The following is a 57671-nucleotide window of genomic DNA, read 5'->3' as shown; positions in this document are numbered from 1 at the left end:
TTCCGGTCGGGGAACGCACCGCCGTCGTCGGTCTTCAGCGGAACCGCCAGGGCCAGCGCCACCGACGCCACGCCGCGCATCCCGGACCACCACATGACGACGGTCTCCCGCCAGCTCACCGGGATGTCCTCGTCCCGGTCCCGCCGGGCGTGCAGCCGTTGGGTCAGCCAGGTCGCCGGCAACAGCCACAGCAGCCGTACGACGACCACGACGGCCACCACGATGCCCGCCCAGCCCAGCATCTCGCCCCACCGGCCGGACGCCGTACGGACCGCGTTGTGCAGCTCCAGCCCGATCAGGCCGAACGCCACGCCGGTCACGAGCGTGTCGACGATGTCCCAGAAGGCGTGCCCGGCGAGCCGGGTCATCACGTCGTCGGGATCGGTGGCGTACTCCGCGATGAACAGCGAGGTGGTGAGCACGGCGAGCACCCCGGAGCCGTGCAGCTCCTCGGCGAGGACGTAGGAGGCGTACGGCACGAGCAGCGTGAGGCCGATCTGGAGGGTCGCGTCGCCGAGCCGGTCGAGGAGTTTGTTGGCGCCCCAGCCGAGCGCCAGCCCCACCGCGACCGCGACCACGGCGGAGAGCACGAACTCCAGCGCGGCGCCGCCGAGCTCGAAGCTTCCGCTGACCACCGCGGTGATGGCGACGTGGTAGAGCACGATGGCCGTCACGTCGTTGAACAGGCCCTCGCCCTCCAGGATGGACACCAGGCGGCGCGGCAGCCCCAGCTGCCCGGCGACGGCGGTGGCGGCGACCGGGTCGGGCGGCGCGACCAGCGCGCCCAGCGCCACGGCGGCGGCGATCGGCAGGCCGGGCACCACGGTGTGCGCGACGACGGCGACGCACGCCGTCGTGACGAACACCAGCGCCACGGCCAGCAGGAAGATCGGCCGTTTGTTGGCGGTGAACTGCCGCCAGGAGGTGCGCCGCACCGCCGCGTACAGCAGCGGCGGCAGCACCAGCGGGAGGATCAGGTCGGGCGGGACCTGCACGTTGGGCACGAAGTCGAGCAGCGCGAGCGCGATCCCGAGCAGGGTCATCAGCACCGGCGCGGGCAGGCCGAGCCGGTCCCCCACCGGGACGCTCAGCACGGCCCCGAGCAACAGCACGAACAACAGGGCCAGCTGGTCCACGGTCAGCACTCCGGGCAGGTCGACGGTGCAGGAACGGATCTCCAGCCTGCCACGCCGACGCGATCACACCGCGGGCAAAACCCTGCGCATCGCCCGGTGCGGAATCCCGGCGTCCGGGAACTCCGGCCCGTACGCCACGTAGCCCAGCCGCTCGTAGAAGCCCAGCGCCTGCGTCTGCGCGTGCAGGTCCACGGCCGCGAGGCCCCGTGCGCGGGCCGCGTCCTCTACGGCCCGCACCAGTGCGGCGCCGACCCCGAGGCCGCGCGCCGCGCGGGAGACGGCGAGCCGCCCCAGCGAGCCGACCGAGGGGTCCCCGCCGGTCCTGCCGAGGGCCGCCTCGCCGTGCAGCAGCCGTCCGGTGCCCAGCGGCAGCCCGTCCTCGCGGACCGCCAGCACGTGCACGGCGACGGCGTCGTACGCGTCGTACTCGATCTCCTCCGGGACGCCCTGCTCCGCGACGAAGACCTCTTTGCGCACCGCGAAGCACGCCTCACGGTCGGCGAGGTCCGCCACGACCCGCACGGTGTACGACGGCGCGCCGGGCCGCCCGCTCATCCGTAGGTCTCCTCACGGACCTGGTCGAGCGCCCGCTGCAGGTCCTCGGGGTAGTCGCTGGAGAACTCCGCCCACTCGCCGTCCCCGGGGTGCTCGAAGCCCAGGCGCACGGCGTGCAGCCACTGGCGGGTCAGCCGCAGCCGCTTGGCGAGCGTCGGGTCGGCGCCGTAGGTCAGGTCGCCGACGCACGGGTGGCGGTGGGCGGCCATGTGGACGCGGATCTGGTGGGTGCGGCCGGTCTCCAGCTTCACGTCGAGCAGGGAGGCGGCGCGGAACGCCTCGATCAGGTCGTAGTGCGTGACCGAGGGCTTGCCCTCGGCGGTGACCGCCCACTTGTAGTCGTGCTGGGGGTGACGGCCGATGGGCGCGTCGATGGTGCCGCTGGTCGGGTCCGGGTGGCCCTGGACGAGCGTGTGGTAGCGCTTGTCGACCGTGCGCTCCTTGAACTGGCGCTTGAGCGAGGTGTACGCGCGCTCGGACTTGGCGACGACCATCAGGCCGGAGGTGCCCACGTCCAGGCGGTGCACGATGCCCTGGCGCTCGGCGGCGCCGGAGGTGGAGATGCGGTACCCGGCGGCGGCGAGCCCGCCGATCACGGTCGGCCCGGTCCAGCCCGGCGACGGGTGGGCGGCGACGCCGACCGGCTTGACGATCACGACCACGTCGTCGTCGTCGTGCACGATGTCCATGCCCTCGACCGGCTCGGCGACCACCTGGACGGGCTGGGGCGCCTGTGGCATCTCGACCTCGAGCCAGGCCCCGCCGTGCACCCGCTCCGACTTGCCGACCACCGACCCGTCGACCGTGACCTTCCCCGAGGCGGCGAGCTCGGCCGCCTTGGTGCGGGAGAAGCCGAACATGCGGGAGATGGCGGCGTCGACGCGCTCGCCCTCCAGGCCGTCGGGCACGGGCAGGGTACGGATCTCGGGAATCGTGCTCACCCGTCGAGTATGCCGGACGGGTCCGGCAGGCCCGTCCCTCAGTCCTTGTGGACGGTCCCGTCGGGGTCGAGGCCCCGGAAGGACAGCAGCACGATCAGGATGCCGCCGCACACGATCGCCGAGTCGGCCAGGTTGAACACGGCGAAGTGCTTGGGCGCGATGAAGTCCACGACCGCGCCCTCGAACACGCCGGGCGAGCGGAAGATGCGGTCGGTGAGGTTGCCGAGGGCCCCGCCGAGCAGCAGGCCGAGGGCGATCGCCCAGGGCAGGCTGTACAGCTTGCGGGCGAGCCGCGCGATGACCACGATCACCGCGGCGGCGATCACCGTGAAGATCACCGTGAAGGCCTCGCCGAAGCCGAAGGCGGCCCCGGCGTTGCGGATCGCCTCGAACTTCAGCCAGTCGCCGACGATCTCGATCGGGCGGTGGTGCTCCAGCTTGGCGACCACGAGCAGCTTGCTGACGAGGTCGAGCGCGTAGGCGAACGCGGCGACCGCGAACAGCACCGCGACCCGCCGGCGGCGGGGCCGTACGACGGGGGCGTCGGCGTCCGCCCGCCCGGCACCGTCGGCGCGGTCCGTGCCGTCCGTGCCGTGCACGTCGCGCTGCTCCGGGCCGGTCCCCGCCCCGGGGGTGTCCGGCGTACCGATGATCCGCTCCGCCTCTGCCACGTGAGTCCCTCGAGCTAGGTACCTGACTGAGGACGAGGGTACGGCACGCCTCCCCCGCCGGCCTTCCGGGTTCCCTACCGGCGTTCCTGCTTCTGCTTGCACTCCACGCACAGCGTGGCACGTGGGAACGCCTGCATGCGGGCCTTGCCGATGGGCTCGCCGCAGTTCTCGCACAGGCCGTACGTGCCCGCGTCGAGCCGTTCCAGCGCGTGCTCCGTCTGCTCCAGCATCTCGCGCGCGTTGGCGGCCAGCGCCAGTTCGTGCTCCCGGGTGATGTTCTTGGTCCCGGTGTCCGCCTGGTCGTCCCCGGCGCCGTCGCCCGAGTCGCGCATCAGGCCCGCGAGGGCCGCCTCCGACGAGGCGAGCTCGGCGCGCAGCCGCTCCTTCTCGCTCGTCAGCTCGGTGCGGGCCTCCTCGACCTCCTCGGGCGTCCAGGGCTCCTCGCCGGGGCGCACCGCGAGGTCGCCGGGCTCCGCCGCCCCGAGCCGCGCCTTGGGTACGGCGGTCTTCGCCGCCGTGGCCGTGCCTGGAGTCTTCTTCGCAACCACCGTCGTGGCTCCCGTCTGCTCCGCGGCCGAGGCCGCGCCCGCCTTCTTGGCCCTGCTCTTCCCCCGGGCACCCGACACCGCCCCGGCCCCGGCAGCCTTCCCCCCGCGGCCCCCCTTCACGTTCCCGTTCCCCGCGCTCTTCTTCCCCGCCCCGGCCTCCGCACCGGCGGCACCGCGCGCGCCGGCCGGCTCGCCGACGGCCGGTCGCCGCCCGGCGGCCGTCGTGTCCGCGGCTCCGGCCGGCTGCTGCCCGGCCGCCGTGCCGGAGTCCTGGGCGGCAGCGGCCTTCCCGGAGTCCTGCGCTGCGGCAGCCGCCTTCCCGGCGGCCCGCGTCGTCCGGGCACCCGACGCCTTCTCGGACGGCGCGGCCGACTTCCTCGCGCCGGCCGCCTTCTTCGCGGCCCGCGTCCGTGTCGTTCCCGTCGCCGCCGCCGTGGCCGCCCCGGTCCCGGGTGCCGCCGCGGTCTTCCTCGCGGTCGCGGTCGCCTCCTCGGCGGTCCCCTTCCGGGGCGCCGACTGCTGTACGGCGGTCTTCTTCGCCACCATGGCCGCGGCCCCTTCACATATTGTGATCTTGCGCGCGTATCGTGCTGGGACGATAAATCGACTTGGGTCCCGCGGCAACGGGGCACACCGCCCGATTCGTCCTCCTCGCGCACGCCGCGCGACGAGCCTGCCTGCGTTGTGCCCAGCTCCCCGCCCGGTAATCCGCCGCCCGGGCCGCCCGCGGGAGCGGTCCCGCACCCGCCCTGGGCCCCCGCTCCGTTCGGGTCACCCCCGCCCCGGTAATCCGGTCGGCCGCGGTCCCCACCGCGCCGTACACTGGGCGGAGCGAAAAGCGTGGATGGGGACGAGTAGCGGCGTACGCAGCCCAGAGCGACCCGGGGACGGTGGGAGCCCGGGGGCGAGCGCGACGTGAAGATCACCCCGGAGCCGCCGGAGGAAAGCCGCCGCAGCGGTCAGTAGAACCGGCATCGCGACCCCAATGAGGGGGCTCACCGGGGCACAGGGCGCACCGGGGGCCAAGGAGGGTGGTACCGCGGGAGCCCGCCGAACCGGCGCACGAGCAGGACACGGCTCTCGTCCCTCCGACGGAAGGCAGCACGTCCGCCGGAGGAAGCTCGTTGAACACGCAGCCGCAGTACCGCCAGGTGCCCGCCCAGGTCGACCTGCCCGCGCTCGAACACGCGGTGCTCGACTTCTGGCGCGAGCAGAAGATCTTCGCCAAGAGCCTGGACCAGTCCCAGGGCCGCCCCGAGTGGGTGTTCTACGAGGGCCCGCCCACCGCCAACGGCATGCCCGGCGCCCACCACATCGAGGCCCGCGTCTTCAAGGACGTCTTCCCCCGCTTCCGCACCATGCGCGGCTACCACGTGGCCCGCAAGGCCGGCTGGGACTGCCACGGCCTGCCGGTCGAGCTGGCGGTGGAGAAGGAGCTCGGCTTCAGCGGCAAGAAGGACATCGAGGCGTACGGCATCGCCGCGTTCAACGACAAGTGCCGTGCGTCGGTCCTGCGCCACACGGACGCCTTCGCCGAGCTGACGACCCGCATGGGCTACTGGGTGGACCTCGACGAGGCCTACGTCACGATGGAGCCCGAGTACATCGAGTCCGTCTGGTGGTCGCTGAAGGAGATCTTCACCAAGGGCCTGCTGGTGCAGGACCACCGCGTCGCCCCCTGGTGCCCGCGCTGCGGCACCGGCCTGTCGGACCACGAGCTGGCCCAGGGCTACGAGACGGTCGTGGACCCGTCCGTCTACGTCCGCTTCCCGCTCACCTCCGGCCCGCTGGCCGGCCGGGCCGCCCTGCTGGTGTGGACGACGACCCCCTGGACCCTGGTGTCCAACACCGCGGTCGCCGCGCACCCCGACGTCACCTACGTCGTCGCCACCGACGGCCAGGAGCGGCTGGTCGTCGCCGAGCCGCTGCTCGCCAAGGCGCTCGGCGAGGGCTGGGAGCCCACCGGGGAGAGGTTCACCGGCGCCGAGATGGAGCGCTGGACCTACCAGCGCCCGTTCGAGCTGGTGGAGTTCCCGGAGGGCACCGAGGCCCACTACGTGGTCAACGCCGAGTACGTCACCACCGAGGACGGCACGGGTCTGGTCCACCAGTCCCCCGCCTTCGGTGAGGACGACCTCAAGGTCTGCCGCGCCTACGGCCTGCCCGTCGTCAACCCCGTCCGCCCGGACGGCACCTTCGGCGAGGACGTCCCCCTGGTCGGCGGCGTCTTCTTCAAGAAGGCCGACGAGAAGCTCACCGAGGACCTCGCCGAGCGCGGCCTGCTGTTCCGGCACCTGCCGTACGAGCACAGCTACCCGCACTGCTGGCGCTGCCACACCGCGCTCCTCTACTACGCGCAGCCGTCCTGGTACATCCGCACCACGGCCGTCAAGGACCGGCTGATCGAGGAGAACGAGAAGACCAACTGGTTCCCCGACACGGTCAAGCACGGCCGGTACGGCGACTGGCTGAACAACAACATCGACTGGGCCCTGTCCCGCAACCGCTACTGGGGCACCCCGCTGCCCATCTGGCGCTGCGAGGACGACCACCTCACCTGCGTGGGCTCGCGCGCGGAGCTGACCGAGCTGTCCGGCACGGACCAGTCGGAGCTGGACCCGCACCGCCCCTTCATCGACGACGTCACCTTCGCCTGCCCGCAGGACGGCTGCGGCCGCACGGCCACGCGCGTGCCGGAGGTCATCGACGCCTGGTACGACTCGGGTTCGATGCCGTTCGCGCAGTGGGGCTACCCGTACAAGAACAAGGAGCTGTTCGAGAGCCGCTACCCGGCGCAGTTCATCTCCGAGGCGATCGACCAGACCCGCGGCTGGTTCTACACGCTGATGGCGGTCGGCACCCTCGTCTTCGACAAGTCGTCGTACGAGAACGTCGTGTGCCTGGGCCACATCCTCGCCGAGGACGGCCGCAAGATGTCCAAGCACCTGGGCAACATCCTGCAGCCGATCCCGCTGATGGACCAGCACGGCGCGGACGCGGTGCGCTGGTTCATGGCGGCCGGCGGCTCGCCGTGGGCGGCCCGCCGCGTCGGCCACGGCACGATCCAGGAGGTCGTGCGCAAGACCCTGCTGACGTACTGGAACACGGTCGCCTTCCAGGCGCTGTACGCCCGGACGTCCGGCTGGTCCCCCTCCGCGGCCGACCCGGCCCCGGCCGACCGCCCCCTGCTGGACCGCTGGCTGCTGTCCGAGCTGCACGCGCTGACCGACCAGGTCACCCAGTCCCTGGAGGCCTACGACACCCAGCGCGCCGGCAAGCTGCTCTCGGCGTTCGTCGACGACCTGTCCAACTGGTACGTGCGGCGCTCGCGGCGCCGGTTCTGGCAGGGCGACAAGGCCGCGCTGCGTACGCTGCACGAGGTCGTGGAGACGGTCACCAAGCTGATGGCCCCGCTGACGCCGTTCATCACCGAGCGGGTCTGGCAGGACCTCATCGTCCCGGTCACCCCGGGCGCCCCGGAGTCGGTGCACCTGTCCTCGTGGCCGGAGGCCGACCTGTCGGCGATCGACCCGGAGCTGTCGAAGCAGATGGTGCTCGTGCGGCGCCTGGTGGAGCTGGGCCGGGCGACGCGCGCCGAGTCGGGCGTGAAGACGCGTCAGCCGCTGCGGCGGGCGCTGATCGCGGCCACCGGCTTCGACGCGCTCTCCCCGGAGCTGCACACCCAGATCACCGAGGAGCTGAACGTCGAGTCGCTGGCCTCGCTGAGCGAGGTCGGCGGGTCCCTGGTCGACACCACCGCCAAGGCCAACTTCCGGGCGCTGGGCAAGCGGTTCGGCAAGCGGGTGCAGGACGTGGCCCGGGCCGTCGCCGCGGCGGACGCGGCCGCGCTGTCGCTGGCCCTGCGCGAGGGCACGGCGTCGGTCGAGGTCGACGGGGAGACGGTGACGCTGGCCCCGGACGAGGTGATCATCACCGAGACGCCCCGCGAGGGCTGGTCGGTGGCCTCCGACTCCGGCGCCACGGTCGCGCTGGACCTGGAGATCACCGAGGAGCTGCGCCGGGCGGGGCTCGCCCGGGACGCGATCCGGCTGATCCAGGAGGCCCGCAAGAACAGTGGGCTGGACGTGGCCGACCGCATCGCGCTGCGCTGGACGGCGACCGACCCGGAGACGATCGCCGCGCTCAGCCGGCACAGCGGGCTGATCGCGGACGAGGTCCTGGCGACGGACTTCGCCCAGGGCGAGGCGGACGACACCTACGGCGCGCCCTTCACGGACGAGGGCCTGTCCCTGGCGTTCCGCCTGCGCAAGGCGTAACCCGCGCCCGCCGCGCACCTCGTGAACGGCGGCCGTCCCTCGCGGGGCGGCCGCCGTTTTCGCTGACCTCCACCGGACGCCCGGCCGCCACCGGACGCCCGGCCGGGACCGGTCGGTGGGCGGCCCCTCCGCAACACGCGTAAAAGGGGCGGGGCCCCGGATCGGAATCCGGGGCCCCGCCCCTTGAACGCTGCCGACGCCTAAGGCGTACGAGCGGCCGTCAGTTGTCGTCCTCGTCGATCAGGAAGCCGCGCATCGGCGAGGGCGCCTGGCCCATCGGCGACGGACCCTGCGGGCGGACCGGAGCCATGGGCTGGGTCATCGCCGGGGACATCTGCTGCTGGCCGCCGTAGGACGGACCCGCGGGGCTCGGACCGCCGCCCATGCCCTGGTTGCCGCCGTAGGACGGGGCGCTCGCGCCGGCCGGGGCCATCGAGGGCGCCGGGGACGGCGGCAGGGAGGCCGTGGCCGGGGTGCGGGGCGGGGCGAGGGAGTCGTCGGCCTGGGTCTCCAGCTGACGCAGCTGGGACTCGAGGTACGACTTCAGGCGCGTGCGGTACTCGCGCTCGAAGCCGCGCAGGTCCTCGACCTTGCGCTCCAGCGTGGCGCGGGCGGACTCCAGGGAGCCCATCGCGACGCGGTGCTTCTCCTGCGCGTCCCGCTCCAGGGCGTCGGCCTTGGCACGGGCGTCACGCTCGAGACCCTCGGCACGCGAACGCGCCTCGCCGACGATCTTGTTGGCCTCGGAACGGGCCTCGGCGATCGCCTGGTCGGCGGTCTGCTGGGCCAGCGACAGGACGCGCGCGGCGCTGTCGCCACCGGGACCCTGACCGGGGCCGCCCATGGGGCCACCCATCGGACCGCCCATGGGGCCGCCCATCTGGCCGCCCATCTGCTGCATGGGCGGCTGACCGCCCATCGGACCCTGACCCATGGGGCCCTGGCCCATCGGACCCTGGCCCATGGGGCCGGGACCCTGCTGACCGCTCTGGCCACCGGGGCCGGCGGGCAGCTGCGGGGCACCGCTCGGCAGCTGGGGCGGGCCACCCATGGGGCCACCCATCTGCTGCTGCGGCGGGCCCGATATCCCGGCGGGCACCGGAGCGCCGGGACCTCGCATCCCCTGCTGGGGAGGCATGCCCTGCTGCTGCTGGTCCTGCTGCTCCGGCGGCTTGCGCATGTTCTGCTGGTTCTGGGCAGCAGCACGCGTCGCGGCGGCCAGTTTGGCGCGCAGGTCCTCGTTCTCGCGGAGCAGCCGGGTCAGTTCGGCTTCGACCTCGTCGAGGAAGGCATCGACCTCGTCCTCGTCATAGCCTTCTCGGAGGCGGACGGTCGTGAACTGCTTGTTCCGCACGTCCTCGGGGGTCAACGGCATCTCTTCACCTCAACGTAGTCGTCGGCATTCGGCAAGACGGTAGTTCACATCGCTCACAGCCGGCTCACGATCGAGATCAGGATGTAGACGATGATCATCAGTACGAAGAAGGACAGGTCGAGCGCCACGCCCCCGAGACGCAGCGGCGGGATGACCCGCCGCAGAAGCTTGAGCGGTGGATCGGTGACAGTGTAGGTGGCCTCCAGAACGACCACCATCGCCTTGCCGGGCTGCCATGAGCGGGCGAACTGGAAGACGTAGTCCATGACCAACCGGAAGATGAGCACGATGAGGAACACCATCAGCGCGATGTAGACGACATCCAGGACCACGCTCATGTTCGGTGCTTCCCTCTCCCCTGTTTTTCCGTGCTGCGTACTGCTGTTTTCCGGTCGTGCGTCTCAGCTCTGGTTGAAGAACCCGCCCTCTGCGATGCGGGCCTTGTCCTCCGCCGTGACATCGACGTTAGCAGGCGACAACAGGAACACCTTCTGCGTCACCCGCTCGATGCTGCCGTGAAGACCAAACACCAAACCGGCCGCAAAGTCGACAAGTCGCTTCGCGTCTGTGTCGTCCATCTCAGTCAAGTTCATGATCACCGGGGTGCCCTCACGGAAGTGTTCCCCGATGGTACGGGCCTCGTTGTAGGTCCGCGGGTGAAGTGTGGTGATCCGGTACGGCTCTCGTTCCGACACGACCTTGGGCATGATCACCGGTGCGTTCTTCTCCAGGGACTGACGTTCTTGTGTGATGGATGCCACGGGGGCGATCCGCGCCGGACGACCCGATTCCGCGGGAAGCGAAGTCGAGCGGGCCACCGGCTCGCGGGGCGCGGGCGGTTGTACGATTCGCACCTCTTCGTCCCGTTGGGACTGGTGTGCGGAGTGTGACGGGTGGGACGGCTCGTGCCGTCGGTGGTCGCGCTCGGGCTCGGGGTCGAGCTCGGGCTCGAAGTCGTCATCGGGGTCGAACCCCCGGCCGTCGTACCCATCGTCCTCCACGAGGCCGAGGTAGACCGCCATCTTGCGCATCGCGCCGGCCATGCTCTGAGTCCTCCGCTCTGTGGTGGATCGGCTGACGACTGCCAAGTCCCGCGATCCACGTGGTCCTTCTGCCCCGCCCTGTGGCGGAAATGACCATATTTTCTGCTGTGGTCCGACTTCCTGGCGACGTTACCCGAGCCTCGGGCGGACTCCGAGTACCGCGGTGCCGACGCGTACATGTGTCGCCCCGGCCGCCACGGCCTGCTCGAGGTCCGCACTCATCCCTGCCGAGACCATGGTTGCAGCCGGATGGGCCCCGCGCACGGAGGTCGACAATTCCATCAACCGCTCGAACGCCGCCTGTTGCCGTCCGGCGTACTCTCCGGTCAGGGGTGCGACGGTCATCAGTCCGTCGAGCCGCAGCCCCGGGGCGCCGGCGACCAGAGCGGCCAACTCCTCGACGCCGTCCGGCGACACCCCGCCCCGCTCCCCGCGCCCGCTCACCCCGGCGTCGAGCGCCACCTGGATCAGGCAGCCGAGCTCGCGCTCCTGGCGCACCGCCTCCTTAGACAGGGCCGTCACCAGCCGGGACCGGTCGACGGACTGCACGGTGTGGGCGTAACCGACCACGGAGCGCACCTTGTTGGTCTGGAGCTGACCGACGAAGTGCCACGACAGGGGCAGATCCGCGCACGCGGCGGCCTTGGGCGCCGCGTCCTGGTCGCGGTTCTCGGCGACGTGCCGCACCCCGAGCTCCGACAGGATCCGCACGTCGCTCGCCGGGTAGGTCTTGGTGACCACGATCAGGGTCACCTCTTCGCGCTTGCGCCCGGCGGCCTCGCACGCGGCGGCGATGCGCCGCTCCACCTTCGCCAGGTTCCCGGCGAGTTCGTCCCTACGCTCCGTCATGCTCTCTCAGCCAGCCAGACATATCCCGCGAGGCGCCCGGTGACGCGGTCGCGGCGGTACGAGAAGTGGTCACTCGACTCCAGCGTGCACACCGGCGACTGCTCCCGGTCGCGCACCCCGGCGCGCGCCAGCTGGGCGTGCACCCCGGCGGCGACGTCCACCGCGGGCGTGCCCCAACTGGTCTCGGCGTGCGCCGCCGGTTCCACCGCGGCGACCTCGGTGCGCATCGCCTCGGGCACCTCGTAGCACCGGCCGCACACGGCGGGTCCGGTGCGGGCGACGATCCGGGCCGGGTCGGCGCCCAGCGCCCGCATCGCGTCGAGGGCGGCGGGCACGATCCCCTCGACCATCCCCGGGCGCCCGGCGTGGGCGGCGGCGACGACCCCGGCGACGGGGTCGGCCAGCAGGACCGGCACGCAGTCGGCGGTGAGCACGGCGAGGGCGAGCCCCCGGACCGCGGTCACCAGTCCGTCGACCTCAGGAACCGGCCGGGTCCCCCACGGGCCGTCGACCTCGGCCACGTCACTGCCGTGCACCTGGTTCATCCAGACCACCCGGTCCGGGTCCAGGCCGAGCGCCTTGGCCGCCAGTTCCCGGTTGGTCCGCACGGCGCCGGGGTCGTCACCGACCGCGCCGCCGAGGTTGAGCTCCGCATACGGAGCGGCGCTCACCCCGCCCCACCGGTCGGTGAAGGCGAAGTGCGCGCCGCTCGCGTTCTCGCGCTGTGCTGTCACGTCAGAAGGATCACTTGAGGAAGTCCGGTACGTCCAGTTCCTCGGCCGCGCTGTCGGCGTAGGTCCGCGACGGCGGCACCGGCGGGGCGACCGGGAGGTCGGCGACCGGCTCGGGGGCGGGCTCCGTCTCCTCCTTCGGCGTCACGCTGCCGAGCGAGCCGAAGCTCGGCCGGGACTCGGGCTGCCGGACCGGCGTGGGCTCCTCGCGGCGGGTCGCCGCGGAGGGCGCCGAGGACGAGGAGGACGCCGAGGACGAGCCGAGGACGTTGTCCCGGCGGGCCGGGGGCTGGCCCCCGTCGAAGCCGGCCGCGATCACGGTGACCCGCACCTCGTCGCCGAGGGCGTCGTCGATGACCGCGCCGAAGATGATGTTGGCCTCGGGGTGGGCGGCCTCGCTGACCAGCTGGGCGGCCTCGTTGATCTCGAACAGACCGAGGTCGGAGCCGCCGGAGATGGACAGCAGCACACCGCGGGCGCCGTCGATGGACGCCTCGAGCAGCGGCGAGGAGATCGCCATCTCGGCCGCGGCCACCGCGCGGTCGTCGCCGCGGGCGGAGCCGATGCCCATGAGCGCCGAACCGGCCTCGGACATGACCGACTTGACGTCGGCGAAGTCCAGGTTGATCAGACCGGGGGTGGTGATGAGGTCGGTGATGCCCTGGACGCCGGAGAGCAGGACCTGGTCGGCCGACTTGAAGGCGTCGAGGACCGAGACCTGGCGGTCCGAGATGGACAGCAGCCGGTCGTTGGGGATGACGATGAGGGTGTCGACCTCTTCGCGGAGTTCGGCGATGCCGTCCTCGGCCTGGTTGGCGCGGCGCCGTCCCTCGAAGGTGAACGGGCGGGTGACCACGCCGATGGTGAGGGCGCCGAGGTTGCGCGCGATGTTGGCCACGACGGGGGCCCCGCCGGTGCCGGTGCCGCCGCCTTCACCGGCCGTCACGAAGACCATGTCGGCCCCCTTGAGGACCTCCTCGATCTCCTCGCGGTGGTCCTCGGCGGCCTTGCGGCCGACGGCCGGGTTGGCGCCGGCGCCGAGTCCGCGGGTGAGTTCGCGGCCGACGTCGAGCTTGACGTCGGCGTCGCTCATCAACAGCGCCTGCGCGTCGGTGTTGATGGCGATGAACTCGACGCCCTTGAGACCGACCTCGATCATCCGGTTGATGGCATTGACACCACCGCCGCCGACACCGATGACTTTGATGACTGCGAGGTAGTTCTGCGGTGCTGCCACGTCGAAGGCCTCTCGCCTCGAGTTACGTGTCGTCGGTGCGCGGTCGTCCGCGCTCCGCCGACTGATGCCGAATGGGACGGTCCGTTGCGCCGACCCGAACCCTAACGTTGAAGTTTAGGGTTACCAGTGTGTCCGTTCCTTGGAGTCTTCTGAACAGGACACTAAGTCGACAAGTGGCGCCCGTTCAACGAACACGCCGAACCTCCCGTTTTTCTTTTCACCCTATGTGATCAGCCATGTCGCTGCCCAACCAGGGTGCTGGCCTGCGCTGATGTGCGTCAACTCCCCGATGACGCAGGGGCGGTGGGAACGCTGACGTCGAAGTGCCGTGCGTCCGGAGATGCTTTCATGAGAGCGGTGAGCGCACGGCCCTTCGCGGCCCCCTGCTCGGAGCTCCCCCACGCGACCGTCCGCCCGTCGCCCAACTCCAGTGAGACGGCGTCGAAGGAGCGCACCTTCACGGTCCTGGTGACGCGGGCCACGGCGGCCGGGACGTCCCCGGCGACCCGGACCGCCTCCCGTACGAGCCGGTCCTCGCCGAAGCGGCGCAGGCTGGCCGAGGCCGAGCCGCGCGGTGAGGTGGCCAGCGCCAGGAGCGGTACGCCCTTCGGCGCCCGGGGGACGGTGGCGAACCGGACGCCGTCGTCGTCCACTTCCGTGAAGGTCCCGGCTGTGCGGCCGGTGCCCGCGAGGAGCAGCACCGGCTTGCGCTCGGTCACTTCGAGCCGGATGCCGTGCGGCCAGGAACGCGTCACGTCCACCCGGTCGACGCGCGGCAGCGCCCGCCGCACCCGGGCGGCGATGGTGTCGGTGTCCAGGGAGACCATCGGCTCGCCGACGGGCACGTCGGCCGCCTCGCGCACCTGCCGGGGCGTCAGGACGTCCGTGCCGGAGACGGAGACCCGCTCCGCCCGCAGCCACGGCGAGCCGTAGAGCAGCCAGGTCACGCCCCCGCCGAGCACCACCAGGGCGCACGCGAGGACGATGATCGTACGAAGGCGTCGGCGGGCCGCTGCCCGGGCGGGGGGCGGGCCGGACGACTCCTGTCGGCGTGCACCGCGTTCGGCGGTGGAAGTAGGTCCGGCCACGCTCCTGCCCTTTCGTCATGTGCTCCTAGCGCTGTGCACGGTGGGCGGCGATCGCCTCGTACACCATGCGGACGAGGAGGTCGTCCGCGTCCCGGCGGCCGAACTCGGCGGCGGCGCGGGACATCTCGTACAGCCGGTGCGGGTCGGCGAGCACGGGCAGGACGTTCTGCCGGACCCACTCCGGGGTCAGCTCCGCGTCGTCGACCAGCAGTCCGCCGCCGGCCTTCACCACCGGCTGGGCGTTCAGCCGCTGTTCGCCGTTGCCGATGGGCAGCGGGACGTAGGCGGCCGGGAGCCCGACGGCGGAGAGTTCAGCGACGGTCATCGCGCCCGCGCGGCAGAGCATCATGTCGGCCGCGGCGTACGCGAGGTCCATCCGGTCCAGGTAACTTACCGGGATGTAGGGGGGCATCCCCGGCATCTGCTGCACGTGCGGCAGTTCGTTCTTCGGGCCGACCGCGTGCAGGATCTGGACGCCGGCCTGCTGCAGCCACGGCGCGACCTGCTGGACCACCTCGTTGAGGCGGCGGGCGCCCTGCGAGCCGCCGGAGACCAGCAGCGTCGGCAGGTTGGGGTCCAGGCCGAACCGGTGCCGGGCCTCGGGGCGGGCTGCGGCCCGGTCCAGGGTGGCGATGGAGTGCCGCAGCGGGATCCCGATGTAGCGGGAGTTGCGCAGCTTGCTGTCCGGGGTGGCCACGGCCACCTGGGCGGCGTACCGGGAGCCGATCTTGTTGGCCAGGCCCGGGCGGGCGTTGGCCTCGTGGATCACGATGGGCACGCCGAGGCGCTTGGCGGCCAGGTAGCCGGGCAGCGCGACGTAGCCGCCGAAGCCGACCACGACGTCCGCCTTGGTGCGCTCCAGGACCTGCTCGGTCGCCTTGATCGTGCCGCGCAGCCGGCCCGGCACGGTGATCAGTTCGGGGGTGGGCTTGCGCGGCAGCGGCACCGCCGGGATCAGCGCGAGCTCGTAGCCCCGCTGCGGGACGAGCTGGGTCTCCAGGCCGCGCTCCGTGCCCAGGGCCGTGATCCCCACGGTCGGATCCTGCCTGCGCAGGGCGTCCGCGAGGGCGAGCGCGGGCTCGATGTGGCCGGCGGTCCCCCCACCGGCGAGTACGACATGCACCGAAATTCACCGCTCTCCGGACGAACGCGCCGCCGAGGCACGCCGTCGCATCGTGTTCCATCTCCGGGGACGTCGATCGGAACGAGTGCCCCCGGTCCCCCGCTTTCTACCAAAGCGGGGTTGCCGCATCGCAAGCGCCGCCCGCGCAGCGGGCTCGTCACGCGCGAACGCGATCAACAGCCCGATGGCGAACATGGTCGGCAGCAGCGCGGACCCCCCGTAGGAGAACAGCGGGAGGGGGACGCCGGCGATCGGCAGCAGGCCGAGCACCGCACCGATGTTGATCACGGCCTGCGCCGTGATCCAGGTGGTCACGCCTCCCGCGGCATACCTCACGAAGGGGTCCTCCGTGCGACCGGCCACGCGGATACCCGCATAGCCTAGAGCCGCGAACAGGGCGAGCACCGACAGCGTCCCCGCCAGGCCCAGTTCCTCACCGGTGACGGCGAAGATGAAGTCCGTGTGGGCCTCGGGGAGTTGTCCCCATTTCTCCACACTCGCCCCCAGTCCGGAACCGAAGATCCCGCCCGAGGCCAGGGCGTAGATGCCGTGCACGGCCTGCCAGCAGTCGGCGGCGCCGGACTTGGGCTCGGTGGCGCCGATGCAGGCCAGCCGGGCCATCCGGTTGGGGCTGGTCTTGATCAGGATCACGCCGAGCACCCCGGCGATCGACAGCACCCCGACGAACAGCCGGGTCGGCGCACCGGCCAGCCACAGCAGGCCGAACAGGATCGCGGTGAGGATGATCGCGGTGCCCATGTCACCGCCGAGCATGATCAGCCCGAGCAGCAGGAAGGCGACCGGGACGAGCGGCACCAGCATGTGCTTCCACTGCGTGAGCAGCTTCTTGTCCTGTTTGCGGGCCAGCAGGTCGGCGCCCCACAGCACCAGGGCGAGCTTGCCGAACTCGCTGGGCTGGATCTGGAAGGAGCCGCCGAGGGAGATCCAGTTCTGGTTGCCGTTGACCGCCATCCCTATCCCCGGCACCTGCACCAGGGCCATCAGGAAGACCGCGCCGGCCAGGATCGGGTAGGCCAGCGCCCGGTGCAGCCGGACCGGCATCCGCGAGGCGACCAGCAGCAGTCCGGCGCCGATCGCGGCGGCCAGGAACTGTTTGCGGAAGAAGAACGACCCGGGCAACGACATCTGCAGCGCGGTGATCTGGGAGGCCGAGTAGACCATCACCAGCCCCAGCACGGTGATCAGCAGACTGCCGCCGAGGATCAGGTAGTAGGCGGTCAGCGGCCGGTCCCAGGCCCGGCGGGCGCGGGTGTACGTCCGCAGCACGGGGTTCTCGCGCGGCGCCCGCGGGGCGGCGGGCCGCCGCACGGCCCGCTGGACGGGCGGTCCTCCGGTACGGCTACCGGCCATCGGCGCTCACCGCCCGGGTACCCGAGCCGGCTGGTCCCAGCGACATCCGAGTCACGCGTCCCTCCATGGGTCCCGAGCGACTGTCGCGGCCGAGACCCGCCGTCAGGCGCCCGCGCCGAGTTCGCGGACCGCCTCCGCGAACGCGTCACCGCGCTTGTTGTAGTTGGCGAACATGTCCATGGAGGCACAGGCCGGGGCCAGCAGCACCGTGTCGCCGGGCTGCGCCAGCCGTGCCGCCTCCTGGACGGCCTGGAGCATCGCCCCAGTGTCCGTCCGGTCGAGGTCCACCACGGGGACTTCGGGGGCGTGTCGCGCGAGCGCCTCCCGGATCAGCGCCCGGTCGGCGCCGATGAGGACGACACCGCGCAGCCGCCCGGCGGAGCGGGCGACCAGTTCGTCGAACGTGGCGCCCTTGGCCAGGCCGCCGGCGATCCACACGATCGACCCGTACGCGGCCAACGAGGCTTCCGCGGCGTGGGTGTTGGTGGCCTTGGAGTCGTCGACGTACGCCACACCCTCCACGTCCGCGACGTGGGCGATGCGGTGGGCGTCCGGGGTGAAGGCCCGCAGGCCGTCCCGCACGGCCTGCGGCGGGACCCCGAAGGCGCGCGCGAGGGCCGCCGCGGCAAGGGCGTTGGCGATGTTGTGCGGGGCCGGCGGGTTCACGTCGGAGACCTCGGCGAGCTCCTGGGCGCTCTCCCGCCGGTTCTCCACGAACGCGCGGTCGACCAGGATGCCCTCCACGACGCCGAGTTGGGAGGGGCCGGGGGTGCCGAGGGTGAAGCCGATGGCCCGGCAGCCCTCCTCGACGTCGGCCTCGCGCACCAGGTCCTCGGTGGCCTTGTCGGCGACGTTGTAGACGCAGGCGACCTGGTTGCCCTCGTAGACGCGGCCCTTGTCGCGGGCGTACGCCTCCATGGAGCCGTGCCAGTCGAGGTGGTCCGGGGCGAGGTTGAGCACCGCCGCGGAGTGGGCGCGCAGCGAGGGCGCCCAGTGCAGCTGGTAGCTGGACAGCTCCACCGCGAGGACGTCGTACGGCTCCTCGCCGAGGACCGCGTCGAGCAGCGAGACGCCGATGTTGCCGACGGCCGCGGTGCGCAGGCCGGCCGCCCGCAGGATGGAGGCCAGCATCTGCGTGGTGGTGGTCTTGCCGTTGGTGCCGGTGACGCACAGCCAGGGGGCCACCGGCTTGCCGGGGACGGTGCCGCGCAGCCGCCAGGCCAGCTCCACGTCGCCCCAGACCGGCACGCCGGCCCGCTCGGCGGCGAGGAACAGCGGCTTGTCGGGCTGCCAGCCGGGGGCGGTGACGACGAGTTCGGTGCCCTCGGGCAGGGTGGCGCCGTCGCCGAGGCGCACGGTGACGCCGAGCGCCTCCAGTGCGGCGGCCTGCTCCCGTGCGCGTGCGTCGTCGCCGTCGTTGACGACGGTGACCCGCGCGCCGAGCCCGTGCAGCACCTTGGCCGCCGGGACGCCGGAGACGCCGAGCCCGGCGACGGTGACGTGCTTCCCCTGCCAGTCGGTCACTTGTCCGCTGCCCATCCCGCGTAGAAGAGGCCCAGTCCGACGATGACGCAGATGCCCTGGATGATCCAGAAGCGGACCACGACCAGGACCTCGGACCAGCCCTTGAGTTCGAAGTGGTGCTGCAGTGGCGCCATCCGGAAGACGCGCTTGCCGGTCAGCCGGAACGAGCCGACCTGGATGACCACCGACATGGTGATCAGGACGAACAGACCGCCCAGGATGGCGAGCAGCAGCTCGGTGCGGGAGCAGATCGCGAGGCCCGCGAGCACACCGCCGAGCGCGAGCGAACCGGTGTCGCCCATGAAGATCTTGGCCGGCGAGGTGTTCCACCACAGGAAGCCGAGGCAGGCGCCCATCAGGGCGGCCGAGACCACGGCGAGGTCCAGCGGATCGCGCACCTCGTAGCAGGCGTTGGGGTTGGTGAGGGTCTCGCCGTTGGCGCAGGACTCCTGGAACTGCCAGACGCCGATGAAGGTGTAGGCGCCGAAGACGAGGACGGAGGCGCCGGTGGCCAGGCCGTCCAGGCCGTCGGTGAGGTTCACGCCGTTCGACATCGCGAGGATCATGAACAGCGCCCAGACGACGAACAGCACCGGGCCGATGGTCCAGCCGAAGTCGGTGATGAACGACAGCTTGGTGGACGCCGGGGTGTTGCCGCGGGAGTCGGCGAACTGCAGCGACAGCACGGCGAAGGCGATGCCGCCGAGCAGCTGGCCGGCCATCTTCGCCTTGGCCCGCAGGCCCAGCGAGCGCCGCTTGACGATCTTGATGTAGTCGTCGAGGAAGCCGACCAGGCCCATGCCGGCCATCAGGCCCAGCACCAGCAGACCGGAGTAGGTCGGCGGGTAGCCGGTGATGAGCTTCGACAGGAAGTAGGCCGCGATCGTGGCCAGGATGAAGGCGATGCCACCCATCGTCGGCGTACCGCGCTTGCTGGCGTGCTCGCGCGGGCCGTCGTCCCGGATGTACTGGCCGTACCCCTTGCGCGCCAGGAGCTTGATCAGCAGCGGCGTGCCGATCAGCGTCAGGAACAGACCGATGACACCGGCGAACAGGATCTGCTTCATCATCGGGCGGAAACCTCACCCTCGGCACCGGTCTCGAGCAGCGCCTGCGCGACGCCCTCCAGGCCGACCGAACGGGACGCCTTCACGAGGACGACGTCCCCCGGGCGCAGCTCGCTGCGCAACAGGTCGACCGCCGCCTGTGCGTCGGACACGTGCACCGACTCCTCACCCCACGAACCCTCGTTATATGCGCCCAGTTGCAGCCAGGAGGCTTCGATCCCCCCGACCGCGACGAGCTTGCTGACGTTGAGCCGGACGGCGAGCCGTCCGACCGCGTCGTGCTCGGCGAGAGCCTCGTCCCCGAGCTCGGCCATCTTGCCGAGCACCGCCCAGGTCCGCCGCCCCCTGCCCATGGCCACCAGCGCGCGCAGGGCGGCCTTCATGGACTCGGGGTTGGCGTTGTAGGCGTCGTTGACGATGGTCACGCCGTCCGGGCGCTCGGTGACCTCCATGCGCCAGCGGGAGAGGGAGTCCGCCTCGGAGAGCGCGGTGGCGATCTCTTCCGCGGACATGCCCAGCTCATGGGCGACGGCGGCCGCGGCGAGCGCGTTCGACACGTGGTGCTCACCGTACAGGCGCATGGTCACATCGCTTGCACCGGAGGGTGTGTGAAGTCTGAAGGCGGGCTGTCCGCTGTCCGTGAGTCGCACGTTCTCGGCGCGAACGTCCGCTTCGTCGGACTCTCCGAAAAGGACCACCTTCGCCTTCGTACGGGAGGCCATGGCCCGGACCAACGGGTCGTCGGCGTTGAGGACCGCGGTGCCGCCCTCCTCGGCCGGCGGCAGGGCCTCCACCAACTCGCCCTTGGCCTGGGCGATCTGCTCCCGGCCGCCGAACTCGCCGATGTGGGCGCTGCCGACGTTGAGGACGAGGCCGATCCGGGGCGGGGTCAGCTCGGTGAGGTAGCGGATGTGGCCGATGCCGCGCGCGCCCATCTCCAGCACCAGGAAACGGGTTTCCTCGGTGGCGGTCAGCGCGGTCAGCGGGAGCCCGATCTCGTTGTTGAGGGAGCCGGGGGTGTAGACGGTGGGCGCCTTGCGCTGCAGCACCTGGGCGATGAGGTCCTTGGTGCTGGTCTTGCCGGCGGACCCGGTGAGGCCGACGAGGGTCGCGCCGAGGTCGGTGACGACGCGGCGGGCGAGGGCGCCGAGGGCCCGCTGGACGTCGTCCACGACGATCGCGGGGACGCCGACCGGGCGTGCGGCCAGGACGGCGACGGCGCCGGCCCGGACGACCTGTTCCGCGAAGTCGTGGCCGTCGACGCGTTCGCCGACGAAGGCGACGAAGAGGCTGCCGGGCACCGCCTCGCGGGAGTCCCGGACGACCGGTCCGGTGACCTGCACGGACGGATCCGGTATGTCGTGGGTCTGCCCGCCGACGACTTCTGCGATCTCGGCGAGGGAGAGGGCGATCACAAGTTCATCCCTGGGTCTTCTGGATAGCTTCGCGAAGCACCTGGCGGTCGTCGAACGGACGGACCACCCCGGCGATGTCCTGGCCCTGTTCGTGGCCCTTGCCCGCGACGAGCACGGTGTCCCCGGGCTGCGCGCGGGCCACGGCGGCGGCGATCGCGGCCGCCCGGTCCTCGAACAGCACGACCTCGCCGCGCTCGTGCGCGGGCACGGAGGCTGCGCCCTCGAGCATGGTGGCGAGGATCGCGAGGGGGTCCTCGGAGCGGGGGTTGTCGGAGGTCAGCACGGCGGTGTCGGCGAGCCGCGCGACGGCGGCGCCCATCGGCGCCCGCTTGGTCCGGTCGCGGTCGCCGCCGCAGCCGAGGACGACGTGCAGCCGGCCCTTGGTGACCTTGCGCAGGGCCTTGAGGACCGACTCGACGGCGTCGGTCTTGTGGGCGTAGTCGACGACCGCGAGGTACGGCTGTCCGGCGTCCACCCGCTCCAGGCGGCCCGGTACGCCCGGCACGGCGGCGACGCCGTCGGCGGCGGCCTGCGGGTCGAGCCCGGCCGCGGCGAGGGCGACGATCGCGGCGAGGGTGTTGGCCACGTTGAACGGGCCGGGCAGCGGCGACCTGGCCGCGATCCGCTCGCCCTGCGGGCCCACCACGGTGAACGTCGAGTCCATCGGGCCGATCCGGACGTCCTCGGCGCGCCAGTCGGCGTCCGGGTGGCCCTCGGCGGAGTAGGTGACGACCGGGACGGTCGCCTCCCGGACCAGCCGGCGGCCGTGGTCGTCGTCGGCGTTGACCACGCCGAGCCTGCTGCGCCGCGGCGTGAACAGCTGCGCCTTGGCCCGGAAGTAGTCCTCCATGTCGGAGTGGAACTCCATGTGCTCCGGGCTCAGGTTGGTGAAGACGGCCACGTCGAAGACGCAGCCGTCCACCCGGCCGAGGACCAGGGCGTGGCTGGAGACCTCCATGGCGACGGCCTCGACGCCGCGTTCGCGCATGACGGCGAACAGCGCCTGCAGGTCGGTGGCTTCCGGGGTGGTGCGCTCGGACTTGATGCGCTCGTCGCCGATGCGCATCTCGACGGTGCCGATGAGACCGGTGCTGCGCACGGTCTTCAGGCCGCCCTCGACGAGGTAGGCGGTGGTGGTCTTGCCGGAGGTGCCGGTGATGCCGATCTGGAGCAGGTCGCGGCCCGGCCGGCCGTAGATGGTGGCCGCCAGTTCGCCCATCCGTCCGCGCGGGTCGTCGACCACGAGGACCGGCAGGCCGGTCGCGGCGGCGCGTTCGGCGCCGGCCGGGTCGGTGAGCACGGCGGCGGCACCGAGGCCGGCGGCCTGGGTGACGAAGTCGGCGCCGTGGGCCCGGGCCCCGGGCAGGGCGGCGTACAGGTCGCCGGGGCGCACGGCGCGGGAGTCATGGGTGATCCCCGTGACGGCGGCGGCTCCGTCGGTGGCGGTACCCAGCTGGTCGGCCAGCTCCGCGAGGGGTGTGGCGGAGGGCCGCTCCGGCCGGGGCAGTCCCGGGTAGGTCACAGGATGCCCCTTCTGGGTGGTTCGGGACTGATCAGCGTGTGGCACGGCGGTGAGCGTACCGGGCGCACCCGCCTGCGGGCGAAGCGAGGCCGCTCGCGGGCGGTGGTCATCGGGATCGGGAGTGATCATGGTCACGGGCTGGATCCTGGCTGTTCGGCGCTGAACGGAAGGGTCGGGAGGGCGGGGAGGGCGGGGACGGCCGTGCCGTCGGGGGTCAGGGGGCGAAGGACACCGGCAGGTTCGCGGGCCTGCCGCCGGTCGGCGGGACCTGGAGGGTCTTCAGGGCGAACTCCATCACCTGCTTGTAGATGGGGCCGCAGATCTGGCCGCCGAAGTAGCTGCCCGCGGTGGCGTTCTGGATGGCGCAGTACACCGTGATCCGCGGGTTGTCGGCGGGGGCGAACCCGGCGAACGACGACGTGTAGCCGCGGTACTTGCCGGTGGCCGGATCCACGCGGTTGGCCGTGCCGGTCTTGCCCGCCACCCGGTAGCCGGGGATGCGGGCCTTGGTGCCGGTGCCCTCCCGGTCGTCCACCACGGACTCCAGCATCCGGGACAGCTCCTTGGCCGTCTTCGCGCTGACCACCCGCGTCTTCTCGGGAGCGGGGGCCGGGGTGAAGTGCCCGTCGGGGCCCTTGGTCCCGCGCACCAGGGTGGGCTGGACGCGGACGCCGCCGTTGGCGATCGTCGAGTACACGGACGCCGCCTGGACGGCGTTGATGGACACGCCCTGGCCGAAAGGAATCGTGTACTGCTGCGAGGTGGACCACTTGGCGGGCGGCGCGAGGATGCCCTTGGTCTCGCCGGGGAAGTCGAGGCCGGTGTAGCTGCCGATGCCGAACTTGCGCAGGTACGAGTAGAGGACCTGGTTGGCCTGCGCCTGGGTCTTGCCGAGCTGTCCGGTGGCCAGGATGGTGCCGATGTTCGACGACTTGGCGAGCACGCCGTTGAGCGTGAGGTACCAGGTCGCGTGGTCGACGTCGTCCTGGAAGAGCCGGTCGCCGCGGTGCAGCCGGTTGGGCACCGTGACGTGGGTGAGCGGGGTGGCGGCGTCCTCCTCCAGCACGGCGGCCATCGACATGACCTTGGCGGTGGAGCCGGGCTCGTACGCGTCCTGGAGGGCCGCGTTGCCGAGCGCGGCGGGGTTCGCGGAGGACAGGTCGTTGGGGTCGAAGCCGGGCGAGTTGGCCATCGCGAGGATCTCGCCGGTGCGCGCGTCCTGGACGACGACGTAGCCGCGGTCCGCCTCGGACTTGGCCACCTGCTCGGTGATGGCGTTCTGCGCGGCCCACTGGATGTCGCGGTCGATCGTCAGCTCGACGTCGGCGCCGGGCACGGCGGGTGTCTCGGCGGAGCCGACGGTGGGCACCTGCCGGCCGCCGGACTGGGCGTAGCGGATCTTGCCGTCCTTGCCGGAGAGCGTGGAGTTCAGCTGCTGCTCGACACCGCCGCCGCCCTTGCCCTCGGCGTTGACCCAGCCCAGTATCCCGGCGGCGAGCTCGCCGTTGGGGTACACGCGCTTGGTGCTGGGCACGGAGAAGACGCCCGCGAGGACGTTGACGGTGGAGCGGTCGGTCCTGGCCTTGGCGGCGAGGGCGCTCTTGAGGTCCTTGATCTGCTTCCAGACCTGCGGGGTCTGCCGTCCGGCGAGCTTGGTGTAGCGGGTGTCGGGGTTCTTCGGCCGCAACTTCCCCACCAGGGCGGACTGTTCCTGGCCGAGGATCGGCGCGAGGAGGGCGGCCGCCTGCTCGGGGCCGTCGTCGACCTTGAGCTGGGCGCGGCTGAACATCGTGGGGTCGGCCGTGATGTCGTAGGCGTCCTCGCTGGTGGCGAGGGCGACCCCGGTGCGGTCGGTGATCGCGCCGCGCTCGGCGGCCAGCACCTGCCCGACGTACCGGTTCTGGTCGGCCTTGGCCGCGTAGGTGCTCGCGTCGACGGCCTGCACCTGGAACAGCCGCAGCACGAAGGCGGCCAGGACCAGGGTCAGCGCGAGGCCCACCATGCGCAGCCGGGGCCGGGGGCTGCCGAGCTTGATGACGCGCGGGGCGCCCGGGCGGCCCGGCGCCGGGCGGCGCGCGGGCCGGGCGCCGGGGCCCGGGCGGCGCTGCGCGGAGGCGGGGCGGGCGGGGCCGGGCACGCGTCGGCGCGGCGGCTGCCTGCGGGAGGGGTCGACCACTTCCGTCACCTGCCGGGGGTCGGAGTCGGGGACGTGCGGGACAGGGGGGCCGCGCCGGGCACGGTGGCTTGCGCGGGACCGCCGGCGTCGGCGGACCGGTCGGTGGAGGTCTGGCCGGTGGCGGCTTGGCCGGTGCCGGCGTCCTGGCCGTCGTCGGCGGAGCCGCCGGAGTCGTCGGTGGTGGCGGGCTGCGGGCTCGGCGAGGTCTGTTCGAGGGTCTGCCCGAGCGTGATGGCCTCCGGCGGCCGGACGTACGCGGAGTCGCCGTCGGACTGCGCGGCGGGCGAGGGGACGCCCTTCACGGTGCCGTCGGGGTCCAGGAAGGCGGGGTCGCCGCCGGGGACCATGCCGAGTTCACGGGCGCGGCGCTGGAGGGCGTCCGGCGCGGAGTAGGAGTCGATGTCGCGCTGGAGGGCCTGCTCCTCGTCGGTGAGGTTCTTGGTGTCCCGCTGGAGGTCGTCCATCTGGAACGCGCCTTCACTGAGCGCGGAGTTGAGCACCAGCAGACCGATCAGTCCGCCGCCGAGGAGGAGGACGACGAGCAGGACGAAGGGCGTGCGGGCGGCCTGGCGCGGCCGGCCCGGCAGCAGCCGGGCGAGCCGTGCGGCCCGGCCCTTGAGGCGCGGTTCCCTACTCACTGGCACGGTGCGGATCCCTCACTCGACGTCCTCCCTGATGCGCTCGGCCCCGCGCAGCCGCGCCGGGGCGGCCCGCCGGTTCTCGGCGATCTCTTCCTCGGTGGGAAGTTCGGCACCGCGCGTGAGCAGCTTGAGCCGGGGCTGGTAGCGCTCGGGGACGACGGGCAGCCCGGGCGGCGCGGTGGACGCGGCCCCGGCCGCGAAGACCTGCTTGACCAGCCGGTCCTCCAGCGAGTGGTACGACAGCACGGCGATCCGCCCGCCCACCGCGAGGGAGCGCACCGCGGCCGGGACCGCCCGCTCCAGGACGGAGAGTTCGCCGTTGACCTCGATGCGCAGCGCCTGGAAGGTCCGCTTGGCCGGGTTGCCGCCGGTGCGCTTGGCGGCCTGCGGAAGGGCGTCCCGGATCAGCTCGACGAGCCGTGCGCTGGTGGTGAAGGGCTCCTTCTCGCGCTCCCGCACGACGGCCGCGACGATCCGCTTGGCCTGCTTCTCCTCGCCGTACGCGCGCAGGATGCGGACCAGTTCGCCGGGCGGGTAGGTGTTGAGGACCTCGGCGGCGCTCATGCCGGTCGTCTGGTCCATGCGCATGTCGAGCGGGGCGTCCTGGGCGTAGGCGAAGCCGCGGTCGGCCTCGTCGAGCTGCATGGAGGAGACGCCGAGGTCGAACAGCACCCCCTGCACGCGCGCGATGCCGAGCCGGACCAGCACCTCGGGCAGTTCGTCGTAGACGGCGTGGACGAGGGTGGCCCGCTCGCCGTACGGGGCGAGCCGCTCGCCGGACAGGCGCAGGGCCTCCTTGTCGCGGTCCAGGGCGACCAGCCGGGCCTCGGGGAACCGGGCGAGCAGCGCCTCGCTGTGCCCGCCGAGGCCGAGCGTGCAGTCCACGACCACCGCGCCGGGCTCGCTCAGCGCGGGGGCCAGCAGGTCCAGGCATCGCTGGAGCATCACCGGGACGTGTCGACTGCTGCTCAAGGGGCCCTCTCAGATCCGGCGGGCGGTCCGCACCGCCGGGTCCCCGCCCGCACCGTGAAGGGAAGGCCCGCCGGCGCCGGGAGGCGTCAGCCGACCGGGGGCGGGAGGAGGCCGAGCCGTACGTACGCGCCGCGCACGCGGGGAGACGCCCGGTCACGCCGGGGCCTCACGGGGGACGTCAGTCCAGCAGGGAGGACCGCGCCTCCCGCTTCGCGCAACTTTAGTCCACCCCGTCTCGCGGTCAATCAACCGGCCCGCGCGTGGCGGCCGTCGGACCCGGGAAGCGCGGCGGTGGGCGAATCCACTCCTCCGGACGGCCCGGCACCACTCCTGTGGGGTACCTCACAGGACCCACGGGGCCCCGGGACCAGGACGGACGACGCCCCTCGCGACGCGTGCGCGCGACGCCTGCCCCGCGCGCGCGACGCCCGCCGCCCCGCGGGACGCTGTCGGTTCGCCGTCACCGGCGGGACCAAAAGCCGCGGAGCCTGACATAACGCGGGCAGTTGTCCACAGTCGAGTGACACGAATCGGTAACGGCAGCAAGAATGCGGGTGGAGCGCCATGCGGAACTTTTCCCGCGTGCCGTCCGTGTTCGGGGTGGGCCGGCCGCAGCGCGGAGGGCCGGCCCGGAGGAAGAACGGGCCGAGGAGGGCCGGTGACGACCTATGACGAGCGAGCGAGCCTCACGGATCTGACTGCCACTGTGGAGCGCATCCGCAGTTCGGTGGAGGGAGTGATCGAGGGCAAGCCCGAGGTCGTACGGCTTTCGCTGACCGTGCTGCTCGCCGAGGGGCACCTGCTGATCGAGGACGTCCCCGGCGTCGGCAAGACGATGCTGGCCAAGGCGCTGGCGCGGTCGATCGACTGCTCGGTGCGGCGCATCCAGTTCACGCCCGACCTGCTGCCCTCGGACATCACCGGGGTGTCCATCTGGGACCAGCAGCGCCGGGACTTCGAGTTCAAGCCGGGCGCGATCTTCGCGCAGATCGTCATCGGCGACGAGATCAACCGCGCCTCGCCGAAGACCCAGTCGGCGCTCCTGGAGTCCATGGAGGAGCGCCAGGTCACCATCGACGGGCAGTCCTACGAGCTGCCGAGCCCGTTCATGGTGGTGGCCACGCAGAACCCGGTCGAGATGGAGGGCACCTACCCGCTGCCCGAGGCCCAGCGCGACCGCTTCATGGCCCGGCTGTCCATCGGCTACCCCAGCCCCGAGGCCGAGCTGCAGATGCTGGACGTGCACGGCGGGGTGAACCCCCTGGACGACCTCCAGCCGGTCGCCCACGCGCACGAGATCGTCAAGCTGGTCGACGCGGTGCGCGGGGTCCACGTCGCCGAGACGGTCCGGCGCTACGCGGTCGACCTGGTCGCCGCCACCCGCACCCACCCCGACCTCAGACTCGGCGCGTCGCCCCGCGCGACGCTGCACCTGCTGCGCGCGGCGAAGGCCTCCGCGGCCCTCGGCGGCCGGGACTACGCCCTCCCGGACGACCTCCAGCAGCTCGCCGTGCCGGTGCTGGCCCACCGCCTGCTGCCCACGGCGCAGGCGCAGCTCAACCGCCGCACCGCCGAGCAGGTGGTCGAGGAGATCCTCCAGCGCACGCCGGTCCCCGCGGCCCCCCAGCACCCGCAGGACTACGGCCTGGGCGGCGGCCGCGGCGGCCCGCAGGGGTACGGCCAGCAGCCGCCCCGGAGGCTCGGATGACGCTCGGCGCGGCCTCCGCGGACACCGGCCGGAGCGACCGGTCCGGCGGTGTGCGCACGGCCCTGGCCGGCCTGACCACCCGCGGCCGCTCCTTCCTCGCGGCGGGGGCGGCGGCTGCAGTCTGCGCCTACGTCCTCGGCCAGCCCGACCTGCTGCGGGTCGGGATGCTGCTGGCCGCGCTGCCGCTGATCTGCGCGGCCGTCCTCTTCCGCACCCGTTACCGGGTGGCGGGCAGCCGCCGCCTCTCCCCCGGGCGCGTGCCCGCGGGCAGCGAGGCCCGCGTCCACCTGCGGATGGACAACGTCTCGCGGCTGCCCACCGGCCTGCTGATGCTCCAGGACCGGGTGCCCTACGTGCTCGGTCCGCGCCCCCGCTTCGTGCTGGACCGGGTGGAGGCGGGCGGCCGCCGCGAGGTGTCCTACCGGGTCCGCTCCGACCTGCGCGGCCGCTACCCCCTGGGCCCGCTCCAGCTGCGCCTGACGGACCCCTTCGGCATGTGCGAGCTGACCCGCTCCTTCTCCAGCTCCGACACCCTGACCGTGATCCCGCGCGTCGAGGCGCTGCCCCCGGTGCGGCTGGCCGGCGAGGCCAAGGGGTACGGCGACGGCCGGCAGCGCTCGCTGGCGCTGGCCGGCGAGGACGACGTCATCCCGCGCGGCTACCGCTACGGCGACGACCTGCGCCGGGTGCACTGGCGCTCCACCGCGCGCTACGGCGAGCTGATGGTGCGCCGCGAGGAGCAGCCCCAGCGCTCCCGCTGCACGGTGCTGCTCGACACCCGGGGCCTGGCCTACCACGGTGCCGGCCCGGACTCGGCGTTCGAGTGGGCGGTCGGGGGTGCCGCGTCGGTGCTGGTGCACATGCTGGAGCGGGGCTTCTCGGTGCGGCTGCTGACCGACACCGGCAACTCCGTGCCCGGCGAGGGCGCCGACGGGTTCGCCGGGGCCAACCAGGAGTCGGCCGACGCGGCCGGGCTGATGATGGACACCCTCGCGGTGATCGACCACTCCGACGGCACGGGCCTGTCCCGCGCCTACGACGTGCTGCGCGGGGGCAACGAGGGGCTGCTGGTGGCCTTCTTCGGCGACCTCGACGAGGAGCAGGCCGCGGTGGCCGCCCGGATGCGCCAGCGCAGCGGCGGCGCCGTCGCCTTCCTCCTCGACAGCGAGGCGTGGGTGCGTGAACCGATCACCCCTTCCGAACCGATGAAGGGGCAGGAAGAGCGGCTGCGGATGCTGCGCGAGGCCGGCTGGACCGCGCTGGGCGTGCCCCGGGGCACCTCCCTGGAAGCACTGTGGCGCCAGGCGGACCGGGAGCGCAGCGGCGTGGTCACGGCGGCGGGCGGCACGGCGGGCAGGGGCGGAGGGGGGACGGCATGATCAGCGGACGGGCCCGGGTGACGGTGTGCGCGTGGGCGGCCACCCTGATGACGGCCACCGCCCTGCTACCCCTGATCGACCCCGCCACCTGGCTGCTGCAGGCGGCCTTCCTGCTGGCCGTCCAGTCCGGGGTGGGCGCGGCGACCCGCCGGGTGCCGCTGGCCCGCCCGCTGACGGTGGCCGCGCAGGCACTGGCCACCGTGCTGCTGCTGACCCTGGTCTTCGCCCGGCCCTACGCGCTGGGCGGACTGGTCCCCGGCCCGCAGGCGCTGCGGCACCTCGGCGACGTGCTCCAGTCGGGCACGACCGACGTCCAGCAGTACGCCATCCCGGCCCCGCTGACGGACGGCATCCGGCTGATGCTGGTCGGCGGGGTGCTGCTGGTCGGCCTGGTGGTGGACACCCTCGCGGTCACCTACCGCAACGCCGCACCGGCCGGGCTGCCGCTGCTCGCGCTGTACTCGGTGGCCGCGGGCCTGTCCGACGGGGCGGCGGACTGGCTGTGGTTCGTGGTGGCCGCGGCCGGTTACCTGATGCTGCTGCTCGCCGAGGGCCGTGAGCGGCTCGCGCAGTGGGGGCGCGTCTTCGGCGGCGCCCCGCGCACGCCCGGCGGGCCGTCCGGCCCGGTGGCGCCGGTGCGCACCGGGCGGCGCATCGGCGCGGTCGCGCTGGGCGTGGCCCTGGCGGTGCCGCTGCTGCCGCTGCCCGCGATCCAGGGCGGCCTGCTGGACGGCACGGGTGCGGGCGTCGGCACGGGCACCGGCGGCGGGGGCACCATCTCCGCGGTCAACCCGCTGGTGTCCCTGCGCGACAGCCTCAACGCCGACCAGGACCGCACGGCGCTGACCCTGCGCACCAGCACCGACGACCTCTCCGACATGTACCTGCGGATCGTGTCGCTGGACGACTTCGACGGCACCACGTGGAAGCCGGCCAAGCGGCACATCGTCGAGGTCCCGGACCGGCTGCCCACGCCCGCGGGCCTCGGCCCCGACGTCAAGCGCGGGCAGGTCACCACCCGGATCCGGGCCGCCGACTGGTACGCCCAGGACTGGCTGCCCATGCCCTACCCGCCGAGTGACGTGCGCGTCGGCGGCAAGTGGCGGTACGAACCGGTGGGCATGACCCTGGTCGGCGACCACGGTGAGAACACCCGCGGCAAGACCTACGAGGTGAAGAGCCTCGAGGTGCGGCCGACGGCGCAACAGCTGGCGTCCGCGCCGAAGGCCCCCCGGTCGCTGCGCGACGAGTACACCAAGGTCCCCGATTCGGTGCCGGCGGTGGTGCACCGCACGGCCCGCGAGGTCACCGAGGGCGCGTCCGACGACTACGAGAAGGCGGTCGCCCTCCAGGACTACTTCGCCTCGACCGGCGGCTTCCAGTACGACACGGAGGTGGAGGTCGGCACCGGCCCCGACGCGATCGCCCGCTTCCTGCGCGACAAGCAGGGCTTCTGCGTGCACTTCTCGTTCGCGATGGCGGCGATGGCCCGGACGCTGGGCATACCGGCCCGGGTCGCGGTCGGCTTCGCTCCGGGCTCCCCGCAGGCGGACGGCACGGTGGCGGTCAGCCTGAAGGACGCCCACGCCTGGCCCGAGCTGTACTTCGAGGGGATCGGCTGGACCCGCTTCGAGCCGACGCCCACCCGCGGGACGACGCCTCCCTACACGCTGCCGGACACCTCCGGCGACGCGGTCCCGGACCTGCCGCAGGCCTCGCGCTCGGCGGAGGCGGCCCCGTCGACGGCGCCCTCGGCGAGCGCCAGCTGCTCGGCCGACGACAAGAAGCTGGAGGGCTGCGCGGGCGCGCTGCCGCTGGACTCCGGGCAGCAGGGGGGCGGGGGCACCCCGTGGTACCGGATCGCGGTGTGGAGCGTGCTCGGGCTCCTGGCGCTGGGCGTGCCGCTGCTGCCGATGCTGTGGCGGCTGAGGCGGCGCTCGGTGCGGCTGGCGTCCGCCCAGCACGCGACGGCCACGGCCGGTGCGCCGGACCGGGCGTTCGAGGGTCCGGCGGGCGCGGTGCGGTTCGACGCCTACGACCCGCTCGGCCCGGGTGCGCCGACGGACGCGGCGTCGTGGGCGGTCACCGAGGCGGCCGTGGCCCACGTGCTGGCGGTGTGGCGCGAGCTGATCGACACGGCCTGGGACTACGGCATCGTCCCGGACGACGCCCTCACTCCGCGCCGGGCCGCTGAGCGGATCGTGCGGATCGTCGGGCTGGACGCGACGACGGCCGGGTCGGTGTACCGGGTGGCGGGCGCCGTGGAGCAGGTGCTGTTCGCGCCCCGCCCGCGGGCCGAGACGGGGCTGGCCCAGGACGTGCGCCTGGCACGGGCGGCCCTGCGGGCCCGGTCCGGCCGGTGGACCCGGGTACGGGCGGTGGTCGCGCCGCGGTCGGCGGTGCGGACGGTCTGGGAGCTCTCCGACCGCTGGACGGCCCGCAGGGAGGACTGGGCGGTTCGCTGGACGGCCCTGACCCAGCGGCTGCGGCCGCCGCGCGGCCGGCAGCAGAACGGCTGACGGGCCCTGCCGGGTCGCGCCGCTCCGGCAGAAGCAGCGGACGCAGACGGGACCGGGCATGCGTCAGGGGGTGACCACCTGGGTGGTCACCCCCTGACGAAGAACTGCTCGAAGAACTATTGGCGAAGAACTGCTGCAGAGGAACTGCTCGACGACCGGCCGCCCGTGGGCGGAGGCGTCAGTGGCCCTGCTCGTCGCGGCGGCGCTGCCAGCGCTCCTCGATGCGGTCCATCACCGAGCGCTTGGGGCGCGCCTGGCCACGGGCGGGCGCTGCACCGGGGGCCGGCTGCTCGCCCGGCTTGGGGGCCTTGCGCCAGCCGGTCACGGCGAGCACCGCACACCCCAGCATGACGAGGAAGCCCACCACGCTGAGCCAGACCTGCTGGGCGACCATACCGGCCATGAGGAGCGCGATTCCCACGAGGAAGCCCGCGACCGCCTGGTAGACCCGACGCCGGGTGTACGTACGCAGCCCGCTTCCCTCGAGCGCCGACGCGAACTTGGGATCTTCGGCGTACAGCGCTCGCTCCATTTGCTCGAGCATGCGCTGCTCGTGCTCCGAGAGCGGCACGGAGTCCTCCTCATCGTGCAGTCGCCGGGGCGACCCGGGGGGTCCCTTCAGGATAGGCAGGGAATCGCCCCCGTGAAACCCGCCCCTCTACGCCAATTGGCCAACCGGAACCCACCATGGGCGGTCACGGCCCGCTGAGGCTTCCATTCCCCAACGGCCGGCCCGTCATGCCGGGGCGGTCTCCCTCGATCATACGGCGCAGAGCGCCCGAACGGGGGGCCTGTGGCGTACTCCATCCAGCCTCGAGCCGCTGATGAGCGGCTTCTTCACGGGAGGCGACGAACGGCGACTCCTCGCGCTGCCCTCCCACGGAGCACTTACGCCCCTGACGTCCCGCGCGTCTCACCGAGCACGTGGAGCTGGGTGGCCACCGAGTGGAAGGCGGGCAGCTCGGCGGCGGCCTCCTCCAGCCGGAGCAGGGCGTCCAGCGCACCCGGTTCGGTGTCGACGAGCACGCCGGGGACCAGATCGGCGAAGACCCGCACCCCGTGCACGGCCGCGACCCGCAGGCCCGCGCGCTCGACCAGGCCGGTGAGCTGTTCGGTGGTGAAGCGCCGCGGCACGGGGTCGCCCTCGCCCCAGCGGCCGTCGGGGTCGGCCAGGGCCTGCCGGGCCTCCTTGAAGTGACCGGCCAGCGCCCGCGCCAGGACCGCGCCGCCGAGGCCCGCCGCCAGCAGGCTCAGCACGCCCTCGGAGCGCAGCGCGGCGACGACGTTGCGCACGCCCTCGACCGGGTCGTCGACGTATTCCAGGACGCCGTGGCACAGGACGACGTCGTAGCCGCCGCGCTCGACCACGTCGAACAGGCCGTGGGCGTCGCCCTGCACGCCGTGCACCCGGTCGGCGAGGCCGGCCTCGGCGGCCCGGCGCTCCAGGGCGAACAGGGCGTTGGGGCTGGGGTCGACGACGGTGACGCGGTGGCCCAGGCGGGCGACGGGCACCGCGAAGTTGCCGCTGCCGCCGCCGGTGTCGAGGACGTCGAGACAGGCGCGGCCGGTGGCCTTCACCCGGCGGTCCAGGGCGTCCTGGAGGACCTCCCAGACCACGGCGGTGCGCAGGGAGGCGCGGGGCCGGGAGGGGTCGGGGCGCAGCGACGTCCCGTGCGGATGGGGGGAGACGGGCGGGCGCATCGGATCCGACACGGCAGTTGACTCCTCGGCGCGGCACCGCCTCTTGCGCGGCGGAGCGAACGGGCTGCCTCCCCGCTCCGGCCTGCGGGAGGGAAGGCTTCATGCGCTCTCCACCCTATTGCCTCGGGCGCCCCGCAAGGTCACCCGCGTGCGAGGCCGGCACCGGGTCCCGGGCGGGCCCCGGGCACGTCAGCCCGCGTTCGGCAGCCTGCGGTCGCCTCCTGGGCGGCCCTCCTGGTCGTCGCGGTCGCCCCGGTCGCCCCGGTCGGCCCGGTCGGCCCGGTCGTCGCGGTCCTGCCGGGGCTGCGGTAGGACCGGCTGTGTGACGAGCATGCGCTCGACGAGGCGGATGAACATCGCCACGTCGCGTATCAGGTCGTCGGCGTCCCGGCGGCCGGCCGCGCCCGGGATGCCCGCCTCGGCCCGGGCGCGGCGCGCGGCCCCGGAGGCGAACAGCGCGCTCCACTCGGCGAGTTCGGGCGCGATCTCGGGGAGCACTTCCCAGGCGCTGCGGATGCGGGCCCGGCGTCGCGCCGAGGTCTCCGGGCGGCCCCGCGCGGCGAGGACGGCGGCGGCGGTGCGCAGGGCGGCGAGGTGGGCCGTCGCGTACCGCTCGTTGGGGGTTTCGAGGACGGCCGCCTCGTCGAGTCCGGCGCGGGCCTGGGCGAGCAGGTCGAGCGCGGCGGGCGGGGCGGTGGCCCGGCGCAGCACGGGGTGCACGTCGCTCGCCGGGCCGGTCAGTGAGGGGGCAGGGCCGGGGGCGCGGCGCCGGCGGGCGGCGCCTGCGGGGTAGCTGGCCATGACGAACCTCCTGTCGTCTGGGTCGGCACTGTGGCCGTATGCCCCCATCGTGAGGTATGGCACTGACAATCCGTTCTGAACTGGCCTTTTGCTTCGAAGGGGCGTTCGGGTTAGCTTTTGCACTGACCAGTCAGTTCAAAAGAGGTCGGTGCCGGGGACGGGCGCGCGGCCGGAGGGACGCGCATGGGGGCAGAAGACGGCGCCGGTCCGGATCGGGACGGCGGCGGGGCCGGTGCGCCGGGGGCGGCCGGGCTGTCGCTCGAGGTCCGGGGGCTCGGGCTGAGGGGACCGCGCGGCTGGGCGTACCGGGGGGTGCGCGTCACGGCGGAGCCCGGCTCGCTCGTCGCCGTGGCCGGTCCGTCCGGGTCGGGCCGCACCAGCCTGCTGCTCACGCTGACCGGACGGATGCGGCCCACGCGGGGCACGGCCCTGGTCGGCGGTCTCGCGCTGCCCCGCCGGATGGCCGCCGTGCGCCGGGTGAGCGCGCCGGCCCACATGCCCGGCGTGACCGACCTCGACCCCGCGCTGACCGTCGCCGAGCACCTGCGCGAGCGGGCCCTGCTCCAGCGGCGGTTCGGGGACTCCGTACGGGGGCTGCTGCGGCCGCGCCGGGAACGCGCGCGTGCGGCGCGGCAGGGCATCGACCGTGCCCTGGACGCCGCCGGGCTGGACCCGCGGGCGCTGCCCAAGGGCTCACGGACCGCCGTACGGGACCTGGAGCGGGTGGAGGGGCTGCGGCTGTCGGTCGCGCTGGCGCTGATCGGCCGGCCGCGCCTGCTCGGCGTGGACGACGCCGACCTGAAGCTCTCGCCGGACGAGCGCGCCGAGGTGTGGGAGCTGTTGCGGTCCCTCACGCAGGACGGCACGACGGTGGTCGCCGTGTGCGCCGATGCCCCGGAGGACGCCGTGGTGGTGTCCACGCGGGACGAGCACGACCCGGACGAAGAGCACGACGCGAACGACACGGACGACGACGAGGGGGCCGGCGATGCGCGCGTCGCGACTGGCCGCTCTTGAGCTGCGGCGCTTCGGCCGGGGCCGGCTCCCGCGGGCCGCGCTGGTGGCGCTTCTGCTGCTGCCCCTGCTCTACGGCGCGCTGTACCTGTGGTCGTTCTGGGACCCGTACGGGCGGCTCGACCGGATCCCCGTGGCGCTGGTGAACGACGACCGGGGCGCGAGCGTCGGCGGCGAACGGCTGGACGCCGGCGCCGACCTCGCCGAAGGGCTGCGCGAGAGCCATGTGTTCGACTGGCACGAGGTGAGCGCCCGCGAGGCACGCGCGGGCGTGGCGGACGGCCGGTACTACCTGTCGCTGACCGTGCCCGCCGACTTCAGCCGGCGGATCGCCTCCAGTGCGGGCGACGCGCCCGAGACCGGCGCCCTCCAGGTGCGCACCGACGACGCCAACAACTACATCGTCGGGCAGATCTCCCGCACGGTGTTCAACGAAGTGCGGTCCGCCGCGTCCACCAAGGCCGCCCGGTCCTTCCTGGACCGGATCTTCATCTCGTTCTCCGACCTGCACGGCGCCACCGAGAAGGCCGCGGACGGCGCCGACGGCCTCGAGGGCGGCATCGGCAAGGCCGAGAAGGGGTCGCAGGCCCTCGCCGACGGGCTGACCACCGCCAAGGACGGCAGCGACAAGCTGGCCAAGGGCGTGAGCACGCTGGACACCGCGGCGGGTGAGCTGGAGACCGGCTCGCAGCGGGTCGCGGACGGCACGCAGCAGCTCGCCGACAAGGTCAACGGGGTCTCGGCGGCCGTACGGCCGTTCCTCGCCGACAACGAGGAGGCCATCGGGGACACCGCCCAACTGGTCGCCGACGGCGCGCAGACCGTCCGCGACCACCTCGACACACTGGTGGAGCGGGCCCCGGCCGCCGCCGAGGACGCGCACACCGCGTCCGACCTGCTGTCCGGGACCTACACCGCGCGCTGCGAGGAGCACGTGCCGCCCGCCGACCCGGCCTGCGAGGACCTCGGCAAGGCCAGGGACGCGGCGGCCGACGTGGCGACGGTCGCCGACGACCTGAACACGCTCATCGCGGACCAGGACGGCGACCTGGCGGCCATGAAGAGCGACCTGACGACCCTCCAAGAACAGGCCCAGGCGCTCGCCGACCGCGCCCCGCACCTCACCGAGGACCTCGACGACGCCGTCAAGAAGGTCAACGCGCTGAACGACGGCGCCGGCAAGGTCGCCGAGGGCGCGAAGAAGCTGCACACCGGGCTCGGCACCGCCGACGAGGGCGCCACGACGCTGGACCAGGGCGTCGGCAGGCTGGAGACCGGCGCGGACGACCTGAACGGCGGCCTGTTCAAGCTGGCCGACGGCTCCTCCCGGCTGGCCGGCGGCCTGCACGACGGTGCGGCCAGGATCCCCGACTACGACGAGCGGGAGCGCGACGCCCGCACCTCCGTGATGGCCGACCCGGTGCGGCTCGCCTCCCACGACCTGCACCCCGCGCCCAACTACGGCACCGGCTTCGCCCCGTACTTCATCCCGCTGTCGCTGTGGATGGGCGCCATGGTGGCCTACATGCTGATCCCGCCGCTGAACCGGCGCGCGCTCGCCGCGGGCGCCCCGGCGTGGCGGATCGCGCTGGCGGGCTGGCTCCCGGTGGTCGCGGTCGGCGTGCTCCAGACGGCGGCCCTGCTGGCCGTGCTGCACTGGGCGATCGGCCTGCGGATGGTGCGGGCGGCCGGCACGGTGGGCTTCCTCTTCCTGGTCGCGACCTGCTTCGCGGCACTGGTGCAGTGGCTGAACGCGCGCTTCGGCCCGGCCGGCCGGATCCTGGTGCTCGCCCTGCTGATGCTCCAGCTGACCTCGGCGGGCGGCACGTACCCGGTGCAGACGAGCCCTGGCTTCTTCACCGCCCTGCACCCGTTCCTCCCCATGAGCTACGTCGTGGAGGCGCTGCGCCGGCTCATCACCGGCGGCGGCCTGGGGCCGGTGTGGCACGCGTGCGGGGTGCTCGTCGCGTTCACCGCGGGGGCCCTCGCGCTCACCGCGCTGTCGGCCCGCCGACGCCAGGTGTGGACCCTGGACCGGCTGCACCCGGAGCTCAGTCTGTGAAGGAGCGGCGTACGCACGGTCGGGTTCCTGTGAGAATCGGGGCCATGGACAGCAGCACCACCCCGGGCGGCCGCAGCCGCCGCGAGGCCACCCGGCAGAAGCTCTACGAGGCGGCGGTCACCCTCATCGCCGAACAGGGCTTCTCCGCCACCACCGTGGACGAGATCGCCGAGCGGGCGGGCGTCGCGAAGGGAACCGTCTACTACAACTTCGCGAGCAAGTCGGTCCTCTTCGAGGAGCTGCTGCGGCACGGCGTGGGCCTGCTCACGGCGTCCTTGCGGGAGGCGGCGGAGCGCACCGCGCGCGGGGGCGGCACCCGGGTCGACGCCCTGGACGCGATGATCCGCGCCGGACTCGTGTTCATCGACCGCTACCCGGCCTTCACCCAGCTCTACGTGGCCGAGCTGTGGCGCACCAACCGGGCCTGGCAGTCGACGCTGCTGGTGGTCCGGCAGGAGGCGGTCGCCGTGGTCGAGGGCGTGCTGCGCGAGGGCATCGAGCACGGCGAGTTCAGCGACGAGATCGACGTGCAGCTGACGGCGGCCGCGCTGGTCGGCATGGTGCTGGTGGCGGCCCTGGACTGGCAGGCGTTCCAGCCGGAACGGTCCCTGGACGACGTGCACGCGGCCCTGTCCCGCCTGTTGCAGGGGCGCGTGAGCGGCACGGGCCGAGGCACGGGCTGAGCTGCGGGCGCCCCGAAGCGCCGGTCCGCCGTGGCCGCGTCCCCCGCGGGCCAGGGCGAACCGGCGCCACCGGTGCTCCCCCGTTCCCCGTGCCTTCCTGCTCCCCCAGTCCCCCGCTCCCCGGCTCCCGTACGGTCGTCCCTCGCGTTTCCCCGTTGCCTCGCTCCCGCCGACGGTGCCGGCGGAAGGAGCGGGTCGAGGGCCGGCGCCGTTCCGCCGCCCCGTGTCGGCGGTACCGGAGCCGGGCCCCTTTCCCGTGCCTCCACTCTCCCGTCCGGGCAGGTCGCCCCCCATCCGCGCGCGTACTCAACTCGTCCCCTGGGTACGGGTACTCAGGGCTGTGTGCCCGGGCCCAGGACGCGGCGCGTCCGGCTGGCTACGATCGCCTGCGTGTCCGTACTCCCCTTGGTGTTCACCAGTGGCTGGGCCAGCGGCGTCAACGCCTACGCGGTGGTGCTGCTGCTCGGCGTGCTCGGCGCGACCGGCGTGGGCGACGACGTCCCGGCGACGCTGCAGCGTCCCGAGGTCCTCGTCATCGCGGGCGTGCTCTTCCTGTGCGAGGCGGTCGCCGACAAGGTCCCCTACGTCGACTCGGCGTGGGACGCGGTGCACACCGTGGTCCGCCCGGCCGCCGGCGCCTGGGTCGGCGCGCTGCTGGCCGGCCAGAGCGGCTCGCTCTCCGACGTGGCCGCCGGGCTGCTCGGCGGCTCGACCGCGCTGGCCAGCCACGCGGTCAAGGCGGGGACCCGGATGGCGGTGAACACCTCGCCGGAGCCGTTCAGCAACGTGGTCGTGAGCATCGCGGAGGACCTCGGGGTGGGCGCGCTCGTCGCGTTCGCGCTGTTCCACCCGGTGGCCGCGGCGGTGATCGCGGGCACCCTGCTGCTGCTCGGCCTGGTCTCGCTGTTCTTCCTGGTGTCCCGCATCCGCCGGTTCCTGCGCCGCCGGGCCCTACGCCGCGAGGAGCGGCGCGTGGTGGGACGGCCGACCGGGCCACCGCCCTGGTGAGGTGCCGTCACCGGGCCGGCGGGCCCCGCGACGGCGCTGGTCAGGCCCGCGGCGGCGTTGTCGGTGGCGGCGGATAGAGTCGCGGGCATGGCAGGGATTGCGGTGATCGGCGCCGGGACGGGCGCCCTGGCGGCCGCCGCCCGGCTGGCCGTCGCGGGCCACCGGGTGACGGTGTACGAACGGACGGAGACGTACGGCGGTGCGCTGCGCCGCGTCGAGCGGGACGGGTTCGCCTTCGACACCGGCCCCGCGCTGCTGCACCTGCCCGCGGTCTACCGTGACCTGTTCGTCAAGACGGGCAAGCGGCAGCTGGAAGACGTCGTCGAGCTGGTGCAGGTCGACCCGTCCTCCCGGCACGTCTTCGCGGACGGCACCCGCGTGTCCCTGCCCAACGCCTCGCGCGCGGGCGTCGTCACGGCGCTGGACGAGGCGCTGGGCGCGGGCGCCGGGCAGCGCTGGGGCGACTTCCTGGTGCGGGCGCGCGAGGCCTGGGACCGCACGCGCCGGCCGCTGCTGGAGGAGCCGCTGTGGCCCAACTGGCAGGTGCTGGCCGGGCGCGAGCCGTACCCGGCCGTGCCGCACAAGCGGCTGCTGCGCACCCGGCGGGCGGCCACGCTGGCGGAGATCGGCGCCTGGGAGCTGCGCGACGAGCGGCTGGCGGCCCTGCTGGCGAGCCACGCGCTCGCGTACGGCCTGGACCCGCGCACCGCTCCGGCGAGCGCGGCCGTGCTGCCGTACCTGGAGCACGCCTTCGGCACCTGGTACGTGCGCGGCGGGCTGCGCGAGCTGGCGCGCGCGCTGTACGAGCGGTGCCTGGAGCGCCGGGTCGAGTTCGTGTTCGGCGCGGAGGTCACCCGGATCGTGACGCGGGACGGCCGGGCCGTCGGCGTGGAGCTGGCCGGCGAGCCGGGCTCCGCGGGCGGCACGGTGGTCGAGGCGGACCACGTCGTCGCGGGCGTCCACCCGGCGCGGCTGTCCGCCCTGACGGACCGTCCGCTGGACGCCGAGGGCGACGTACGGGCCGGTCAGGAGGCGGCGGGGAGCGGGCGGTTCACCCTGCTGCTGGCGCTGCGCGGCGGGCGCGAGGCGGGGGCCGCGCACCGCACGGTCGTCCACGCGCCCGACGCGGACGCCGAGGCGGACTTCCTCGCCTCCCCGGGCGGCGACGGACCGCCGTCGCCGACGGTGACGGTGCTGCGCCCCGACGACCCCGCGCTGCGCCCCGACGACGCCCACGAGGCGGTGACCGTCACCGCGGTGGTGCCGGCGGGCGCGGACTGGGCGGACGAGCAGACCGTGCGGCGCTGGACGGAGCTGCTGCTGGAGGCCGCCGGGACGGCGGTGCCCGGGCTGCGGGAGCGGCTGCTGTGGCACGAGGCGCACACGCCCCGGCAGACGGCGCAGGAGACGGGCGCCCCGCGCGGGGAGGTCCCCGCGCCCGCGCTGGCCGCCGGCGGGGGCCGGTTCCTGCGCCCGGCGAACAGCACGCGGCTGCCCGGCCTCCACCGGGTCGGGGGCTGGGCGCACCCGGGCGGCGGACTGCCGCACGCGGGCATGTCGGGCGCGCTGGTGGCCGGACTGATCGTGGAGGGACCGGACTTCCGGGGCTCCCAGTGAGCCCCGTGACGTCGCGTCAGGAGCGCATCCTTCGGTGACGGAGCGTCAGAAGCGGTACTGCTCGTCGAAGCCGTGCCCGTGCCCCTGGCCCTGCTGGCCGCCCTGCTGCTGTCCGTCGCCCTGGTAGTAGGGCTGCTCCGGCGGCAGTTCGCCGCCCAGCGGGTCGTCGGTGCTGCGCTGCTGCGGGACCCACACCCCGCCGCCCGGGGTCTCGCCGCCGTAGCCGCCGGTGCCGTACGGGTCGCCGTAGCCCTGCTGCTGGTACTGGCCCTGCCCGTAGCCGGTGTCGTAGCCGCTGCCGTAGGCCTGCGTGCCGATGTACGGGTCGGAGTAGGCGGCGTACTGCTGCTGGCCGGTGGTGTCGTACCCGTAGGCCTGCTGGCCGTAGCCCTGGTAGGCGTCGTAGCCGTAGGAGGCGTCGGCGCCCTGGGCGGCGGTGGCGTACTGGTCCTGGGGCTGCGGCTCGCCGGTGCGGCCGTCGCCGTAGACGCCGTAGGAGCCGGTGTCGTCCGGGAGGGGCTGCGGCGCGTAGACGGCACCGGTCCCGTCGGCCGCCGGCCGGTCGGAGGCCGGGGTGAACACGTCGTCGTGGTCGTCGTCGTAGGCGTCGTAGGCGCTCTTCGCGGTGTCGTACGCCGGGGCGCCGGAGCCGTACGGGTCGTCGGCCGCGCCGTGGCCCGTGGCCTCCAGGTCGGACACCTCCAGGGCGGGCTCCTGGCGCTCCGCCCTGCCGCGGCGGCGCTTGGCGGGGACGGTGCCGGCGTCGGGGCGCTTGACGGCCCAGCCGGCCTCGAAGCCGCGGCGGAAGGACAGGGTCACGTAGGTCTGGCCGACCGCGAACGCGGCGGCACCCAGGCCGATGACGACGACGGACGGGATCAGCACCCCGACGACGACGCCGAGGAACCCGCCGAACGCCAGCAGCCGCCAGCGCAGCCGCGCCTTGTACTGCAGCAGCACTTCGCCGAGCAGCCACAGTGCGACGACGCCGAACGCGATGTAGAGGACCGCCCAGCCCATGTACGCCCCTCTCCCGGTGACCGTTACGCAGTGTGTCGTACGACCGTGCGACCGGTCTAGGCCTGCGGTGGGTGGTGCAGACCGAGGTTCTCGTGGATTTCCAGCGTCGCCGTGGAGTTGTTCAGCGTGATGAAGTGCAGTCCGGGCACTCCCTCGGCCAGCAGCCGGGCGCAGAACTCCGTGGCGAACTCGATACCGATGGAGCGTACAGCGGACGGATCGTCCTTTGCTGTGAGGATCCGCTCTTTCAGCGCAGCGGGGAAGGCCGCGTTGGTCAGCGACGGGATCCGCTCCAGCGTCCGGACGCTGGCGATGGGCATGACCTCGGGGATGATCGGGGTGTCGCAGCCGGCCGCCGCGACCCGGTCGCGCAGCCGCAGGTAGTCCTCCGGCTGGAAGAACATCTGGGTGATCGCGTAGTCGGCGCCCGCGCGGCACTTGTCGACGAAGTGGCGCACGTCGACGTCCCGGTCGGCGGAGCGCGGGTGCATCGCGGGGAAGGCCGCCACGCCCACGCAGAAGTCGCCGGACGCCTTGATCAGCTCGACCAGCTCGGCGGCGTAGGTCAGGCCCTGGGGGTGCGGGACCCACTCGCCCATGGGGTCGCCCGGCGGGTCGCCGCGCAGCGCGAGCATGTTGCGGATCCCGGCGTCCGCGTACTGCCCGATGATGTTGCGCAGGTCGGCCACGGAGTGGTCGACGGCGGTGAGGTGGGCGATCGGCGTGAGGGTGGTGTCCGAGGCGATGGCCTCGGTGGCCTTGACGGTGCCCGCGCGGGTGGAGCCGCCGGCGCCGTAGGTCACGGACACGAAGTCGGGGGCCACGGCCTCGACCCGGCGCAGCGCGTTCCACAGGTTCCGCTCGCCCTTCGGGGTCTTCGGGGCGTAGAACTCGAAGGAGAACGTCGTCTTGCCGGTCGCGAGCATGTCGCGGACGGTGCGCGCGTGGTCCGACCTGATGGATGCGGTGCCGAGGGCCATAGTCGCAGGTTAGCCAGGGGTGGACGGTCACCCAACCGGACGCCGGAAATTTGCCCGATTTGCCGGGTCCCTGTCCACCCCTTGGACGGCGGGCCCCGTCACACCGTCGTCCCGTGCCACCGCGGCCCCGGCAGCAGGATCAAGCCGACCGCAGGCGCTTCGCCAGCTCTGCCGCCGCCGCGCCCGGGTCGTCCGCCTCGGTGATCGCCCGGACCACCACGACCCGCCGGGCCCCCGCCTCCAGCACCTCGTCGAGGGTGTCGAGGTCGATGCCGCCGATGGCGAACCAGGGGCGGTCGGTGCCGAGGGCGGCGGTGTGGCGGACCAGGCCGAGACCCGGCGCGGGGCGCCCCGGCTTGGTGGGGGTGGGCCAGCACGGGCCGGTGCAGAAGTAGTCCACGCCCTCCTGCACGGCCGCGGCCTCCGCCTCGGCGGCGCTGTGGGTGGAGCGGCCGATGAGCACGTCCGGGCCGAGGATCGCGCGGGCCGCGGGCACCGGCAGGTCGCCCTGGCCCAGGTGCAGGACGTCGGCGGCGGCGGCGTGGGCGACGTCCGCGCGGTCGTTCACGGCGAGCAGCCGGCCGTGCCGGGCGCAGGCGTCCGCGAACACCCGCAGGTGCTCCAGCTCCTCACCGGCCTCCATGCCCTTGTCGCGCAGCTGCACGACGTCCACCCCGGCCGCGAGGACCGCGTCCAGGAACTCCGGCAGGTCGCCCTGGCGCCTGCGGGCGTCCGTGCACAGGTAGAGGCGGGCGTCGGCGAGGCGGGCGCGGGCGGTGTCGGACATGCGTGGTTCCCCCCGGTGGGCGGGCGCACGGCGGCGGGTGCCGCCGTGCGCCGGACGGTGTGCGGTGCGTGGGATCAGACGGCGAGCGCCTGGGCCCGGCGCTTCACCTCCGTGCCGCGATTCTCGCTGAGCGCCTGCGCGGGCGTACCGGGCAGGCTCGGGTCGGGGGTGAAGAGCCACTCGATCATCTCTTCGTCCGTGAAGCCGTCGTCCCGCAGCAGCGTCAGGGTCCCGACCAGGCCCTTGACCACCTTGTCCCCGTCGATGAAGGCGGCGGGGACGTGCAGCGCCTTGTTCTCGCCACGGCGTACGGCGATGAGCTGGCCCTCCTTGACCAGCTGCCGCACACGCGTCACCTCGACGCCGAGCATGTCGGCGATGTCGGGGAGGGTGAGCCAGTCGGGCACGAGAGCATCGATGTTCGCGTCAATCTCGGTCACGGGTCCAGGGTAGGCGCTCGGCGGGCCCGGCCGCGATGTCTCGGTGGCCGTCCGGCGGGTGCGCCCGAGCGGCGGCGGGGGTGCCCCGGTCCCGGTCAGGCGGCGGTGGCCTTCTTCAGGGGGCGGGCCGGGTCCGTCAGCAGGGCGGGGTTCATCGGGGTGCCCGACTCGATCAGGCGGCGGCCCTGGGCCAGGTCCCTCGGGCGGCCGACGGCCAGCAGGGCGACCAGGCGGGTCTCGCGCAGCCAGCACACCGTCCAGGCGGGGCCGGACGGGTCACCGCGCCACAGGGTGGCGTCGGCCGCGCCGTGGTGGCCGGCGTACTGCACGAACCGGCCGAACTGCTCCGACCAGAAGTACGGCACCGGGTCGTACACCTGCGGGGCCTCGCCGGTGACCCCGCCGAGGACGTTCGCGGCGACCGTGCGCGGGCCCTGGAGGGCGTTGTCCCAGTGGTGGACGAGCAGGCGCTCGCCGTAGCGGGCGGAGGGGAAGGACGCGCAGTCGCCGACCGCGTACACGTCGGGCACCGAGGTGCGCAGCCCGGCGTCGGCCACGACCTCGCCGTGCGCGCCCAGCGCGACGCCGGAGCCGGCCAGCCAGGCGGTGGCGGGGCGGGCGCCGATGCCGACCACGACGGCGCCGGCGGGCAGCCGGGTGCCGTCGTCGAGGAGCACCGCGCCGGGCTCGACGCGCGCCACGCGTGCGTGCGTGCGCAGGTCGGCGCCCGCGTCGGCGTACCAGCCGGCCATCGGGGCGGCGACCTCGGGCGGCAGCGCGCCGGCCAGCGGGCGGTCGGCGGCCTCCACGACGGTGACCGCGCAGCCCGCCTCGCGCGCGGCGGTGGCGAACTCGGCGCCGATCCAGCCGGCGCCGACGACCACGATGTCGTGCTGCCGGGCGAGCACCGGGCGCAGCCGCTCGGCGTCGTCCAGGGTGCGCAGCAGGTGGACGCCGGGGACGCCCTCCGCGCCGGGCAGCCGGACCGGCTCGGCGCCGGTGGCCACGACGAGCACGTCGTACGGCACGGGTCCGGCCTCGGTGTCCAGCTCGTGGTCGGCGGGGCGCAGGCCGGTGACCTCGCGGCCGAGGACCAGCTCGATGCCGAGGGCGTCGAAGTCGACGTCGAAGGCGGAGCCCTCGGCCGTGCCGAGCAGCACGGCCTTGGACAACGGCGGCCGGTCGTACGGCTGGTGGGGCTCGGCGCCGATCACGGTCACCGTGCCGGTGAAGCCCTGCTCGCGCAGCGCGACCGCGGTCTGCACCCCGGCCATGCCCGCGCCGGCGACGACCACGCGCCGCACCTCCGGCCTGTCGTCCGGTCCCGTCTGCTCGTTCACCTGATCACCTTAGACACCTGACGGAGCGTCAGTCAGCCGTCGGGTTCCGTGACCTGTTCCACAACGCTGGTCCCGCTGCCCGCCTGTGACTCCCACGACCAGCTCTCCTCGAGCCGCACGCGTCCGTCGGGCAGCTCCACCACGGTGGACACGCAGTGCCCCGAGGAGGTGGTGCCGTCGGTCCTGAGCTGGACGTAGCGGAAGTCGAGCCGATCTCCCCCACGGGTACCCACCAGATGGCCGCGTACGACGTCACCGCCGGTGTACTCGGCCCAGACCACGCCGTCCCGCTCGTGGTACGCGAAGCGGGTGCGGGTGCCCACCTGCCCCGGGGCCTGGTCGGCGACGGGCGCGAGGATCAGCCCGTCGAGCGAGCGGGTCATGGTCGGAGGCTCCCTTACTGCGGCGGACGGCACGGGCTAGGGTGGCCACCGTAGAGCACTCGCGGGAGCCCGGACGCACCGGGCTGAGAGGGAGGCTGGCGGCCTCCGACCGTACGAACCTGATCCGGGTCATGCCGGCGAAGGGAGGGGCTGGACGCCCATGTCGTCGCGTACGTCAGACGTCCTCGTCGTGGGGGGCGGGATCATCGGCCTGGTCACCGCGTGGCGGGCCGCGCAGCGCGGGTTCACCACCGCCGTGCTGGATCCCGGACCGGGCGGCGGGGCCGCCCAGGTGGCCGCCGGGATGCTGGCCGCCGTCACCGAACTGCACCACGGCGAGCAGACGCTGCTCGCCCTGAACCTCGCCTCGGCGCACCGCTACCCGGAGTTCGTCGCCGAGCTCACCGACCTCACCGGGCACGACCCGGGCTACCGGCGCTCGGGCACCCTGGCCGTCGCCCTGGACGCCGACGACCGCGCCCACCTGCGCGAACTGCACGCGCTGCAGCGGGAGTCGGGCCTCGCCTCGGAGTGGCTGTCCGGGCGCGAGTGCCGGCGCCTGGAGCCCCTGCTCGCGCCGGGCGTGCGCGGCGGTCTGCGGGTGGACGGCGACCACCAGGTCGACCCGCGCCGGCTGGCCGCGGCGCTGGTGGCCGCCTGCGAGCGGGCCGGCGTCACCTTCCACCGCGAGTGGGCCGAGCGGCTGACCGTCGTGCGGGAGCGGGCGGCCGGGGCGGTGACCCGCACGGGGACGGAACTGGCCGCGGACCAGGTGGTGCTCGCCGCCGGGAGCCTCAGCGGGCGGCTGGCGGGCGTGCCGCGGGACGTGCTGCCGCCCGTGCGCCCGGTCAAGGGCCAGGTGCTGCGGCTGACCGTGCCCGAGCGCGCCGCGCCGTTCCTGACCCGGACGGTGCGCGCGGTGGTGCGCGGCAGCCACGTCTACCTGGTGCCGCGCGAGAACGGCGAGCTGGTCGTCGGCGCCACCAGCGAGGAGCAGGGCTGGGACACCACCGTCACGGCCGGCGGGGTGTACGAGCTGCTGCGCGACGCGCACGAGCTGGTGCCCGGGATCACCGAGCTGCCGCTCACCGAGACCCGGGCCGGCCTGCGCCCCGGCTCGCCCGACAACGCGCCGCTGCTCGGCCCGTCCTACCTGGACGGGCTGCTGCTGGCCACCGGGCACTACCGCAACGGCGTGCTGCTCACCCCGGTCACCGGGGACGCGCTGGCGCACGCCCTGGCCACCGGGGACCTGCCCGAGGAGGCCCGCCCGTTCACCCCGCGGCGCTTCACGGCCGCGCCCGCCGCGCTGCCCGGCCGCGCCGCACTCTCGGAGCAGCCCGCATGAGGATCTCGGTGAACGGGGAGCCGCACGAGGTGGCCCCCGGCACGGCGCTCGACGCCGTCGTACGGTCCCTGACCGCGGCGCCCTCCGGGGTGGCCGCCGCCCTCAACGAAACCGTCGTCCCGCGCGCGCAGTGGCCGGCCACGTCCCTGTCCGACGGGGACCGGGTCGAGGTGCTGACCGCCGTCCAAGGAGGCTGACCATGGCCGACGATCCGTTCGTCCTCGGGGGTACGACCTACTCGTCCCGGCTGATCATGGGAACGGGGGGTGCCCCGAGCCCGGAGGTGCTGGAGCGGGCGCTGGTGGCGTCCGGGACCGAGCTGACCACCGTCGCGATGCGGCGGGTGACCCCCGACGTGCACGGCTCGGTGCTGTCCGTGCTGGAGGAGCTGGGCATCCGCGTGCTGCCCAACACGGCGGGCTGCTTCACCGCAGGGGAGGCGGTGCTGACCGCGCGGCTGGCGCGTGAGGCGCTGGGCACGGACCTGGTGAAACTGGAGGTGGTGGCGGACGAGCGGACGCTGCTGCCCGACCCCGTGGAACTGCTGGACGCGGCGGAGACCCTGGTCGACGAGGGGTTCACGGTCCTGCCGTACACCAACGACGACCCGGTGCTCGCGCGGAAGCTGGAGGACGTGGGCTGCGCGGCGATCATGCCGCTGGGCTCCCCGATCGGCTCGGGGCTCGGCATCCGCAACCCGCACAACTTCCAGCTGATCGTGGAGCGGGCGGGGGTGCCGGTGATCCTCGACGCGGGGGCCGGCACGGCCTCGGACGTGGCCTTCGCGATGGAGCTGGGGTGCGCGGCGGTGATGCTGGCCTCGGCGGTGACGCGCGCGCACGACCCCGAGCGGATGGCGCACGCCGTGCGGGCCGGGGTGGAGGCGGGCCGCCTGGCGTACCGGGCCGGCCGGATCCCCCGCCGCCACTTCGCCCTGGCCTCCTCCCCGGCGGAGGGCCTGGCGGAGCTGGACCCGGAACGCCCGGCGTTCTGAGCCGGCTCCAGGTGGCGCGGGGCCCCTTCGAAGTGAGTCCCGTGTCCGTGCCTCGAAGGGCGCGGGACCCCTTCGAGGTGGCTCCCGTGTCCGCGCCTCCCAGGGGCGCGGGGAACTGCGCGACCGGCCACGGACGAGCCGCAGCCGCCGACGCGCCCCCGCCACCCCTGCGGCCGGCCGATCGATACCACCGCAGACAGCACGCGCCCCGACGCCCGGCCCGCCCGGTGTCCGCCCGGAGGGCCGGGCGTCACAGCTCGGCTTCAGTCGCGTCCCGGGCTCGTGCTGCGGCCGGGCGTGACAGTGTCGGCTCGTACACTCACCTGCGTGGACACGACCCTCCAGGACCCCCTCGTCGGGCAGGTGCTCGACGGCCGTTACCGCGTCGAGGCGCGGATCGCGGTCGGCGGGATGGCCACGGTCTACCGGGCCGTGGACACCCGCCTGGACCGCGTCCTCGCGCTGAAGGTGATGCACCCGACGCTGGCGGCCGACGTGTCGTTCGTCGAGCGGTTCATCCGGGAGGCCAAGTCGGTCGCCCGGCTCGCCCACCCGAACGTGGTGCAGGTCTTCGACCAGGGCGCCGACGGGGCGTACGTGTACCTCGCCATGGAGTACGTGGCCGGCTGCACGCTGCGCGACGTGCTGCGCGAGCGCGGGGCGCTCCAGCCACGGGCCGCGCTGGACATCCTGGAGCCGGTGCTGGCCGCGCTCGGTGCCGCGCACCGGGCCGGGTTCGTGCACCGCGACATGAAGCCGGAGAACGTGCTGATAGGGGACGACGGCCGGGTCAAGGTCGCCGACTTCGGCCTCGTACGGTCCGTGGACACGGTCACCAGCACCACCGGTGCCGTCCTCGGCACGGTCTCCTACCTGGCGCCGGAGCAGATCGAGCAGGGCGTCACCGACGCGCGCGCCGACGTGTACGCGTGCGGGGTGATGCTCTACGAGACGCTCACCGGCGACAAGCCGCACCACGGCGACTCCGCGGCGATCGTGCTCTACAAGCACCTCCACGAGGACGTGCCCCCGCCCTCGGCCTCGGTGGCGGGGATGGCGTACGAGCTGGACGAGCTGGTCGCCACGGCCACCGCCCGCTCGCCGGAGGTGCGCCCGCACGACGCGGTGGCGCTGCTGGCGAGGGTCCTGGAGGCGCGGGCCGCCCTCACCGAGGAGCAGCTGGACGCGCTGCCGCCGCAGGCCCGCTCCGCGGAGCACGACATCGCCGAGGACCGTACGAGCGTCATCCCGCGCGCGCTGACCGTGCCCCGCCCCCTGCCGGTGAACGAGGACGAGCCCCGCCTGCCCGGCGGGTCCGCGCCGGACCCGGACGCCGGGCTGCACCGGACGTCCCGGCTGGCGTCGCCCGCCCCGCTGCCGCCGGCGCGGCGCGGGGTGCGGCCCCGGCTGCTGGCCGTGGTCACCGCGGTGCTGCTGGTGCTCGGGGTCGGCGCGGGCTTCTGGTACATCAACTCGGGCCAGTTCACCAAGGTCCCCGCGGTGCTGACGAAGACCCAGGCGCAGGCCGAGGAGCGGCTCGGGGCGGCCGGGCTGGAGACCAAGGTCGAGCATGCCTACAGCGACACGGTCAAGCGGGGCCGGGTCATCAGCACCGACCCGGAGCCGGGCGCCCGGATCCGGGGCAACGACACGGTGACGGTCACCGTCTCCGACGGCCCGGAGACCGTGGAGGTGCCGGACCTCAAGGGACTGCGGCTGGACAAGGCGAGGGAGTCGCTGAAGTCGGACGGCCTGGAGCCGGGTCTGGTCACCCGCGCGTTCAGCGACGACGTCCCCAAGGGCTTCGTCGTCGGCAGCACCCCGGACGCGGGCACCGAGCGCCGCGCGGGCTCGGCCGTCGCGCTGGTCGTCAGCAAGGGCGCGGCGATCGACGTCCCGGACGTCACCGGGGACGACCTGGAGGACGCCCGGGCCGAACTGGAGAAGGCCGGCCTGAAGGTGGAGGTCGCCGACCAGCAGGTCACCTCGGAGTTCGACAAGGGCCAGGTGGCCGCGCAGAGCCCGGGTGCCGACGGCCGGGCCGCCGACGGCGACACGGTGACGCTGACGCTGTCCAAGGGCCCGGAGATGGTCGAGGTGCCGGACGTGGTGGGCGCGAGCGTGGACGACGCCAGGTCGCTGCTGGAGCAGTCGGGCTTCGAGGTCAAGGAGGACCGCGGCCTGCTCGGACTGTTCGGGGACACGGTGAAGGACCAGTCCGTGGACGGCGGCGACACGGCGCCCAAGGGATCGACGATCACGATCACCATCCGGTGACGGAGGCCACCTCCCACCGGGGACGGGCTGCCGGGGCGGACATGACACCCTGAACGGGTGAGTCCCGATCAGTCGCCCCTCGCAGGGGCAGGGCCCCGTCGGCCGCCCCTCCCCCGCAACCCCGTCGGCAGCCACGTGCCCGTGGCCGGCGGCCTGCACTCCGTCGGCCTGTCCTACGCCCGTGACCTGGGCGCCGAGGCGGTCCAGGTCTTCGTCGCCAACCCGCGCGGCTGGGCCACGCCCACCGGGAACCCGGCCCAGGACGAGGCGTTCCGCGCGGCCTGCGCGGCGGAGTCGATCCCGGCGTACGTGCACGCGCCGTACCTCATCAACTTCGGCTCGCACACCGGGGCGACGGTGGAGCGGTCGGTGGAGTCGCTGCGACACTCGCTGCGCCGGGGACGGGAGATCGGCGCGCTCGGTGTGGTCGTGCACACCGGCAGCGCGACGGGCGGCCGGGACCGGTCGGTGGCCCTCGCCCAGGTCCGCGAGCACCTGCTGCCGCTGCTGGACGAGCTGACCCACGACGACGACCCGTTCCTGCTGCTGGAGCCCACGGCCGGGCAGGGCGCGTCGCTGTGCTCGCGCACCTGGGACCTCGGCCCGTACTTCGAGGCGCTGGACGCGCACCCCCGGCTGGGCGTCTGCCTGGACACCTGCCACGTGTTCGCGGCCGGCCACGACCTGACCGGCCCCTCCGGGGCGCACCAGACGCTCGACCTGCTGGTGGACACGGTCGGCGAGGGCCGCCTGAAGCTCATCCACGCCAACGACTCCCTGGACGTCGTCGGCGCCCACAAGGACCGCCACGCCAACATCGGCGCCGGCCACATCGGCGAGGACCCGTTCCGCGCCCTGATGACCCACCCGGCGACGGCGGGCGTCCCCCTGGTCATCGAGACCCCCGGCGGCAAGGAGGGCCACGCGACGGACGTGGAACGCCTGAAGAAGCTCCGGGACGCCTGAGCCGGGCCCGTGCCGTGGGCCGGACACCGCTCGAAGGTCCCCGGCTCGGCGTCAGGCCAGGGCCAGCGGGGTGAGGCCGAGGGGCAGGCCCGCCGCGAGCAGCCCCATCGACCACCGCAGCCAGCGGTACTTGGCGGCGAGGATGACGCTGGCGTCCTGCAGCTGCACCAGCAGCCAGCCCACCCGGTCCCGCCCCGCGTCGGTGACCGCCCGGTGCAGCGCCTCGGGGGTGGTGACGGTGAGCGCGTCGGCGAAGAACGTGGCCCCCGGCACGGTGCGGACCGTTCCGGTGCGGGGTGCGATCACCGCGATGAGCAGCAGGGTTCCGGCCCCCCACAGGATCCCGCCGACGGTGAGCAGGGCCAGGGCCCACACCGGGCCCACGTCCGGCGTGCCACTCCGCCCGAGCACCAGCGCGGGAACGGCCAGAGCGCCCGAGAGCAGGACCGACGCCTTCACATCGGCCCTGCCCATGTCCTCCCGAACCGTCATCAGGAGCCGCTCGGCGACGTACTGGGCGTCCGTGTCCGTCTCCGGCGCGGGACGGGCTGCGCTCACCCGCCGTGCCCCGGCCGACCGGCGGCGTCGTCCTGAGGGGCGGGCGGCGCGGGGATCGCGTCCGGGTGCGTGCCGTGGACCGCGGCGGGCGGTACCGGGGGCATCGGTGGCACCGGCGGGGTGGGCAACGCCGTCGGTGCCATGGGCAGGCCGTTCGGCAGAACGCCGGCGGCCACGGTGCGGCCGTAGTCGATCAGCGCCTGGACCTGGTCGTCGATCTGGTGGCGCTGGACCATGCCCTGGTTGATGAGGTTGCTCAGGTAGTCGAGCGCACCCTGTCGCTGGTCCCTGGCCTGCCGCTGCAGTTCCACGAGGATGTCCTGGGCACGGCTCGGGTCCTGGGCCAGGAGGGTGGCGTACTGGACGGTCTCGCCCGCGCTGATGAGTTTCTGCGCGTCTTCCATGTTGGCCAGGATCCGCGCCTTGTTGGCGCTGTCGATGGCCTGCTGGACCTCGCTGCCCTGCTGCACCGCGACCATCTGGGCGTGGTGGTCGGCAGCCGCCCGGCCTAGGTCGATCCGGATGAAGACCTCGGTGTACAGGCCGAGTTCGGTCCCGAAGTCGCGCCAGCGGCCGCTGATCAGTTCGGCTTGGATGGCCTCGTCGACCTCCTGGGCCGCGTCCAGGCCGTAGCGTCGGCTGATCCCACGCAGCCGGGCCTCCAGCGACGGGCGCAGCATCCGCTCCACGTCCACCACCCGTTTCTCGGCGGCGAGGTGGAAGTCCTGCACCTCCCAGTTGACGTCGGCGCCCGCCGTGAAGCGCGAGCGGTCACCGCGGGAGGGCAGTTCCAGCTGGAACCGCGCCTGGTGTCGCCCGCGCGCGATCCAGCAGACCGAGGTGGGTCTGCCCATCATCGGCTTGTTGTGGTGCTCGGCGCCCCGCACGGTGACCACGCTGTGGCCGCCGTTGCGGTAGTAGAGCACGGCGGCCACCTGGCTGATCTGGTGGCGGTAGGCGCTGGTCGGGGTGAACTCCCGGACGAAAGGGCCTCTCAGTTCGTCCGGCAGGACGAACTCCGCCTGCCGGGGCTGGGCCTGCCACTGCTGGCCCCATGCTTGGTGCGTCATCGTGTACCCGCTCCCTGGACCGCCCCCCACAGACGGCGGACCTGCTGTTCTTCGAGTGGTTGGTCGGGGTCTTCGGACAGTTCCTTGATCAGTGCCAGCAGCCGGTTCCGGTCGTCCTCGGTGTGCACCAGCAGCGGCAGGAACGTCTCCAGCCGGTCCGCCCAGGGCCGGCCGGCGCTGCCGCTCAGCCACTCCGCCAGCGCGCCTTGCGCCGCCTCGTAGGACCGTCCGGTCTGCAAGGCGGTCCACAGCAGCCCGGCCAGCTCCGGCGCCAAGGCGGGGCGCACGTCTGCGAGGGCCAGCACGAGTGGCCAATCGCCGTGTCCCGCCAGGTCGGGGTGCTGGTTCCACAGGTCGACCACCGACACGGAGGCGAGGGAGACCGTGCTCTGCAGACCGAGGTCCTGGTGCAGCCGGCGTTTGTCGGAGAGCCAGACCCGGATCCGCCGGACCGGCAGCGGATCACAGTGGGCGCCGGCCAGATGGGCGATCTGCACGGCCGCGTCGGCCCGCAGCCGGCCGTCGTCCCAGACGCCGATGCCGCCCAGGAGGTCCAGGGCCTCACGGACGGTGGTGGTGGCGCGGCCCCGGCCGAGGACGGCTCCGGCCGTCCAGCGCAGGTGCTCGTCGCCCTGACGGGCCCAGTGCCCGACGAGTCCCCGGACGGCGGTTGCCACCTCGGGGGAGGCGAGGGCCACGTCCAGCACGGTCGCGGCGAAGAGCCGCCGCCGCGCCTGGCCCGCCTGGGCCATGGGCTGGACGAGTTCCTGCACGGTGTGCGAGCAGTCCAGCCGGCACAAGTGGCCGCCGGCCACCGCCGCGCGCACCCAGACCTGGGGACGGGAGTCCTCGCACAGGCCGGCCAGCCAGCGCAACAGGGGCCCGCGCACATTGTGCCGGTGCTGCCAGAGGTGGCTCAGGACGGCACTGCCGAGGCCCTCGCCGCGGAACCTGACCGTACGCACGGGCACGTCCTCGTCCCCGACCTGTTCCACGCCCGCTTCCGCCACCGCGCGGGCGGAGACCAGCCGGGCGCCGATGCCGTCACTGAACAGGGGACGACCGGGCGTGGCCTCCGGATCGACGGTGACGGTGAGTTCCCAGGCCAGAACCTCGGCGGCCTCGGCGACGACACTGAGCGAGGCACCTTCGAGCGCGGCCACGGCGATGCGGTAGGCGGCGTCCCGCAGCTGCCGCGGGTTCTCCGAGCGCCCCCCGGCGGCGAACCAGTCCGCCGCCTGATTCTCGGTGAACTCACGACACGCGGTGAGGAGTTGTCCGTAGGTGAGGTCGTCGCGGACGTGCCTCGCCACGAGGCCGGCCAGCCTGGCCGCCTCGGCGGGCAGCAGTTCGTCGAGTCCGGTCGCCTCCACCACCTCCGGATCGGCGGCGGTGGTCCGGGCCTGCTCCAGCACGGCGTCGGGCGCGTCCTCGAGCTCGGCGGACAGGTGCCCCGTCAGGACGTCCGCGGCCGACGGCGGAGTGTGCGCCCGGTAGTAGCGACCGCCTCGGGACAGCACGTCGCCCGGTTCGGGTGCGGCCAGCAGTACCGCGTACGCCTCCTGCCGGCCGAGCAGTTCGCACAGCCGGTCCAGACCCGTCTCGTCGGGCAGCCCGGCGCCGGTGGGCTCCAGGGCGTACCCGTGGCCCTTGCGGATCTGGTTCTCCTCCAACGCGCCGAGATCCGAACGCGCGTCGAGCCGGGAGACCTGCCCCCGGGTCAGGTCGTCCAGCAGGGAAAGTGCCGTACAGGTGCGGCCCGTGCCGGGTTCGCCGCACAGGACGAGGAGCCGGCCGGTGCGTAACTGCTCCTTGCACGCCGCGTATCCCGCGGGTTCCTGGAAGACGCGACGCAGTTTGCGCAGTTCCTCGTCGGGCAGCGGCCCCGCCAGCAGGCGCCGGACGTCCTGGTTCCCGTGCAGGTGGATGTCGCGTACCTGGTCGGCGCTGATGAGGGTGCTCGACCCCTCGGACGTGAGGTGTGCGGCCGAACGGAAGATCCGGGAGGCGGCAGCTCCCGCCCCGGGGAGCCCCTCCCCGGCGAGCGGGTCGGCGACGGCGCCGATGACGTCGGGCTGGGCCGCGTCGGGCGCCGCGCCGGCGTCGGGCTGATCGGCCTGGTCGGGCTGCGGGTGGGCGTGGGGCGCGGCGGCAGGGCCTGCCGGACCGGGGGGTGCCGGGTGCGCCGCGTTCACCGGTCGCCCCCGGTGGCCGGGTTGTGCGTGATGTGGATGTCGCCGAACCGGCCCCCGGCGTAGAACTGGCCGTTGCCGTGGTTGTTGTTGTACTGGACGAGGTGTCCGTCGGGCGCGGGGAGCGGGTTCGGGGACGGGCCTCCGCCGGGTGCGGCGACGGGGTCGGCCGCCGGGGTCGCCCCCTGGGCCGGGGTGGGCGGCTGGGGCAGGCCCGGGACCATGAACCAGGCGGAGCGACGACCCTCCTTGAGGTCGACGTCGAAGCTGCGGTAGCGCTCCGGTTCCACCCAGCGCCCGCCGGGCTGTACGACCTCTTCGTACACCCGGTCCGAGACGACCGCGACCAGCGGAGCGGTGGGTGCCGCCGCGAGGATGGCCCTGGCCACGTCGCTGTCGCCCAGTCGGCAGGCGAGGTCGACGGCACGGCCGGAACGGCCGTGGGCGTCGGAGGTGACCGGCCCGATGTGCAGGCCCACCCGCAACCGCAACGGGGTGGTCCGGCCGACGTTGGACTCCCGGAGGTTCTGGTGGAGGTACTCCAGCCACTCCCCGACCACGCGCCGGGGCGGCACCGTGGGGGTCAGCACGCTGAGGATGCCGTCCCCGCGGTCCTCCTGGTACAGCCTCGGCGGCCGGATGCCGGCCTGGTCGAAGGCGCGGTCGGACACGTCGTAGAGCCGTCGGCGCATCTCGGGTTTCTCGGTGTCGGAGAGCCGTCCCGAGCCCTGGGTGTCGAGGTGGACGACGAAGCCGTACTCGGCCTCGTTGCTCGCGTCCCCCGTCATGGTGTCTCCTTCTTCTCGTCCCGCCGGTGTCGCTTCCCCGATGCTGGGGGAACCGGCGAGCCGCCGCTGTAGCCGTTTACACAGGAGCCGTCCACCGTCGCCGGGGCCCCGCGGTCCTACCGCGTCACCCTCCGTCCCGGCCGCCGTGCCGCTTGCCGCTCGCAAGGAGCCGCAGGGGCTCCAGGTCGGCGATGGCGAGGGAGCCGGGTCCGGTCCGTACGAGACCCTGCTCACGCAGCAACCGCAACGCCTTGGCCACGGCCTCCCGGGTGGATCCCACGGACGCGGCGAGTTCGTGCTGGGCCAGGGACACCCGCAGGGTGACCTCACCGTTCTCCACCCGGCCGGTGCGCGCAGCGAGCTCGACGAGGCGTTCGGACAGGCGCTCGAGCACCGTCATGGAGGCAAGCGCCCTGCGCTCGTGGTCCGCGCTGCGCAGGCGTTCGGCGAGCTGGCCGATGATCAGAGCGTTGGCATGGGGGCGGGCGGCCAGGAACCGGCGGAAGCGCTCCCCGGGCACGACGAGACCGGAGACCTCACCGAGGGCGCTGACCGAGGCGCTGCGCGGACGGCCGTCGAGCGCGGCCATGTCCCCGACGACCTCGCCGGTCTGCCGCAGCGCCAGGAGCAGTCGGCCACCGCGCTCGGTCGCCGTCCACACCGCGCACCAACCACTCAGCAGGACGACCGCGAACGTGGTGTGCTCGCCCTCCGCGAGGAGTGTCTCGTGGGCTGTCCACACGCGGCGGGTCCCGAGGCCGGTCAGCGCCGCGCGGTCCGCCGGACCGAGCTCCTGCATGAAGGTGTGACGTTCTGCGAACAGCCCCACGCCCGTCCCCCGACTGCTCCCGCTCTCCCCTGACCGGGGGCCACAGTAGCGCTCCCGGCCACTGGTCGCCTGCCGCTACGGGAACAGGTCCAGCACCCCGTTTGGAATACCCCCAGGGGGTATATGGTTACCCGTGGACGGAGAGGACACCCGATCCCGGACACAGGGGGCAGCCATGGAACACCAAGCACACGGTCACACCGGACATGGAGCATCCGTCCACGCGCACGAACATCAGCACCAGCCGGGCGCCGCCCCTTCGGCCCCCTGGGCCACAGCCGCCCAGGCCACGCTGCACTGCCTCACCGGGTGTGCCATCGGTGAGGTGCTCGGGATGGTGGTCGGGACCGCGCTCGGGTGGGGGAACCTGCCCACCACCGTCCTCGCGATCGTGCTGGCCTTCTTCTTCGGCTACTCGCTCACCCTGCGGGGCGTGCTGCGGGCGGGCGTCGGCCTGCGGGCCGCCGTGCGGGTGGCGCTGGCCGCGGACACCCTGTCGATCGCCGTGATGGAGCTGATCGACAACGGCGTGATCGCCCTGTGGCCGCGGGCGATGGACGCCGGGCTGGCGGACGCCCTGTTCTGGGTGTCCCTGGCGGTCTCGCTGGCGCTGGCCTTCCTGGTCACCACGCCGGTGAACAAGTGGATGATCGGCCGGGGCAAGGGCCACGCGGTGGTGCACCGGTACCACCACTGACGGGAGTCAGAGCTCGGGGCCGTCCCCGGGCTCCTCCTGGTAGGAGTAGCGCTGTTCCTTCCAGGGGTCGCCGATGTTGTGGTAGCCGCGCTCCTCCCAGAAGCCGCGCCGGTCGGCGGTCATGTACTCCACGCCCCGCACCCACTTCGGGCCCTTCCAGGCGTACAGGTGGGGCACCACCAGGCGCAGCGGGAAGCCGTGCTCCGCGGTGAGCAGCTCGCCGTCCTTGTGCGTGGCGAAGAGGGTGC

51 protein-coding genes and 1 riboswitch (2 of these 52 cut by a window edge) are annotated in these 57671 nt (G+C 73.6%); of the genes, 15 read left to right on the top strand and 36 right to left on the bottom strand.

Translation table 11 applies throughout. The features are described 5' to 3' along the window. From AQJ30_RS10945 to AQJ30_RS10925, 5 genes are all read right to left on the bottom strand, one after another. Window positions 1-1136: the 5' portion of a Na+/H+ antiporter gene (locus AQJ30_RS10945; protein ID WP_067232651.1), read on the bottom strand. The gene continues 451 nt to the left of window position 1, outside the view; only the first 1136 of its 1587 coding nucleotides appear in the window; the start codon lies at window positions 1134-1136; the stop codon falls past the left edge of the window. Window positions 1137-1199: 63 nt separating this feature from the next. Then, window positions 1200-1691: a GNAT family N-acetyltransferase gene (locus AQJ30_RS10940; protein WP_067231876.1), complete on the bottom strand. Its 492-nt coding sequence runs from the start codon at window positions 1689-1691 to the stop codon at window positions 1200-1202. After that, window positions 1688-2632, bottom strand: a complete 945-nt coding sequence (locus tag AQJ30_RS10935; RefSeq protein ID WP_067231873.1) for an RluA family pseudouridine synthase — start codon at window positions 2630-2632, stop codon at window positions 1688-1690. Before AQJ30_RS10935 ends, AQJ30_RS10940 begins: the two co-directional genes overlap by 4 nt. A 38-nt stretch (window positions 2633-2670) precedes the next feature. Continuing rightward, complete coding sequence (gene lspA / locus AQJ30_RS10930; protein WP_067231871.1) at window positions 2671-3303, bottom strand: signal peptidase II; 633 nt, start codon at window positions 3301-3303, stop codon at window positions 2671-2673. A gap of 74 nt (window positions 3304-3377) precedes the next feature. Beyond that, on the bottom strand, window positions 3378-4397 hold the full coding sequence (locus tag AQJ30_RS10925; RefSeq protein WP_067231868.1) for a TraR/DksA family transcriptional regulator: 1020 nt from the start codon (window positions 4395-4397) through the stop codon (window positions 3378-3380). A gap of 578 nt (window positions 4398-4975) precedes the next feature. Here AQJ30_RS10925 and ileS point away from each other — a divergent pair. Continuing rightward, entirely contained in the window at window positions 4976-8128 is a 3153-nt protein-coding gene (ileS, locus tag AQJ30_RS10920) for an isoleucine--tRNA ligase (protein WP_107119548.1), read from the top strand. 220 nt (window positions 8129-8348) lie between these two features. On the opposite strand, the gene AQJ30_RS10915 is transcribed toward ileS, so the two are convergent. The 16 genes from AQJ30_RS10915 to rsmH form a co-directional block, all read right to left on the bottom strand. Next, on the bottom strand, window positions 8349-9503 hold the full coding sequence (locus tag AQJ30_RS10915; RefSeq protein ID WP_067231865.1) for a DivIVA domain-containing protein: 1155 nt from the start codon (window positions 9501-9503) through the stop codon (window positions 8349-8351). A 53-nt stretch (window positions 9504-9556) separates the two neighbouring features. After that, on the bottom strand, window positions 9557-9841 hold the full coding sequence (locus tag AQJ30_RS10910; protein WP_020129925.1) for a YggT family protein: 285 nt from the start codon (window positions 9839-9841) through the stop codon (window positions 9557-9559). Window positions 9842-9904: 63 nt separating this feature from the next. Next, window positions 9905-10546 carry a cell division protein SepF gene (locus AQJ30_RS10905; protein WP_067231862.1) on the bottom strand — a complete coding sequence of 214 codons (642 nt, stop codon included), beginning with the start codon at window positions 10544-10546 and terminating at the stop codon, window positions 9905-9907. A 129-nt stretch (window positions 10547-10675) separates the two neighbouring features. Continuing rightward, window positions 10676-11395, bottom strand: coding sequence for a YggS family pyridoxal phosphate-dependent enzyme (locus AQJ30_RS10900; RefSeq protein WP_067231860.1), 720 nt, complete (start codon window positions 11393-11395; stop codon window positions 10676-10678). Further along, the gene (pgeF, locus tag AQJ30_RS10895) at window positions 11392-12129 is read right to left on the bottom strand and encodes a peptidoglycan editing factor PgeF (protein WP_067231857.1); all 738 of its coding nucleotides are present in this window, start codon (window positions 12127-12129) and stop codon (window positions 11392-11394) included. The genes AQJ30_RS10900 and pgeF overlap by 4 nt, the downstream gene beginning before the upstream one ends. 10 nt (window positions 12130-12139) lie before the next feature. Next, window positions 12140-13363, bottom strand: coding sequence for a cell division protein FtsZ (gene ftsZ, locus AQJ30_RS10890; RefSeq protein WP_067231855.1), 1224 nt, complete (start codon window positions 13361-13363; stop codon window positions 12140-12142). A 278-nt stretch (window positions 13364-13641) separates the two neighbouring features. Then, window positions 13642-14451: a cell division protein FtsQ/DivIB gene (locus AQJ30_RS10885; RefSeq protein WP_067231852.1), complete on the bottom strand. Its 810-nt coding sequence runs from the start codon at window positions 14449-14451 to the stop codon at window positions 13642-13644. Window positions 14452-14476: 25 nt separating this feature from the next. Then, window positions 14477-15574, bottom strand: coding sequence for an undecaprenyldiphospho-muramoylpentapeptide beta-N-acetylglucosaminyltransferase (gene murG / locus AQJ30_RS10880; protein ID WP_067231849.1), 1098 nt, complete (start codon window positions 15572-15574; stop codon window positions 14477-14479). A 6-nt stretch (window positions 15575-15580) separates the two neighbouring features. Continuing rightward, the gene (gene ftsW / locus AQJ30_RS10875) at window positions 15581-16945 is read right to left on the bottom strand and encodes a putative lipid II flippase FtsW (protein ID WP_067231846.1); all 1365 of its coding nucleotides are present in this window, start codon (window positions 16943-16945) and stop codon (window positions 15581-15583) included. A gap of 102 nt (window positions 16946-17047) precedes the next feature. Continuing rightward, a complete protein-coding gene (murD, locus tag AQJ30_RS10870; RefSeq protein ID WP_067231844.1) occupies window positions 17048-18484 on the bottom strand; it encodes a UDP-N-acetylmuramoyl-L-alanine--D-glutamate ligase in 1437 nt (478 codons plus the stop codon). Beyond that, window positions 18466-19539, bottom strand: a complete 1074-nt coding sequence (mraY, locus tag AQJ30_RS10865) for a phospho-N-acetylmuramoyl-pentapeptide-transferase (protein WP_211278958.1) — start codon at window positions 19537-19539, stop codon at window positions 18466-18468. Before mraY ends, murD begins: the two co-directional genes overlap by 19 nt. Next, window positions 19536-20951 (bottom strand): UDP-N-acetylmuramoyl-tripeptide--D-alanyl-D-alanine ligase, encoded by a 1416-nt coding sequence (locus AQJ30_RS10860; protein WP_067231839.1) that lies wholly within the window; start codon window positions 20949-20951, stop codon window positions 19536-19538. Before AQJ30_RS10860 ends, mraY begins: the two co-directional genes overlap by 4 nt. 4 nt (window positions 20952-20955) lie before the next feature. Beyond that, entirely contained in the window at window positions 20956-22473 is a 1518-nt protein-coding gene (locus AQJ30_RS10855; RefSeq protein ID WP_067231836.1) for a UDP-N-acetylmuramoyl-L-alanyl-D-glutamate--2,6-diaminopimelate ligase, read from the bottom strand. 214 nt (window positions 22474-22687) lie between these two features. Further along, window positions 22688-24658, bottom strand: a complete 1971-nt coding sequence (locus tag AQJ30_RS10850; protein WP_079083965.1) for a peptidoglycan D,D-transpeptidase FtsI family protein — start codon at window positions 24656-24658, stop codon at window positions 22688-22690. After that, on the bottom strand, window positions 24655-25293 hold the full coding sequence (gene ftsL, locus AQJ30_RS39305; RefSeq protein ID WP_425424137.1) for a cell division protein FtsL: 639 nt from the start codon (window positions 25291-25293) through the stop codon (window positions 24655-24657). Before ftsL ends, AQJ30_RS10850 begins: the two co-directional genes overlap by 4 nt. Before the next feature lie 12 nt (window positions 25294-25305). Further along, window positions 25306-26262, bottom strand: a complete 957-nt coding sequence (rsmH, locus tag AQJ30_RS10840) for a 16S rRNA (cytosine(1402)-N(4))-methyltransferase RsmH (protein ID WP_079083964.1) — start codon at window positions 26260-26262, stop codon at window positions 25306-25308. 658 nt (window positions 26263-26920) lie between these two features. Between rsmH and AQJ30_RS10835 the strand changes: the two genes are divergently transcribed. The 3 genes from AQJ30_RS10835 to AQJ30_RS10825 are packed head-to-tail and all read left to right on the top strand — an operon-like array spanning window position 26921 to window position 31868. Beyond that, window positions 26921-27970 (top strand): AAA family ATPase, encoded by a 1050-nt coding sequence (locus AQJ30_RS10835; RefSeq protein ID WP_067231828.1) that lies wholly within the window; start codon window positions 26921-26923, stop codon window positions 27968-27970. Then, window positions 27967-29349, top strand: a complete 1383-nt coding sequence (locus tag AQJ30_RS10830) for a DUF58 domain-containing protein (RefSeq protein WP_067231825.1) — start codon at window positions 27967-27969, stop codon at window positions 29347-29349. The genes AQJ30_RS10835 and AQJ30_RS10830 overlap by 4 nt, the downstream gene beginning before the upstream one ends. Next, window positions 29349-31868 (top strand): transglutaminase TgpA family protein, encoded by a 2520-nt coding sequence (locus AQJ30_RS10825; protein ID WP_067232645.1) that lies wholly within the window; start codon window positions 29349-29351, stop codon window positions 31866-31868. The genes AQJ30_RS10830 and AQJ30_RS10825 overlap by 1 nt, the downstream gene beginning before the upstream one ends. A 178-nt stretch (window positions 31869-32046) precedes the next feature. Here AQJ30_RS10825 and AQJ30_RS10820 read toward each other — a convergent pair whose 3' ends face one another. From AQJ30_RS10820 to AQJ30_RS10810, 3 genes are all read right to left on the bottom strand, one after another. Continuing rightward, on the bottom strand, window positions 32047-32439 hold the full coding sequence (locus AQJ30_RS10820; RefSeq protein ID WP_067231823.1) for a DUF3040 domain-containing protein: 393 nt from the start codon (window positions 32437-32439) through the stop codon (window positions 32047-32049). Between the two features lie 317 nt (window positions 32440-32756). Further along, complete coding sequence (locus tag AQJ30_RS10815) at window positions 32757-33581, bottom strand: methyltransferase (RefSeq protein ID WP_067231820.1); 825 nt, start codon at window positions 33579-33581, stop codon at window positions 32757-32759. A 177-nt stretch (window positions 33582-33758) separates the two neighbouring features. Then, window positions 33759-34370, bottom strand: a complete 612-nt coding sequence (locus AQJ30_RS10810; protein WP_067231818.1) for an SAV_6107 family HEPN domain-containing protein — start codon at window positions 34368-34370, stop codon at window positions 33759-33761. A 183-nt stretch (window positions 34371-34553) separates the two neighbouring features. Between AQJ30_RS10810 and AQJ30_RS10805 the strand changes: the two genes are divergently transcribed. From AQJ30_RS10805 to AQJ30_RS10785, 5 genes are all read left to right on the top strand, one after another. After that, complete coding sequence (locus tag AQJ30_RS10805; protein ID WP_067231815.1) at window positions 34554-35387, top strand: ABC transporter ATP-binding protein; 834 nt, start codon at window positions 34554-34556, stop codon at window positions 35385-35387. Continuing rightward, the gene (locus AQJ30_RS10800; protein ID WP_067231813.1) at window positions 35359-37446 is read left to right on the top strand and encodes a YhgE/Pip domain-containing protein; all 2088 of its coding nucleotides are present in this window, start codon (window positions 35359-35361) and stop codon (window positions 37444-37446) included. Before AQJ30_RS10805 ends, AQJ30_RS10800 begins: the two co-directional genes overlap by 29 nt. A gap of 44 nt (window positions 37447-37490) precedes the next feature. Then, complete coding sequence (locus tag AQJ30_RS10795) at window positions 37491-38129, top strand: TetR/AcrR family transcriptional regulator (RefSeq protein WP_067231811.1); 639 nt, start codon at window positions 37491-37493, stop codon at window positions 38127-38129. A 390-nt stretch (window positions 38130-38519) separates the two neighbouring features. Further along, a complete protein-coding gene (locus AQJ30_RS10790) occupies window positions 38520-39137 on the top strand; it encodes a DUF4126 domain-containing protein (RefSeq protein WP_067231808.1) in 618 nt (205 codons plus the stop codon). 87 nt (window positions 39138-39224) lie between these two features. Then, on the top strand, window positions 39225-40754 hold the full coding sequence (locus AQJ30_RS10785; RefSeq protein ID WP_245726887.1) for a phytoene desaturase family protein: 1530 nt from the start codon (window positions 39225-39227) through the stop codon (window positions 40752-40754). 45 nt (window positions 40755-40799) lie between these two features. On the opposite strand, the gene AQJ30_RS10780 is transcribed toward AQJ30_RS10785, so the two are convergent. The 6 genes from AQJ30_RS10780 to AQJ30_RS10755 form a co-directional block, all read right to left on the bottom strand. Beyond that, window positions 40800-41774, bottom strand: a complete 975-nt coding sequence (locus AQJ30_RS10780) for an SCO2102 family sporulation regulator (RefSeq protein ID WP_067231804.1) — start codon at window positions 41772-41774, stop codon at window positions 40800-40802. 56 nt (window positions 41775-41830) lie between these two features. Continuing rightward, window positions 41831-42754: a methylenetetrahydrofolate reductase [NAD(P)H] gene (gene metF / locus AQJ30_RS10775; protein WP_067231801.1), complete on the bottom strand. Its 924-nt coding sequence runs from the start codon at window positions 42752-42754 to the stop codon at window positions 41831-41833. A 139-nt stretch (window positions 42755-42893) separates the two neighbouring features. Then, complete coding sequence (thiE, locus tag AQJ30_RS10770; protein WP_067231798.1) at window positions 42894-43541, bottom strand: thiamine phosphate synthase; 648 nt, start codon at window positions 43539-43541, stop codon at window positions 42894-42896. Between the two features lie 74 nt (window positions 43542-43615). Beyond that, window positions 43616-43981, bottom strand: coding sequence for an Rv2175c family DNA-binding protein (locus AQJ30_RS10765; protein ID WP_067231797.1), 366 nt, complete (start codon window positions 43979-43981; stop codon window positions 43616-43618). Between the two features lie 95 nt (window positions 43982-44076). Next, a complete protein-coding gene (locus tag AQJ30_RS10760) occupies window positions 44077-45321 on the bottom strand; it encodes an NAD(P)/FAD-dependent oxidoreductase (RefSeq protein WP_281200929.1) in 1245 nt (414 codons plus the stop codon). Window positions 45322-45353: 32 nt separating this feature from the next. Continuing rightward, window positions 45354-45704, bottom strand: a complete 351-nt coding sequence (locus AQJ30_RS10755; protein ID WP_067231794.1) for an avidin-fold protein — start codon at window positions 45702-45704, stop codon at window positions 45354-45356. A 51-nt stretch (window positions 45705-45755) separates the two neighbouring features. Continuing rightward, a riboswitch (TPP riboswitch) is annotated at window positions 45756-45867 on the top strand. On the opposite strand from AQJ30_RS10755, the gene thiO reads away from it, so the two are divergent. From thiO to AQJ30_RS10730, 5 genes are all read left to right on the top strand, one after another. Then, on the top strand, window positions 45865-47052 hold the full coding sequence (gene thiO / locus AQJ30_RS10750; RefSeq protein ID WP_067231792.1) for a glycine oxidase ThiO: 1188 nt from the start codon (window positions 45865-45867) through the stop codon (window positions 47050-47052). Its footprint overlaps the riboswitch before it by 3 nt. Further along, window positions 47049-47249 carry a sulfur carrier protein ThiS gene (gene thiS, locus AQJ30_RS10745; protein WP_067231789.1) on the top strand — a complete coding sequence of 67 codons (201 nt, stop codon included), beginning with the start codon at window positions 47049-47051 and terminating at the stop codon, window positions 47247-47249. Before thiO ends, thiS begins: the two co-directional genes overlap by 4 nt. A gap of 2 nt (window positions 47250-47251) precedes the next feature. Beyond that, the gene (locus tag AQJ30_RS10740) at window positions 47252-48046 is read left to right on the top strand and encodes a thiazole synthase (protein ID WP_067231787.1); all 795 of its coding nucleotides are present in this window, start codon (window positions 47252-47254) and stop codon (window positions 48044-48046) included. A 327-nt stretch (window positions 48047-48373) separates the two neighbouring features. Further along, entirely contained in the window at window positions 48374-50323 is a 1950-nt protein-coding gene (pknB, locus tag AQJ30_RS10735) for a Stk1 family PASTA domain-containing Ser/Thr kinase (RefSeq protein WP_067231785.1), read from the top strand. A 57-nt stretch (window positions 50324-50380) separates the two neighbouring features. Then, window positions 50381-51289 carry a deoxyribonuclease IV gene (locus tag AQJ30_RS10730; protein ID WP_067231782.1) on the top strand — a complete coding sequence of 303 codons (909 nt, stop codon included), beginning with the start codon at window positions 50381-50383 and terminating at the stop codon, window positions 51287-51289. A 51-nt stretch (window positions 51290-51340) separates the two neighbouring features. On the opposite strand, the gene AQJ30_RS10725 is transcribed toward AQJ30_RS10730, so the two are convergent. The 5 genes from AQJ30_RS10725 to AQJ30_RS10705 form a co-directional block, all read right to left on the bottom strand. Beyond that, on the bottom strand, window positions 51341-51847 hold the full coding sequence (locus AQJ30_RS10725) for a Pycsar system effector family protein (RefSeq protein ID WP_245726885.1): 507 nt from the start codon (window positions 51845-51847) through the stop codon (window positions 51341-51343). Then, a complete protein-coding gene (locus AQJ30_RS37830) occupies window positions 51844-52917 on the bottom strand; it encodes a hypothetical protein (protein ID WP_067231780.1) in 1074 nt (357 codons plus the stop codon). Before AQJ30_RS37830 ends, AQJ30_RS10725 begins: the two co-directional genes overlap by 4 nt. Beyond that, complete coding sequence (locus AQJ30_RS10715) at window positions 52914-55112, bottom strand: hypothetical protein (protein ID WP_067231777.1); 2199 nt, start codon at window positions 55110-55112, stop codon at window positions 52914-52916. The genes AQJ30_RS37830 and AQJ30_RS10715 overlap by 4 nt, the downstream gene beginning before the upstream one ends. Beyond that, window positions 55109-55897 carry a nucleotidyl cyclase domain-containing protein gene (locus AQJ30_RS10710; protein WP_067231776.1) on the bottom strand — a complete coding sequence of 263 codons (789 nt, stop codon included), beginning with the start codon at window positions 55895-55897 and terminating at the stop codon, window positions 55109-55111. The genes AQJ30_RS10715 and AQJ30_RS10710 overlap by 4 nt, the downstream gene beginning before the upstream one ends. 124 nt (window positions 55898-56021) lie before the next feature. Next, window positions 56022-56726: a Crp/Fnr family transcriptional regulator gene (locus tag AQJ30_RS10705; RefSeq protein ID WP_067231773.1), complete on the bottom strand. Its 705-nt coding sequence runs from the start codon at window positions 56724-56726 to the stop codon at window positions 56022-56024. Between the two features lie 175 nt (window positions 56727-56901). Here AQJ30_RS10705 and AQJ30_RS10700 point away from each other — a divergent pair, with 175 nt between their 5' ends. Further along, window positions 56902-57423, top strand: coding sequence for a DUF4396 domain-containing protein (locus tag AQJ30_RS10700; protein WP_067231771.1), 522 nt, complete (start codon window positions 56902-56904; stop codon window positions 57421-57423). A gap of 6 nt (window positions 57424-57429) precedes the next feature. On the opposite strand, the gene AQJ30_RS10695 is transcribed toward AQJ30_RS10700, so the two are convergent. Beyond that, on the bottom strand, window positions 57430-57671 hold the 3' end of the coding sequence (locus AQJ30_RS10695; protein WP_067231769.1) for a sulfite oxidase-like oxidoreductase. Its footprint extends 391 nt past the window's final position; 242 of the gene's 633 nt are visible here — the last part of the coding sequence; the start codon falls outside the window, past its right edge; it ends in the stop codon at window positions 57430-57432.

This window comes from Streptomyces longwoodensis, assembly GCF_001514125.1.
Classification (GTDB): domain Bacteria; phylum Actinomycetota; class Actinomycetes; order Streptomycetales; family Streptomycetaceae; genus Streptomyces; species Streptomyces longwoodensis.
Note: the sequence above shows the minus strand (reverse complement) of the source record. Positions and strands in the feature narration are given on the sequence as shown.

Excerpts from the sequence above, each read along its gene's own strand:
- AQJ30_RS10940 (WP_067231876.1), bottom strand. The coding sequence starts at position 1,691 with ATGAGCGGGCGGCCCGGCGCGCCGTCGTACACCGTGCGGGTCGTGGCG.
- AQJ30_RS10925 (WP_067231868.1), bottom strand. The coding sequence starts at position 4,397 with ATGGTGGCGAAGAAGACCGCCGTACAGCAGTCGGCGCCCCGGAAGGGG.
- AQJ30_RS10915 (WP_067231865.1), bottom strand. The coding sequence starts at position 9,503 with ATGCCGTTGACCCCCGAGGACGTGCGGAACAAGCAGTTCACGACCGTC.
- AQJ30_RS10910 (WP_020129925.1), bottom strand. The coding sequence starts at position 9,841 with ATGAGCGTGGTCCTGGATGTCGTCTACATCGCGCTGATGGTGTTCCTC.
- AQJ30_RS10905 (WP_067231862.1), bottom strand. The coding sequence starts at position 10,546 with ATGGCCGGCGCGATGCGCAAGATGGCGGTCTACCTCGGCCTCGTGGAG.
- AQJ30_RS10900 (WP_067231860.1), bottom strand. The coding sequence starts at position 11,395 with ATGACGGAGCGTAGGGACGAACTCGCCGGGAACCTGGCGAAGGTGGAG.
- ftsW (WP_067231846.1), bottom strand. The coding sequence starts at position 16,945 with ATGGCCGGTAGCCGTACCGGAGGACCGCCCGTCCAGCGGGCCGTGCGG.
- murD (WP_067231844.1), bottom strand. The coding sequence starts at position 18,484 with ATGGGCAGCGGACAAGTGACCGACTGGCAGGGGAAGCACGTCACCGTC.
- mraY (WP_211278958.1), bottom strand. The coding sequence starts at position 19,539 with ATGATGAAGCAGATCCTGTTCGCCGGTGTCATCGGTCTGTTCCTGACG.
- AQJ30_RS10830 (WP_067231825.1), top strand. The coding sequence starts at position 27,967 with ATGACGCTCGGCGCGGCCTCCGCGGACACCGGCCGGAGCGACCGGTCC.
- AQJ30_RS10810 (WP_067231818.1), bottom strand. The coding sequence starts at position 34,370 with ATGGCCAGCTACCCCGCAGGCGCCGCCCGCCGGCGCCGCGCCCCCGGC.
- AQJ30_RS10805 (WP_067231815.1), top strand. The coding sequence starts at position 34,554 with ATGGGGGCAGAAGACGGCGCCGGTCCGGATCGGGACGGCGGCGGGGCC.
- AQJ30_RS10800 (WP_067231813.1), top strand. The coding sequence starts at position 35,359 with ATGCGCGCGTCGCGACTGGCCGCTCTTGAGCTGCGGCGCTTCGGCCGG.
- AQJ30_RS10795 (WP_067231811.1), top strand. The coding sequence starts at position 37,491 with ATGGACAGCAGCACCACCCCGGGCGGCCGCAGCCGCCGCGAGGCCACC.
- AQJ30_RS10785 (WP_245726887.1), top strand. The coding sequence starts at position 39,225 with ATGGCAGGGATTGCGGTGATCGGCGCCGGGACGGGCGCCCTGGCGGCC.
- AQJ30_RS10780 (WP_067231804.1), bottom strand. The coding sequence starts at position 41,774 with ATGGGCTGGGCGGTCCTCTACATCGCGTTCGGCGTCGTCGCACTGTGG.
- metF (WP_067231801.1), bottom strand. The coding sequence starts at position 42,754 with ATGGCCCTCGGCACCGCATCCATCAGGTCGGACCACGCGCGCACCGTC.
- thiE (WP_067231798.1), bottom strand. The coding sequence starts at position 43,541 with ATGTCCGACACCGCCCGCGCCCGCCTCGCCGACGCCCGCCTCTACCTG.
- AQJ30_RS10755 (WP_067231794.1), bottom strand. The coding sequence starts at position 45,704 with ATGACCCGCTCGCTCGACGGGCTGATCCTCGCGCCCGTCGCCGACCAG.
- thiO (WP_067231792.1), top strand. The coding sequence starts at position 45,865 with ATGTCGTCGCGTACGTCAGACGTCCTCGTCGTGGGGGGCGGGATCATC.
- thiS (WP_067231789.1), top strand. The coding sequence starts at position 47,049 with ATGAGGATCTCGGTGAACGGGGAGCCGCACGAGGTGGCCCCCGGCACG.
- AQJ30_RS10740 (WP_067231787.1), top strand. The coding sequence starts at position 47,252 with ATGGCCGACGATCCGTTCGTCCTCGGGGGTACGACCTACTCGTCCCGG.
- AQJ30_RS37830 (WP_067231780.1), bottom strand. The coding sequence starts at position 52,917 with ATGACGCACCAAGCATGGGGCCAGCAGTGGCAGGCCCAGCCCCGGCAG.
- AQJ30_RS10710 (WP_067231776.1), bottom strand. The coding sequence starts at position 55,897 with ATGACGGGGGACGCGAGCAACGAGGCCGAGTACGGCTTCGTCGTCCAC.
- AQJ30_RS10700 (WP_067231771.1), top strand. The coding sequence starts at position 56,902 with ATGGAACACCAAGCACACGGTCACACCGGACATGGAGCATCCGTCCAC.